Below are 54,068 nucleotides of genomic sequence, written 5' to 3' on the forward strand. Positions count from 1 at the left end.
GCGTGTGAGGCCCGCGATGCCAGACCGGCGAGGTGCACGGGCGCCGAGGCCAGCCGTCGGTGTCCGCGCTCGGGGCAGAGCCGGGGCAACGCCAGCGGAATGCCGGCGGCGCCCCAAGCGGCTTCGGCGTCGCCCAGGTCCTGCAGTCGGGTGACCAGGGAATCGGCGCCCGGAGGGACAGGCAGCTCGTGGGCAACCCGGGCGTCCCACTGGAAGCGGGGCGCAACCAGCCGCTGACGGCGAACCCGGCCGAGGCGTAGCCCCGCCGACAGCGGATCGCCGGTTCGGTCCCAACCGACCGTGGGAAGGACCGTGAGCACCACTCGCTCGCCGGCGTCCAAGGCCCACTGCGGAGTGAGCGCGGCCAGCGTCAGCCGGCCGTCGCCGTAATCGGCGAGCGGGATCATCGCGCCGGCTCGCAGACGCCCGGCGCCGTGGGCGTACCGCGGCAGGTGCCAGCGCAGCAGATCAGGCACCAGATGACGCAGGTCGGTACGGATCGTGCCGGCGGTGGCAGCGCCATACCGGCGGTGGATGGAATCAAAATCGATGCGGACGCCGTAGCCTGCGGCGGCGCAGGCACCACGCCAGTCGCCGACGGCCTGGCGGACTCGGGCGGCGTCGATCAATGATCGGGGCACGCCGAATCGTCGGCCGGAACTCAGGGCCAGGGCGTGCGGGAGAGGGAGGATCGCGGACTGTTCCGCGCCAGGGTGGCTCATCGGCCCACCGGCGGAACAGCCTCCGTTCCAGAACTCGAGAAATGCGACACAGTCAGCTTCATTTCACATGAGGTCAGGTCGAGGACGAGACGTCATGATGATGATGGTGACGAGGGCGGTTGTAAAGGGGGTTCGGTGATCATCCGCCGCCGAGCGGCCGTCCACCTCGGAACGGCCGCCGGCGGGACGGCGCGTTTACGGGAAGGGGTAGTTCCAGGTGAACTGCCCGTTGAGCGTTCCGTTGCAGGCATATTGGACCAGCGTGGTCTTATTGGCCGTCCCGGCGCCCTTCACCGCGATGCAGAGGTTGCTTTTCGCGTTGCGGATCTTGTACCAGCCGAGGCCGCCTCCGGCGTCCCGCACGTAGTCGGTGCGCCACCACGAGTTGGAGGTTCCGTTACAGGTGTACTGAATGATCGCCGCGCCGGAGGCGGTGGAAGCGCCCTTCACCACCATGCACTTGTTGGTCTCCCGGTTGCGTATTTCCCAGACTCCGGTCGACACCTCGTCGAAGTACCATTGCTGGTTTTCTTTCAGCCGGTCGCAGGTGTAGATGATGATGCTCTCGCCGTTATCCGTCGATCCATTGGGAACGTCCAGGCATTTGACCGGATCGGGAGACGCCGGGAAGATCTGGTAAGGGCCGAGCGAGGCCGCTGCCGCAGGTGATTGCGCCACACCCACCAGGGCGGCTACGAGCGTTACGAGGGCCACGGACGTTCGCGTCAGCCAGCGTCGAGAGAGCTTCAAATTCGTCCCCATGTTTCCGGAGCTGCGGCCCAGCGCCCGACGGCGAAGGGCCTACTCGGTTGAGCGGGGGTGATCGTAAACGGTGTTGTCTACTGTGCTCGGTGCCCGTGAGCGGTGTCGTACGGGAACGCGGGAGGTAGCTGCTACCGTCCGCTGCTGTGTCCGAGTGGGTTGAACAGATCGTGGCCGGTCGGCCGGCTTGGCGGCATACGCCTTCCAACCTGACCTTCCGGGAGGTGCCGGGTGGCACCTACCGCATGGGCCTGTCCGAGGCCGAAGTGGCAGCGGTGCGCGCGATCGAGCGCAGCGGAGGGGCCGAGGACACTCTGGAGCCGTTCTTCGCCGGGGCGGTGGACGCCCAACCGGTCCGCGAGGTGCGCGTCGAACCGTTCTTGATCGCCCGGCATCCGCTGACGGTCGCACAGGTCCAGCACTGGTTACCCGAGTACGAGGACGAGTACGCCGACCGCAGTTCCCAGACGGCGCGGCTCGAGGACGACCTGGACGATCTGCTCGACGCCCTGCCTTTCCGGCTCCCCAGCGAGGCCGAGTGGGAGTACGCCGCCCGGGCGGGCACGACTACCTTGACGTTCCGCGGAGACGACAAACCCGGTGCGGATCAACTACTCGACGACTTCGGTGACGAGCAGCGCACCGCGGCCGTCGAGAACGCGTTCGGGCTGGCTGCCCTGGGTTCGGCGGGCGAAGTCTGCGCCGACGTGTGGATCCCCGGGTTCGCGGGCGCCCCGGCGGATGCCCGCCCTCGAACCGGCGACGGCACACGGACGGTTCGCGGCGGCGCGGCCGACGTCTACCCGTGGCAGGGCTGCGACGAATGGTTGCTGCTGCTCGCGGCCACCCGCTACGAACACACGCAGTTCGCGGCAGTCCGCCCGGTCGCGTCGGTTCCGGAACGCGCCTGAACCGGAGACCCGGGGTCTGGCGAGTTCGCCCGACACAAGCGTCGGTCAGGTCAGCGGGAAACGCACGCCGGTGAGTTGCTCCGAGGTCGACCAGAGCCGCTCGGCCAGCTTTTCGTCCCGGGCGACCGCGGATCGATTGATCAGTTCGGGCGCTCCGCGCATGTGCGCCAGCCGGCTCGGCCCGGTGAAGCTGTCGCCGGGGAGGTCGGCGACGGCGGCGTAGAGGACCGGCAGTGCGCCCTGCTCCGGGCTCTGCCCGAACGCACGGACGATCAGCCTGGTCAACGCGCTGGACTGGGCGTAGATCTCGCTCCGCACGAGACCCGGGTGGGCGGCGAGGGCGCGCACTGACGATCCGACGGCGTCCAGGCGGCGCTGCAGTTCGGCGGTGAACAGCAGGTTGGCCAGCTTCGACCGCCCGTACGCCTGCGACTCCCGGTAGGGGCGGCGGTCGTAGCCGAGGTCGTCGAGGTCGAGGCGGCCCATCCGCTCGGCCTGCGACGACACGGTCACGATCCGGCCGGTGACGTGCCCGAGCAGCAGGTTGGTCAGCGCGAACGGCCCCAGGTGGTTGGTGCCGAACTGCAGCTCGAAACCGTCGACGGTGTGGCGCAGTTCCGGCACCGAGATGCCGGCGTTGTTGACGAGCAGGTCGATCGGGCCCGACCACGCGTCGGCGAACGCGCGCACGGACGAGAGATCGGCGAGGTCGAGCTCGCGGACCTCGGTGTCGCCGGTAATCGTCTGGGCGGCGGCCTTTCCCCGGTCGAGATTTCGCACGGCGAGCACCACGTGCGCTCCGGCGCGAGCCAACGCGCGCGCGGTGGCCAGCCCGACGCCGGAGTTGGCGCCGGTGACGAGCGCGGTCCGGCCGTCCGAGGCGGGGAGGTCGGCGGCGGTGAAGTCGGCCATGGGTAGGGCTCCGATCAGAGACTCAGGTTGATTGCACTCAGTGGCATCACCGTACGACGCGATGCCACTGAGTGCAATCAGTAGGCTGTCGCCATGGCGAGGTGGGAACCCGGGGCGTCGGATCGCCTGCGCGACGCGGCGATGACGCTCTTCGACGAGCAGGGTTTCGAGAACACGACCGTCGCTCAGATCGCCGAGCGGGCCGGCCTGAACCGGCGTACGTTCTTCCATCACTTCGCCGACAAGCGTGAGGTCGTCTTCGCCGGCCAGGACGCTTCCGAGGAACTCCTCGTCTCCGCGATCCGCGCCCAACCGGAGACCGTGGACCCGATGCGGGCCGCCGCCGCCGGGCTCGCCGCGGCCGCCGACACGTTCTACGAGCAGTACCGCGAGGGCGCGGAACTGTTCGGCCGCGTGCTGGCCGCGAGCCCCGAACTCCGGGAACGGGAACTGGTCAAACGCGCGACTCTGGCGGAGAAGATCGCGGCCGCGCTCCGCGACCGCGGTACGGGCGAATCGGCCGCGGTCGTCGCCGCCTGGGCCGCGGTCGCGGTGTTCTTCGTCGCGCGCAACCAGTGGAACCAGCCCGCCAACCGCCGGACCCTGGCCGAACTGATCAACTCCGAGCTCGAGGAATTCCTCGGTGTCGTGACGTGACCACTACTTTCGACAGTGGCGGAGGGCCCGGCGCCGATCAGTACCGTCACGCCCGTGGACAGCGCGCGTAGTCGACGGGCGGAGCTGCTGCTGGCCGGCGCCGCGATCGTGTTCGGGATGCTGACCATCACGCATCCCGGGTGGGGAGTGCCGACCGCGGTCGTGGCGTTCCTGGCCGGGCGACGGCCGGGGCCGACCGGCCCGCCCGTGCTCGCGCTGGTCGCGGTGCTGGCCGCGGGGGTGGTCACGCTCTCGCTCGAACCGGCCTGGCTCGGGCTGGGGAGCCGGTTGGTGGCGGCGGTCGTCGTCGCGATGATGGTGCCCTGGTTCGCCGGCCGGTTCTGGCGCCAGTCCCAGGACCTGGCCGCGGCGGGCTGGGCGCGTGCCGAGCAGTTGCAGAGCGAGCAGCGTCTGGTCGCGGCCCAGGCCCGGCTGCGTGAGCGCGCCCGCATCGCGCAGGACATGCACGACGTGCTGGGCCACGACCTGAGCATGATCGCGCTGTCGGCTGGTGCGTTGAAACTCGCACCCGGTCTCGACGACGCTCACCGTCGGACCGCGGCGGAGATCCGGGCCAGGGCGGCGACCGCGGTGGAACGGCTCGGCGCGGTGGTCGGCGTGCTGCACGACGAGACCGATGATCCGCATCCGTCCGGCTCCGGCCTCGCGGACCTGACCGCGGCGGCGTCGGCGTCGGGTTTGCCGGTCACGTTGCACGTCGAGGAGGGTTCCGCCGAGGTGGGTGACGCGATCGCACGAGCGGCCTACCGGGTCGTGCAGGAAGCGCTGACGAACGTCGCGCGGCACGCACCGGGCGCGGAGACGACGGTCTCGGTCACCTCGACCGCGACGGAGACCGCGGTCGAGGTCCGCAACGGCCCGCCCGCGTCGTCGCACTGGGCCGGTCGGTCGTCCGTGGCCGGTGGGCGTGGCTTGATCGGTCTGGAGGAACGGGTCCGGCTGGCCGGCGGCACGTTCGGGTACGGCCGGACCGACGACGGTGGCTTCCGCGTCTCGGCGCGGCTGCCGCACGTCTCCGGGTTACCGCTACCGCCGCCGGCCGACGACGCCCGGGAAGCCGGAGGTGTGCGGGAGCGGCCGCGTGAGCGCCACCGGTCCCTGGCGTTCGCCGTTCTCGTGCCGCTGGTGACCGGAGCGGTACTGAGCGGAGCGCTGATGGCCTGGCAGACGTTGTCGGCGTACCGGTCGGTGCTGGATCCGGGGGACTACGCCCGTCTCCGCGTCGGGCAGTCGCACGCCGAGGTGGAGCGTTATCTGCCCGCCCGCCAGACCCGCTACCGGCCGTCGGCCGTCGAACCGGGACAACCGGGAACGACGTGCGAGTACTACGCGATGACCGCCGACCGGTTCGACGATCGGTCCGGCGACGCCTACCAGCTCTGCTTCCGCGGCGGCAGGCTGACGTCCCGGGAGGCGCTCACCCCATGACCCCGATGATCCGGACGATCGTCGCCGACGACGAGCCGATGATCCGCGCGGGCATCCGTGCCGTATTGGCCACCGCGCTGGACATCGACGTCGTCGCCGAGGCCTCCGACGGTCACGACGCGGTGGAACTGGTGCGCCGTCACCGGCCCGAGGTGGCGGTGCTCGACATCCGGATGCCGCGGCTGGACGGGATCAAGGCGGCCGCGGAGATACGTCGGATCGCACCGTCCACCGGCGTCCTCATCCTCACCACGTTCGGCGAGGACGACAACATCCTGCAGGCACTGGGCGGCGGTGCGGCCGGCTTCCTGGTGAAGTCCGGCGAGCCCGAGGAGTTGATCGCCGGTGTCCGCGCGGTGGCCGACGGCGCCGCCTACCTGTCACCGCGGATCACGGCCCGGGTCGTCGCGCATCTCGCCGCGACCGGCGCCGGGGCGTCGGCCCGTCGGCGCGCCGCGGCCAGGGAACGGGTGGGTGCCCTCACCGCGCGCGAACGCGACGTGCTCGCCTGCCTCGGCGGCGGGCTGTCCAACGGGCAGATCGCCCGGCGCCTGCACGTGGTCGAGGGCACCGTCAAAGCGCACGTGAGTTCCATTCTGACCCGGTTGGGTGTGGACAACCGGGCGGCTGCGGCCGTCGTGGCGCACGAATCCGGCCTCCTCGCCGACCAGTCGGTCCACCCGTGACGCGAGCCACCGGACGACCGGCGCGCAGACGACCCGCGCGGCCGGAAGACCGATCAGGAGCGTGGCGGCCACGACGGCAGCACCGAGGACGGCACCGGCCAGCACGTCGTGCGGGTAATGCACCCCGGCCACGACACGCAGCACCGCAGCCACGACGCTCAGCGGCAACGTCACCGCCGCGAGCCGGGGCCGCGACATCGCCAGACCGACCGCGAGACCGGCGGCCAGCGTCGCGTGGTTGCTCGGGAACGACCAGTCGCCGACCGCCGGGCACTCGGCGAGCGGATCGCCACCCAGCGCGCGGCAGGGGCGCTCCTCGTCCACGATCAGCTTGATCGCCTCGCTGATCAGGTAGGCGGCGACGGTACCGACGCCGATCAGCGCGACGCCGCCGGCCAGCCGGGAGTCACGGTGCCGCACCGCGGTCCAGCACGTCCAGGCCCACAGCGCTCCGAGCACCAGCAGCGTGCCCTCGGTGGCGGCGACGACACCGGACGCCAGCCCGGACGGTGCGTCGGCGACCACATGCACCACCGAGCGGTACGCGGACGCGGAGACGCCGCTGGTGACCTCGACCGCGTCGACCTGGCCCACGCCGCCGGGGGAGAGCGCTCCGATCACCGCCGCGGCGATTCCCAGTAGCCCGGCCGCGGCCACCGATCGAGCCATCGTTCGTCGTATTTCCATGCGTTGAAAAGTAGGAAAACGAAAGGCGCTGAACCCGAGTCGAACGGCAGCAACCGCATTGGACGATCGTCAGGGTTGACTCCGCGGCGTCAGAATGCGGGCGAGGTGGTAATCGACGGTGCGCCGCACGTCCGCTGCGGTCCGGCGGCCGTGCAGCAGGTCGAGCCCGAGCCCGGAGACGCCGCTGACCAGGAGATCCGCCTCGCGAGCCGGGTCGATCGACTGACGTGGGCCGGCCCCTGTGATGAGCGTGGTGATCAGTTCTTCCAACGGTGTCTCGGCGTGGAGGAATACCGCGGCCAGCACGGGGTCGGTGAGGCTCCAGGCGTAATAGGCCGTCATCACTCGGAGGCTTCGGCGGCGCTGCTCGTCGAGCGGAAGGAGTTCCTCGAGAGTGGCCCGGAGCAGAACGCGCGGGTCGGACGCGTTTCGCGATGCCGCTATTCGCGCCCTGGCTCGGCGCTCGTTGTCGTGGTGCAGTGCGTACAAGGCGCTGACGAGCAGATGGCGTTTGCTGGTGAACTGGTACTGCACCACCCGGGGAGTCACCCCAGCCGTCGCCGCGACCGCGCGAATCGTGACCGCTCGCAGACCTCGCTCGGCGGCGATCCGCCAGACCGCCTCGAAGAACTTGTGGTGGTGAACGGACCGGTCGGGGAGCGCGGGCGGCGGTACCGGTGGGTTCTTGCGCGATCGGTAGGCCTGCGCCTGGCACGCACGCGAGCAGTACGTCGGACGACGGCCCCGTCCCGACGGCCGCAGCGTTCTCCGGCACACCCGGCACTGTGTTTCGTCACGCACCCGGCCACCGTAGTCGAGCAGATCGTGTGACGTATTGCTGGTTTCGGCATTGCTGGCCCGGTCTGCCGACTGCTGTCATCGGTACACCTGAATCAATGACGGGAGATGGCACCGTGCAGCGATTGGTCGGTCTGGTGGTCGGCATGGTTCTGGTGGCCGTCGGCGCGCAAGGCGCCATCCGGCTGGTCGTCGATCACGACGACGCGGGACTGCTGGGGTGGGTGCCGGGCGGCTTCTGGGTCCGGCTGGCCTGCTACCTCGTGGCGGTCGTCGTCGGACTCGGCGCGGCGGCCTGGGGAGCGCCGAAGACCCAGCGGACCAACCGCGACCGATGACTCGGCGAATCGCTCTCGTTCTGACGTTGATCCTGTCCACGCTGAGCGGCTGCACCGACGAGGCCCCGGCCCGCCGGCCCGGCGGAGACCCGGTGGTCGTGACGACGTCGGGAAGCGTGCGGGGCACCGAGGTGGACAGCGTGCACCGGTTCCGGGGCGTGCCCTACGCCGCTCCGCCGCTCGGCTTCTTCGCCCATTCTCGGTTCGACGGCCTTCAGGATCAGCTCGCGGCGCTGCGTTGGGTCCGGGCCAACATCGCGCGGTTCGGCGGCGATCCGCAGCGCGTCACGGTGGCCGGTGCGTCCGGCGACGCCGTCGCCGCCCGACCGGCCGAGGTCTTCGCCGCCGGCCGCCAGGCAGCGATCCCGACGTTGCCGGGCAACACCCACGACGAGCACGTCGAATTTTTCCTGAACGCGTACCCGGCCGGAATCACCGCCGCGCGGTACTCGGTGCTGCTGAGAACCGCGGTCGGAGCTGGGGCCGGACGAGTCGCGGTACGCTACCCGGTCTCCGCGTTCCGGTCGCCCGACGCGGCCGCCAGCCGGGTTTTCAGCGACCGCGACTGGATCTGCCCCATGTGGAGGTCGGGCCGATATCAAGCGCGGAAGGCACGTACCTACGCGTACGTCGTCGACGACCCCTCGGCGCCGACGCCGAGCCTGCAGCCCGTGCCCGACCGTGCGCGTCCCGCCACCGCACACGGGGCGGAGGTCTTCAAGCGCTCGTTCCAGATGTGGTGCGGACGCTCGCCTCGGCGCCACGCCTCCAGGAGAAGGTCATGGTGCCGCTGGGCGTGTTCGTGGGCCGGGCAGCCGCGGAGAAATCCGCGCCCCCATTCGTCACACGGTTCGACGTCGACATCGACCGTCGAGCGGCACGGCACCGGGACCACGAGCGCGAAACCGATGAGCGCGACGAAGGCCGCGACTCCCGTGACGAGCCACCAGGTCGGTGGGAGAGCGACGGCGCCGACGGCGACCCCGACCCACGGCCAGTAGCGCTGCCAGCCGTTGCGGTGCTTCCGCTGTTCTTCGGCGAGGCGCAGATCCTCGGCGCGCTGATCGATTCGAGCGTGTTCCCGTCGGATCGCCGCCTGCTCCTCCGGCGTGGCACACGCCCAGCGTCCGCGGAACCCAGCTGTCGAGCCGCCACTTGCTTCCTTCGTGTCACCACCCGCCTGATCGTCGCGAGTTGTCTCGAGGGCGGGAACAAGAGTCGGATGATCGACCATCTCGTTGCTCTCGCCCGACGTTTCGGCCTGGGGAGCCAGCGAACCCGAGTGGTGCATCCGGCCTCACTGAGCACGTTGGACGATCGACCGGGCGGTCAGGGTTCGGGGAGGGTGGGCTGCCAGAACCAGGCGGCGATGCCGACCCGGTTGGCGGCGCCGACCTTTCGCTGGATCGTCGCGACATGGTTCTTCACCGTGCCGGGGGCCAGCGCCAAAACGTCGGCTATCTGGCTGTTCGTCATTCCCTCGGCGACCAGGCGGGCCACGTCGATCTCCCGCCTCGTCAACGGCTCCGCCGGGGTGACCGGAGCGGCGGGGGCGAACTGCTTGAGCAGCCGCGTCGTCAGCTGAGGGCTCAACAGCACGTCGCCGGACACGGCCGCGCGGACCGCCTCGGTGAGCAGCGTCGGGCTGGAGCGTTTGAGGATGAAGCCGCAGGCCCCGCTGCGCAGGGCCGCGTGGACGTACTCGTCGAGGTCGAACGTGGTGACGATGACCACGCGGGTCTCCGTCCCCAGACGCCTGGTCACCTCGAGCCCGTCCAGGCCGGGCATCCGGATGTCGGCGAGCAGGACGTCCGGCCGCAGATGTCGGGCCTGGTCGACGGCGGAGACGCCGTCCGCGGCCTCCCCGACCACGGTCATGTCGGGCTGCGCGTCGAGGATGATGCGGAACGCGGCGCGGATCGCTTCCTGGTCGTCGGCGACCACGATACGGATGGTCATCGGCCCGCCCGGCGCGGAAGGACAGCGGTGACCGCCCAACCGCGCGGCTCGCCGGGGCCGGCGACCAGGGTGCCGCCCAGCGCGTCGGCGTGGGCGCCGAGACCGGCCAGCCCGGACCCGCCCCGCGTCGACGGCGTGGGGACGCGGCCGTCGGCGTCGTCGACGACGCTGACCGTGATCTGGTCGCCGTCGTCGCGAACGCGTACGTCGACGCGGGTCGCGGTGCCGGCGTGGCGGCGGACGTTGGTGAGCGACTCGCTGACGATTCGGTAGATCGTCGGGCCCAGGTCACGAGGTACGCCCGGGTCGACGTCGAGGTGCGTGGCGAGGTGCCCGGCGGCCCGGAAGCGCTCGACGAGGTCGGGCAGGTCGGGCAGCCCCGGTACCGGCGCGGTGGCCGGCCGATTACGCAGCATGTGCACGGTCCGGTCCATCGATTCCAGGCTCGCGACGCCGGCCCGTTCGATCCGCGCGAGAACGTCCCGGAGCTGCGGTTGCCCGTCGCCGGTGAGGACCTGTCCGGCCTGGGCGAGCGCCACCATCTCGCTGATGTCGTGGGCCACGTAGTCGTGCAGGTCCCCGGCGAGTTCGAGGCGCTGAGCACGTCGGGCGTCGTCCACCGCACGGGTCCGCCGGGCGTCGAGGGACCGCAGGTAGACACCGACCCCGACGGCGGCGACGGCGACCGGCGCGAACACGATCCACGGATCGTCGAGCCGGCCGAAGCGCAGCAGCCACACCGTGGTCGCCACGCTCCCCGCCCCGCAGGCCGCGATCGCCCACTCGGGCGGTCCGACGCGGGCGGAGAGCGCGGTGAGCAGCAGCAGCACCGAGATCTCGGCGAGGTTCCACCAGCCGTCGCGTTCGCTCAGCCGGCCGCCGGTCAGGCGGATCGTCGTCGTCGCGGCGATCGAGACCACGCTCGCCGCCACGGTGACCGGGGCGACGGAGGTTCGGACCGACACGCGCACGAGCGGGAGTCTAGGTTCCGCGGGCCACCCCTGCCGATCGGCACGGTCGCGGGCACGGCCGGCGCCGACGGGGTGCCCAACGGCACCTGTTCCGGTCGCGTCGCTGGTCAGAGGCTGGCGGTATGGCTTCTTCCACAGTGTTGACCACCCGGCGATCGAGCTGGCCGCGCTGGGTGGGCCCGGCTGCCGCCGGCTGGTCGTCGATCTACGGCGTCCTGGGGTTGGCGTGGTCCGCCGGCGCGCCCGGCTTCCCCTTCGGCCACGAGCACGACCGGTACGGCGAGACGATCTCCGTCCTCGACCCGGTGACCCGGAGCGGGGCCGCGCCGGTCGTCGCCGTGCTGGGTCTGTTCGGTGCCCTGGTGGCCGGGGCGCTGACCCGGGTCGCCACCCGGGCGGCGATCGCGGTGGCCTGGGTGTACGCGGTCGGTCTCACGTTCGTGCTCCCGGACTACCGGCCGCTGATCCGCGTCGCCTACACGCCGATGCTGTTGATCGGCGAAGTCGGCTTCGCCGAGATGTATCCCTGGCCGGTGCTCAACCAGATGCTCTGCATCGGTGGCGGCCTGCTGTGGGCGGGTACCGCGGTGGTGGCCACCCGGCGACGACGATCGAGCTGCACGTCGTGCGGCCGGGCGGACGCCGCCGAGGGCACGGACGGACGGCTCGCGGCCGCCCGCTGGGGTCGGGTCGCGACCTACGTCGCCGTGGGTGTGCCGTTGATCTACTGCCTGACCCGGTGGGCCTGGGCGCTGGGCATCCCGCTCGGGGTGTCACGCGAGTTCCTGCGGGCCGGCGAGGCCGACACCCCCGGCATCTGGCTGATCGGTGCGATGCTCGGGACGCTGGGCGCCGGCGGCGCGGTGCTCACCCTCGGTCTGATCCAGCGGTGGGGCGAGATCTATCCGCGGTGGATACCGGGGTTGCGCGGCAAGACGGTGCGGCCGCGGACCGCGATCGTCCCCGCCACGCTGGTGGCGATCATGGTGACCACCGCCGGGCTGATGTACGTCCGCATCACCGTGCTCGGGCAGTTGCCCGGCGAGTTCCGGGAGAACGTCGCGACCGTCGGTCCGGAGCTGTTCTGGCCGCTGTGGGGCATCGCGCTCGGCGCGGCCACCTACGCCTACCACCTGCGTCGACGTCCGGCCTGCCGGGTCTGCGGGCGGTCGTGACACGCGCGCATCACGACCAGCATCTCGGTCGGACGGGACCCGGGGCCGGCGTCGGGCGACGTGGTCACCTGACCGGGATCGGCGGCGGCTCCAGCCGGCTGCGGTCTCCGTCGGCGCCGCTGGCCAGGGCGGCGGCGACGTCCTCGTGCGGGGTTCCCAGCCGGATCGCGCCGGCCTCGTCGAGCTGCCGGTGGTGCTCGTCGTCGAGGTCGAGGTGGAGGGAGCCCAAGTAGTCCTCGAGCTGCGCCGGCGTGCGTGGGCCGACGATCGGGACGAGGGCCGTGGCGGCCTGCGCGGCCCGGCGTCGCAGCCAGGCCAGGGCGACCCGGGCCGCGCTGGTGCCGACCTCGTCGGCGACCGCCAGCACGGCGTCCACCACGGAGTTCCGGTCGTCGACCGGTTCACCGCGGGCTGTGAGGCGGCCCTGTTCGCCGCGGCGGTACTTGCCGGTGAGCAACCCGCCGGCCAGCGGGGAGTACGTCAGCACCCCGAGGCCGTGCGCCTGCGCCATCGGCAGCACCTCCCGCTCGGCGGACCGCTCGGCCAGGCTGTACTCCGTCTGCACGCCGACCAGCGGGGCCAGCCCACGCAGCTCCGCGCGGACGGCGGCGCCGGCCACCCGCCAGGCCGGGAAGTTCGACAGCCCGCCGTGCCGGATCTTGCCGGAACGGACCAGGTCGTCGAATCCGGCGAGGATCTCCTCGATCGGCGTGACGCCGTCCGGGAAGTGCGGCATGAATACGTCGACGTAGTCGGTGTCCAGGCGGCGCAGGCTGGCCTCGAGTGACCGGACCATGATCTTGCGCGCGTTGCCGGTCGTGCCGGGGCGGGGGTGCGCCTGCCTCGTTCCGCTGTACTTGGCGACGACCACGAAGTCGTCCCGGTGGCCCCGGAGGAACTCGCCGAGCAGGGTCTCGGCCTCACCGTCACGGTAGATGTTCGACGTGTCGAAGGTCGTGCCACCGGCGGCCACGAACGCGTCGACGATCGATCGCGCGGCGTCGGCGTCGGCGGTGGTGAAGTTCGCCGTGCCGAGCGTGTACTCCGACACGCGCAGTCCGGTCAGGCGGCCGAAGGTCTGGTAACGCAAGGCAACTCCCGAGGGGTCGGTTACGCTCCTGACAGTAACAGCAAAAAGAGGAGTCACTCTTTTTATGCCGAAGGTCAGCCAGGCCCATCTCGACGCGCGCCGCCAGCAGATCGTGGACGCCGCCCGCGTCCGGTTCGCCGGCCACGGCTTCGCCCACACGTCGATGGCCGACATCATCGCCGAGTCGGGGCTCTCCAACGGGGCCATCTACCGGTACTTCACCAGCAAGGAGCAGCTGGTCGTCGCGGTCTGCGAGCAGGGCACGGAAGCGCTGCCCAGGGCGCTCACCGCCGAGGCCGTGGCCGGGTTCCTCGAGCACGTGCGCGCCCGCGCCCGCGACACCGGCCACGCCCAGCTGGTGGCCCAGATCTACGCCGAGGCCGCGGTGTCGCCCGCGCTCGCGGCCGTGGTGCAACGACAGCTGGCCGCGATGCGCGCGGCGATCGCCGAACTGGTCCCGGACGACCGGCGCGCGCAGGCCGAGCAGATCGCCGAAGCGTTCGTGGCCCTGGCCGTGAGCTACAACCTGCAGCTGGCCATCCGCGGCGACCTGGACCCGGCCCCGTTCACCGCCGCGCTGCTGGCGATCGTCGGTTCATAGCGGAGCAGTCTCTCTTTTTGTGACCGCGGGATAGTTCTCTTCGAGGTACTCGCGATAGCTGGTGGGCCGGTAGCCGATCAGCCGCTCCAGATCGTCGGTGTTCCGGCTGAACGACCCCAGGCCGACGCCGGCGACCCAGGCCGTCAGGAATTCGGCGACGTGCCGCGGAAGGCCGTTCCGGACGTGGCTCTCGAGGTACTCCTCCACCTCGACGGGCAGATACGGAACGGGCCGGCCGTGGATCTCGCTCAACGTGGCGGCGATCTCCCGGAACGACGCCGCCTCGCTCCCGTTCAGCGTGTAGGTCGTGTTCTCGTGGCCGTCCCCGGTCAGCACGGCCACGTTCGCCGCGGCGAGGTCGCGGAGCAGCGCGGGCGCCATCGTGCCCTCGCCGGGCGGAACGCGCACCCCGTTCTCGTACGCGTCGGCTCCGACGTAGCCGTCGAACTGGTCGAGGTACATCGGGTTACGCAGAACGGTGTAGTCCAGCCCGGACGCACGCAGGGTCTGCTCCGCGAAAACGTCGGACTCGGTGACGCCCACCTGAGTGATGCCGAGGGCGTCGTCGCGCTGGATCGCCGTGTAGATCACGTGCCGGACACCAGCGTGCTTCGCGGCCGCGATGGCGTTGAAGTGCTGGGCGTTCCGATCCGTGAAGGCCTGCGCGGAGACGAGCAGGAGTTTGTCCACGCCGTCGAAGGCGCGCACGAGCGAGGCGTAGTCGAAGTAGTCGCCCGGCCGGATGTCGACCCCCCGTTCGGCCAGGTCGGCGGCCCGCTCGGGGGCGCGCGAAAGGCCGGCCAGCCGCTCGGCGGGCAGGCGTTCGAGCAGGAGTTGGAGCGTCCGGCGGCCCAGGTTTCCGGTGGCGCCGGTGACGAGCAGCTTTCCCATGCGTCAGTCCTCGTTCGATAGTGCGATAACGGTTTTTCCGATGGCGCGTCCGCTTTCGACGATCCGGTGGGCTTCTCGCATCGTGTCCACCGTGAGGCCGTGCAGTCGTGTCGTCACGATGGGGCGCGCCCGGCTCACCAGCTCGGCGAGGATCCGGCCCTGGCGATCGAGGTCGTGGCCGGCGACGATCCGGCTGAAGACCATCTCGGTGTGCAGGGACACGGATTTCTGGATCAGGGGTTCGAGGTCGACGGCGCCGGTGAGATCGACGGCGGCCAGGTGGCCGAGCGGGCGCAGGACGTCGGCGATCCAGCCGATGTTGGCGGCGGTTCCCCGGGTCGAGAAGACCAGATCGATCCGGTCGACGCCCGCCGCGCGCAACTGGCCGGCGACGTCCGCCGTGTGGTCGACCACCAGATCGGCGCCCATGGCCGTGCACCAGTCGCGCGATTCCGGCCGGGACGCCGTGCTGACCACCAGAGCGGACGTCGTCCTTTTGAGCAGTTGGGTCGCCAGCGAGCCCACCCCTCCGGCGCCGCCGACCACCAGGACGTTCTCGACCCCGGCCTGGTCGCGGAACACGGCTTCCCAGGCGGTGAGGCCGCCGATCGGCAACGACGCGGCATCGGTGAACGCGAGTTGATCCGGAATCTTCGTGACGACCCGGTGGTCGACCGCCACGCGTTCGGCCCAGCAGCCGTCCCGCGTGATGTCCCCGGTGCCCATGACCCGGTCACCGACCGCGAAGCCCGCGGTCGCCGGCCCCGTCCCGGCCACCACCCCGGCGAACTCCCAGCCGAGGATCACGCGCCCGCCCGGAGGTGCGCTGCGTGTCTGCCGGATGGTCGCCTCGCCCGGGTTGACCCCCACCGCGCGTACGTCGACCAGCAGGTCGGTCGCGCGGGGGTGCGGCTCGTCCACGTCGACGAGTTCCACGGCGAACGCCTCGAGCGGATGGGCCTTCTCGTAGACCAGTGCCTTCATCACCCCTCAACGATGATGACCATCATCGTTGATTGTCAAGAGAATGATGACGGGTATCATCAGAGGCGTATCCGCTCGGGAAGGAGACTTCGTGCCCCGTCTCACTCCGGAGCAGAAGAAGCTCAACCACGACAAGATCCTCGACGCCGCCGGCCGCGGATTCCGCACCCACGGTGTGAACGGGATCGGCATCGCCGACCTGATGAAGGCCGCCGAGATGACCCACGGCGGCTTCTACAACCACTTCGAGTCCAAGGACGACCTCACCCGGGAAGTCATCCGGCAGGGCTTCGTCAGTTCACTCGCCGCCCTGGCCGACATCCGCGACGAACATCCCGGCTCCGCCCTGGAGCACATGGTCGACCAGTACCTGGCCGCTCCCCACCGCGACCAGCCCGAACTCGGTTGCGCGTCGGCCGCCCTGGTCACCGACGCCGCCCGCCACGGCGTCGCGGCTCAAGCCGAGTACCAGCGCGGCCTCGACGGCTTCTTCGCCGCCATCACCGAGATGGTGCTCGAAAGGGCGGACCGGTCCGGGGTCGAGACGAGTGCCGACGAGGCGCGCGAGCAGGCGATCGCGGTGTTCAGCCAGATGGTCGGGGCGCTCGTGATCTCCCGGGCGGTCGCGAAGTCGTCTCCCGAGCTGGCGGACGAGATCCTCCGGGCGAACAGCACCCACCTCAAGCGGGCGACGGTTACCGATCGAAGTCTTCCGGTAAACAACCCGTAACGTTTACGATCCCCGGCATGAATCCTTTATGGAACGGGGCCAGAAGGAGCAAGCGGACCGCCGTCGCCGCATTCGGTGCGGCGCTGGTCGCGATCATCGGGAACATGTTCACCGCGTCGCCGGCGGCGGCGGCCTACGCCGATTGTTACAACTACCTGGGCACGATCTGCCTGGCCGACAACACCGCCGTCACCGGGCAGATCTGGCGGCAGTACCCGAACCAGATCGGTAGCTGCCGGAACTTCAGCGCGGAAGGGTTCAACGACAAGGCGTCCTTCGCCTGGTTCAACATTCAGCGCCCCTCGTCGGCGCCCCGCCCGCACGTCGTCCTGTGGCGGCACGCCGGCTGTTCCGGCACGTCCGGCAACCTGGGCATGACGCTGGACCCGGGCCAGCAGTGGCACGGGGAACGCCAGACGAACGGGGAGTTCAACAACCAGATCAGCTCGATCAGCATTTCGTATTACTGATCGGCGGAGACGCGGCCGAGAACCCGTACGCTGTCCGCATGCCGGGCTACCTTGCCGTTGATCTCGGCGCGGAGAGCGGGCGGGTGCTCGCCGGCTCCTTCGACGGTGAGCACCTCGACGTGCGGGAGATCCACCGTTTCGCCAACCGGCCGGTTCGGGACGGCATCGACCTGACCTGGAACCTCGAGGAACTGCACGGCGAGACGGTGCGGGGCATCAACCGGGCCGCGGACCGGATCGAGGACGTCCGCAGCGTCGGGGTCGACGGCTGGGGGAGCGACTTCGGCCTGGTGGACGCCGACGACCGGTTGGTGGCCCCGCCCTGGCACCACCGCACGCCCCGCACCGCGGCGACGGTGACCGAGTTACAGAAGGCGGTAGAACCACAGCTCCTGTACGACGTCACGGGCACCCAGTTCCTGCCGATCACGACCGCCTGCCAGCTCCTGGCGATGCGCGGAACCGGCGTCCTGGAGCGCGCGGACCGTCTGCTGATGCTGCCCGACCTCATCGCCGGGCGCCTGAGCGGAGTCCGTCGCACCGAGCAGACGATCGCCAGCACCACCCAACTCTGGGACATCCGCCGGGGGCAGTGGGCCACCGAGGTGATCGACCGGCTGGAGCTGCCCCGACACCTGTTCCGGGCCGAGGTCGTGCCCACCGGCACCCTGCTGGCCGACCTGCGTACGCACCCGGGGCGGCTCTCGGTGGTGGCGGTGGCCGGGCACGACACCGCGTGTGCCGTCGCGGCGATGCCGAGCACCAGCGACGACGTCGGTTTCGTCTCGTGCGGCACGTGGTCGCTCGTCGGGGTCGAGACCACGGCACCGATCACGACGCCGGAGGCCAGGGCGGCCGGTTTCACGAACGAACTCGGCGTCGGCGGCCGGTTCCGGTTCCTGAGCAACGTCAACGGGCTCTGGCTGCTCCAGGAGTCGCGGCGGGTGTGGGCGAGCGCCGGGCACGCCCTCGGCTACAGCGAGCTCACCGCGCTGGCCGCCGGGTCGGCCCCGTACCGCAGCCTCATCGACCCGGACCATCCGAGCCTGCTCTCACCCGGCGACCTGCCCGGCCGGATCGCCGCACTGTGCCGGCTCACCGGGCAGCCCGTCCCGGTCGGACCGGCCGAGGTCACCCGGTGCATTCTGGACAGCCTCGCCTGCAAGTACCACTGGGTGCTGACGCGGGCGGCCGCCGTCTCGGGGCAGCGGATACGCACGGTCCACCTGTTCGGCGGTGGCGCCGCCAACACCGTGCTGTGCCGGCTCACCGCCGAGCTGACCGGCCTGCCGGTCGTCGCGGGACCGAACGAGGCCACCGCCATCGGCAACCTGCTGGTGCAGGTCATGGCGGACGGGAAACTGAGCGATCTGAGCGAGGCGCGTGCCGTCGTCCGGTCCTCGGTGCCGCTCCGCCGGTACGAACCGACCGACGGGTCCACCGGCGCGGACGCCGCCTATGCTCGGTTCCGGGACGTGGTGACACGTTTGGCCACTGAGACACTGCGGGATGAAACAAATTGAAATGTTCTGCATTATCCTGGCCCGCGTGACGAGCGCACCGAACCGGGACCGCCGATGCTGATCGCCGAGCGGCGCAGCCGGATCCTGGCGCACGTGCGGGCCCGCGGCTGGGCGTCGTTCCGGGAGATCGCCGAGGAGGTGGGCATCTCCGAGTCCACCGTCCGCCGCGACCTGCAGGCGATGGTGGCCGAAGGGCTGGTCGACGCGGTCCGCGGCGGCGTCGGACGGGCGGGGAGCACCGAGATCGCTCCGCCGGAGAGCCGCCCCGCCGGGAACCCCGCCGGCGACGGGCTGGCCGGCGAACGCGCCGCCATCGCCCGGTACGCGGCCCGGCTGGTCACCGACGGCAGCGCGATCCTGCTCGGACCGGGACGTTCGACGCTCGAGCTCGCGCGCAGGCTGACCGGCGCCGGATCGCTGACCGTCGTCACCAACTCGGTACCGGTCACCACGGTCCTGCTGGAGCACGAGCACGTCGAGCTGGTCATGGTCGGTGGCACGCTGCGCCGCTCGATCCAGGCCTTCGTCGGTCCGCTGACCGAGCAGGGCCTGCAGGGTCTGCGTGGCGCCCAGGTCTTCCTCTCCGGCGACGGCGTCACCGCCGAACGTGGTCTGACCACGCCGAACGTGTTCGCGGCCGCGGCCGACATCGCGTTCGCCGCGGCCGGCAAGCAGGTCGTCGTGCTGGCCGATCACACCAAGATCGGCCAGGAGACGATGTGCCAGACGGTTCCGAGTGACCGGATCGACACGCTGATCACCACCCCGGGCGCCGACCCGGTGGCGCTGGAGGATCTGCGTGCCTCCGGAGTGGACGTGGTCATCGCGCCTCCGCTGGAATCTATTGACAAGTAATGGCAAGCGGCGACACGATCTGACTAGTTCCGCGAGGGAGCTAGTCAGAAAGGACTCGCCTCATGGCTCAGTTCAGACGGCTCGGCACCACGACGGCAGTCGCGGTCTTACTCGTCTCGCTCGGCGCGTGCACGAAGACCACGCCGGGCACCGCGTCGGCGGGCGAGGACGCTGACCAGCAGGTGCGATCCACCGCGGGCAGCGGTGACGGCTGCACCGCCGACAAGTACAACGGTGGCGTCCCGAAACGGGACCTCAAGACGATCACCGTCGGGTTCGCGCAGAGCGAGAAGGAAGCGAACCCCTTCCGGATCACCGAGACGGAGTCGATAAAGGCCGAGGCGGCCAAGCGCGGCATCAAGCTCATCACGACGAACGCGCAGTCCGATCTGAATAAGGAGATCGCCGACATCCAGAGCATGGTCGCTCAGGGTGCGCAGGCGCTGATCATCTCGCCGCTGAACTCCGAAGGCCTGGACCCCGCGCTCGAGGCGGCCCAGGACGCGAAGGTCCCGATCATGACGATCGACCGGCTCCTCACCACCAAGCAGCCCTGCGTGGATTACATCGGCTGGATCGGGTCGGACTTCGTCGAGCAGGGCAAGCGGGCCGCCGACGCGTTGATCGCCGCCACCGGTGACCAGGGGGAGACCGCGATCCTGCTCGGCGCCTCCGGGGTGAACGTCACCGTCGACCGGACCAAGGGGTTCAAGGACCAGCTCGCCGCGCGGAACTCGAAGCTGACCGTGGTCGCGGAGCAGACCGCCGACTTCACCCGCGAGAAGGGACGCTCGGTCACCGAGCAGCTGATCTCGGCCAACCCGGAGCTCACCGCGATCTACGCCGAGAACGACGAGATGGCGCTCGGCGCGATCGCCGCGCTCAAAGCCGCCGGGAAGAAGCCGGGCGACGTCAAGATCGTCACGATCGACGGCACCAAGGGCGCCGTGCAGGGCATCGTCGACGGCTGGATCTCCGGGGTGATCGAGTCCAACCCCCGGTTCGGGCCGCTGGCGTTCCAGGCGCTGGAGGACTTCTACGGCGGCAAGGGCGTCCCGCCCAAGACGATCATCGCCGACAAGGAATATACGAAGGACAACGCGTCCGCGGAACTCGCCAACGCGTACTGACCGATGACGCTGCACGTGGAAGCCGTCAGCAAGCAGTTCCTCGGCGTCCTGGCGCTCGACCGGGTCGACCTCGTTCTCCGCCCCGGCCGGGTGCACGCCCTGGTCGGCGAGAACGGGGCCGGCAAGTCCACGCTCATCAAGGTGATGACCGGCGTCCACCGGCCGGATCGGGGCCGGATCACCTACCGGGGCGAGGTGGTCGGGTTCGGAGCGCCCCGGGACGCCCAGGCCGTCGGCATCAGCACGATCTACCAGGAGCTCAACCTGGTCGCCGCGATGAGCGTCGCCCGCAACCTGTTCCTGGGCCGGGAGCCGCTGAACCGGCTGCGGCTGATCGACTTCGCCGCGATGCACCGCGAGGCGCAGGCCGTGTTGAGCCGCTACGGCGTGGCGGTCGACGTCCGCCGGCCGCTGGGGGAGTTCAGCACGGGGGTGCAGCAGATGGTGGCGATCGCCAGGGCGGTGTCCACCCGGGCGCGGGTCGTGATCATGGACGAGCCCACCTCGTCGCTGGAACCGCGGGAGGTCGACCGTCTCGCCCAGGTGATCGACCTGCTCCGGGCCGACGAGGTCGCCGTCCTGTTCGTCACGCACAAGCTGGACGAGGTCTTCCGGCTCGGCCAGGACGTCACGGTCCTGCGCGACGGCAGGCGGGTGTTCTCCGGCGAGGTCGCCGACACCGACCGGCTCCGGCTCGTGGCGACGATGCTGGGTCGCCCGGTCGACGACGTCAGTGCGCACGGCCTGACCAGTTTCGGCGACGGTGGCGGGGCCGGGCCGGGCGACGACGGTGTCGCCGTGCTGCGTGCCGACGACCTGAGCCGGCGGGGCGCCCTGTCGCACGTCAGCGTCGACGTGCGACCGGGTGAGGTGGTCGGCCTGGCCGGCCTGCTCGGCTCGGGCCGCAGCGAGACGGTCCGGGCCCTGTTCGGCGCCGAACCCGTCGACAGCGGCACGATCCTCGTCGGCGGTGAACCGACCGGCCGACGCTGGTCACCGGCCCGGGCCATCGCCGGCGGCGTCGGGCTGGTCAGCGAGGACCGCAAGGTCGAGGGCATCGTCGGTGACCTGTCCGTGCGCGACAACCTGGTGCTCGCCGCGCTGCCCCGGCTGGCCCGCGGCGGCTTCGTCTCCCGCCGCCGGTGCGACGCGCTCGTCGACACGTTCGTCCGGCGGCTGCGCATCAAGATGACCGGCCCGGACCAGCCCGTCCGTGAGCTGTCCGGCGGCAACCAGCAGAAAGTGCTGCTCGCCCGGATGCTCTGCCTGAACCCGAAAGTGCTTCTCCTCGACGAACCCACGCGCGGCATCGACGTCGGCGCGAAAGCCGAGATCCAGGCGCTCATCGACGAGCTGGCCGGTGCCGGTCTCGGCGTCGTGCTGATCTCGTCCGAACTGGAGGAGCTGGTGGAGGGGGCCACCCGGGTGTTCGTCCTGCGCGACGGCGCGGTCGTCGGCTCGCTCGGCGGGGACGCGATCAGCGAGCACCGCATCATGACGACGATCGCCGCCGCGGCCCGCGAGGAGGCGGCGAGTGACTGAGACGGCGTCCCGCGAAGGACTTCCCACCCCGACGCGCCCGGCGGCGCCACCCGGCTCCGGTCTGTTCCGGCGGGTGCGCAACCACGGGGTCTCCCTCGCGATCGGCGTGCTGCTGCTGTTCAACCTCCTGTTCACGCCCAACTTCGCGACCGTCGGCAACCTGCGGCTCCAGCTGGTCCAGGTCGTTCCGATCGCGATCGTCGCGCTCGGGATGGCGCTGGTGGTGGCCACCGAGGGCATCGACCTGTCGGTGGGCTCGGTGATGGCCGTCGCGGCCGCGATCATCCCGCTCTACCTGGGCTACGGTCCGTGGCTCGCGGTCGCGGTCGGCCTCGTCGCCGGCGCCGTGGTCGGCGCGCTCAACGGGTCCCTCGTCGCGTTCTGCGGTGTGCAACCGATCATCGCGACGCTCGGTGTGCTGGTCGCGGGGCGGGCGGCCGCGCTGGTGCTCGCGGACGGCCGGCTGGTCGAGATCTTCGACCCCACGCTGCAGACGCTGGGCAACGGCAGCGTGCTCGGCGTCCCCGTGACGCTGGTGATCCTCGCCGTGCTCGCGACGCTCGTCGTGGTCACGGTCCGCTGGTCGGTCGTCGGCCGCCGGCTGGTCGCGATCGGTGGCAACCGCGCCGCCGCCCGGCTGGCCGGTCTCCCGGTGCGACGGACGCTGCTCACCGTCTACGTGCTCAGCGGTGTGCTCGCCGCGCTGGCCGGCGTGCTGAACACCGCCCGGCTCGGGGCCAGCGACCCGTCGTTCGTCGGTCTGCTCATCGAGCTCAGCGCGATCACCGCGGTGGTGGTCGGCGGCACGCCGCTCTCCGGCGGGCGGATCCGGGTGATCGGCACGCTCCTGGGGGCGCTGCTGATGCAGCTGATCGCCGCCACCGTGATCCAGCACGACCTGCCGGACTCGCTGGCCCGGATGATCCAGGCCGGCATCATCGTCGTCGCCGTCTACGTCCAACGTGATCGGGGCGGCGCATGACGACCGTCCGCACCGGCCGCCCGCCCGTCACCGGCGCCGGGCTCGCCTCGCTCGCGCGCCGGGCCGGCGCGCCGCTCGTGCTCGCGCTGGTGCTGGTGATCGGCGCCGTCGCGTTCGGCGAGGGGTTCGCCGGCCCGCAGAACATCCGGAACGTCGCCCTGGACAGCTCGTACCTGGTGCTGATCGCGGTCGGGATGACGTTCGTCGTCATCAGCGGCGGGATCGACCTCTCGGTGGGGTCGGTGTTCGCGCTCGCCGGGGTGCTGGCGGCCGTCGGTGCGCAGTGGGGATCGCTCCCCGCGGTGGCCCTGCCGCTCCTGGTCTGCGGGCTCATCGGCCTGCTCAACGGGGTGCTGATCGGCCGGGCCCGGATCGCGCCGTTCATCGTCACGCTGGCCACGCTGCTGTTCGCCCGCGGACTGGCGTTCGCGGCGTCGCAGGAGGGCAACAAGGTCTACCTGATCCCGGGCGACCTGACCCTCACCCGCATCGGCCAGGCCCGGACGCTGGGCGTCAGCACGCCGGTGCTCGTCGCGGTGGGGGTGTTCGCCGTGGCGCTGGTCGTGCTCAACCGCACCCGCTTCGGCCAGGCCGTGTACGCGATCGGCGGGTCACCCGAGTCGGCCGAGCTGATGGGACTGCCGGTCGCCCGCGTCCGGGTCTCGGTGTACGTGCTCAGCGCCCTGCTGGCCGCGGTCGCCGGGATCCTGGTCGCCGCGCAGACGTCGTCCGGGCTGCCGACCATCGGCGAGGGGCGGGAGCTGGAGGCCATCGCCGCGGTGGTGATCGGCGGCACGCTGCTCAGCGGCGGAATCGGCACGCTCACCGGCACGCTGGCCGGAGCGTTGCTGCTGAAGGTGATCCAGAACCTGATCAACCAGGTCGGCACCCTCAGCTCCTACTACCAGCAGGTCGTCAGCGGCGTCTTCCTGCTGCTCGTCGTCCTGATCCAGACCGGACTCAGCCGCCGCGGCCGGGTGGACGAGGAGGTGCCATGAGCGGGCAGCAGGTGCGTGTCGCGGTCGTCGGGACGGGCCCGTGGTGGGGACGCCAGCACGCGATCGCGTTCTCCACCCGCACCGACGCGCGGCTGTGCGCGGTGGTGGGCCGCACCCGGGCACGAACCGAGGAGCGGGCCGCGGAGTTCGGCGTGCCCGGCTACGTCGACGTGGACGACATGCTGGCCCGGGAGAAACCGGACCTGGTCGCGGTGTGCCTGCCCAACGAGGGCCACTTCGAGCCGACGCTGCGGATCATCCGGGCCGGCTTCCCGCTGCTGGTGGAGAAACCGCTGGTGTTCGACCTCGACCAGGCCGATCAGCTGCTCACCGAAGCGGCCGGCCGCGAGCTGTTCTTCGCGATCAACTTCAACCACCGGTACGCCAAGCCGGTGCAGCTGGCCCGGGAGGCGGTGGACGCCGGTGTGCTCGGCCGGCTGACGTTCGCCACCTGGCGGTTCGGCGGGGAGCCCGGCACCAGCGCCCACCGGTACGCCAACCTGATCGAGACCCAGTGCCACGGGCTCGACATGCTCGAACATCTCTGCGGACCGGTCAGCTCGGTGATGGCCCAGATGACCGACGCCTGCTCGACCCTGAGCGTCGCGCTGCGCTTCGAGAACGGCGCCGTGGGGTCGCTGCTGGGCACGTACGACTCGTCCTACAGCTATCCCGACACCCATCGCCTCGAGCTGAACGGCCTCGACGGGCGGGTGGTCGTCGAGGACACCGTGCGCCGCTACACCTACACCCCGGCCGGCCACGAGATCAGCAGCGTGTGGCAGGCCGGGTACTTCAACGACCGGGAACGGGACTTCCACGCGACGTTCGACCGGTACCTCGACGCGCTGCTGCCCGCGTTCGTCGCGGGGGAGCCGCCTCCGGTGCCGGCGACGGCCGGGCGCCGGGCGTTGCAGCTGGGCCACCGCATCATCGAGTCCTTCGAGACCGGCACCCGGGTCGACGCACCGCGCTGACCCCGTCAGGCGAGGAGCGCGATCACCACGCTGGTGAGCAGGCTGCAGGCCAGGAAGTACGGGGCGTTGAGCAGCGCGTAGCGGAACGGGTGGGGGAAGTTCGGGTTGATCGCGATGTTGAGCACCATCGCGGCCAGGTAACCGACGCCGACGACGAGGCCGAAGAGCAGCGCGGTGCCGACCTCACGGACGTCGAGCGTGCGCAGCAGGACGGCGCTGGTGAGCACGACGAGCAACATCGCGACCGCCTGACCGGCGAACGCGGACGCCGGGGGCTTCCACGCCGGCTGGTCGGCCCGGCCCATCACGGCCGCGTACCGGCGCGGCACCGCGAGCGTGAAGTAGAGGCCGCCGAGGACCGTGCAGGCCACGGTCGCGACGAGGACGGCCAGCCAGTTGACGTCAAAAGCGAGGGTCACGGATCACTCCATCTGTTGTCGATCTGCTGACCACTATTCGCCCAGTAGCGGCCAGCTCTTGACCGCTACTATTTTTGGCGTCGCCAAAAGTTTGGGTTACTCTAAATTCATGGGACTGCGTGAATGGAAGAAAGCGCAGACGCGCGAGCGCATCGCGGACGTCGCCGCCGGTCTGTTCGCGGCCCGCGGCTACGACGAGGTCTCGGTCGTCGAGGTCGCCCGCGCCGCGGAGGTGTCCGACCAGACCATCTACAACTACTTCCCGGCCAAGCAGGACCTCGTCCTCGACCGGGCCGAGGAGTTCCGGGAGCGCTACGGCCGTGTCGTGCGCGAGCGGGCTCCCGGCACGAGCCCGGCCGACGCACTGCGCCCTCTCGTCCGGGAGGACATCGACCGGCTCCGGCACGAGCCCCCGGAACTCGCGCGCGGGGAGTTCCCGGCGCAGTGCCTGCTCAGCCCGGTGCTCCGTCGGTTCGCGCTCGAGGAACGGGAACGACAGGTCGACGCCATCACCACGTCGCTGGCCGTCACCGACCCCGCGGTGCCCGCGATCGTGGCCCGCGCCCACGCCGCCGCGCTCGTGTCCGTGATCCAGACGATCACCGACGCGATCGGCGCGGCCGTGCTCGCCGGCGACCGGTCCGACGCACTCCTCGCGTCCCTCGTCCACGACGCCACCGGCGCGCTCGACGACCTCGACCGCACCTTCCACGCCGTCACCACCGCACGGACAGGAAACCCCTCGTGACCAATCCCCGCGTCCTCATCTCCGGCGCCAGCATCGCCGGACCCGCGCTGGCGTACTGGCTGCACCGCTACGGCTTCGACGTCACCGTCGTCGAGAAGGCACCCGCGGTCCGCGCCGGTGGCCAGGCCGTCGACTTCAAAGGCCCCGTCCACCTGGGCGTGCTGCGCAAGATGGGCATCCTCGACGCGGTCCGGCAGGCCACCGTCCCCAGCGAGGACGGCATCCTGGTGAACGCGCGCGGCCGCACGATCGGCACCGTCCCGGGTGCGTTCGCGGGCGGCGAGATCAACGTGCCCCGCGGCGACCTGGCGACCATCCTGTCCGGCCTCACCGCGCCGACCTGCGAGTACGTCTTCGGCGACTCGATCACCGCGCTCACCGACACCGGCGACGGTGTCGACGTCTCGTTCACCCACGGCGCCCCGCGCACGTTCGACCTGGTCGTCGGCGCCGACGGCATCCACTCGAACGTCCGGGCGCTCGCGTTCGGCCCCGAGGCGGACTACGTGCGCCACCTCGGTTACTACTACGCGCTCGCCGACCTCGGCGTCGACGGCGGCGAGGTGATGTACAACGAGCCCGGTGTCATGGCCGCGCTCGGCGGCCCGAAAGCGTCGGCGTTCTTCGTGTTCGCCGCGCCGCTGTCGCCGGCCGCCCGCGGTGACGTCGACACGCAGAAGCAGTTCCTCGTCGACGCGCTCCGCGGTGCCCGGTGGCGCATCCCGGAACTGATGGCCGCGGTGCCGGGCGCCGCCGAGTTCTATCTGGACTCGATCAGCCGCGTCACCGTCGACCGCTACTCCACCGGCCGGGTCGCCCTGGTCGGGGACTCGGCCTACGGCAACGCGCTCGGCGGCTTCGGCACCGGGCTGGCGGTCGTCGGCGCGTACGTCCTCGCCGGTGAACTCGCCCGTGCCGACGGCGACCACCGTGCGGCGTTCGCCCGGTACGAGAGCACGTACCGCGGCTACGCGTCGGTCTCGCAGAAGATCAACGCCGGGCGCCTGCTCGCGCCGGGCTCGAAGGCGGGGATCGTGGGGCGCAACCTGGGCTTCTCGGCCCTCTCGCTGTTCGGCCCGCTGATGCGTATCGTCGACCGGCCGGCCACCAACCTGACCCTCGAGGACTACGACGCGCACACCTCGGGCAAGCCCTGGCCGGCGCTGTAGCGCTGTCGTTCGTCGTCGGTCAGCGGGCCGCCGGCGGCCGCGCAGACCGCCGCGTAGAGGTCCGCCGGCTCGGCCACGTCCCACGCCATCGTTCCGTCCTCGCCGGACGTGGTCAGCCCGCGCCCGTCGGGCGTGAACACCACGGACCAGACCGTGGTCCGGTGACCGATCAGCGGAAGCCCGAGCTGACGCTGGGTCCCGGTGTCCCAGAGCCGGACCGTCCGGTCGGCGCTGCCGGTGGCGACGGTTCGACCGTCCGGGCTGATCGCGACGGCCGCGACCATGTCGGTGTGGCCGGCGAGCGGTGCCCCGAGCTGCCGGCCCGTGTGCGTGTCCCAGAGGCGCGCGGTGCCGTCCTGGCTGGCGGTGACGATCCGGCGGCTGTCCGCGCTGACGACGAACTGGTCGATGCTGTCGGTGTGGCCGGTGAGCGTCCCGGACGTCCGACCGTCGGCCGTCGTCCACAGCCGCACGACCTTGTCGTCCTTCCCCGCGACGAACCGGCCGTCCGGACTGAACGCGAGTTGGGTGACGTCGGTGAACGCGGGCGGGGCGACGAACACCCGGGTGCGGGGCGACACCGTCCACACCTCCACCCGCTCGCCGTGTTTCTCCGCGACGAACCGGCCGTCGACCGACCTCACCTCCGTCTCGTCCGGCGCGGCGTCCTCGTCGGCGATCGTTCTCCGGTGGTGCAGCGGCGTCCGCCAGAGCTTCGCGCTGTCTTCGGCGGCGGTCACGATCGTCCGCCCGTCCGGGTGGAACGCCACGGCGTTGACGTAGTCGCTGTGGCCGACGAGCGTCCCGACCGGCGTGCCGGTGAGCAGGTCCCAGAGCCGCACCGTCCGGTCGCCGCCGGCGCTCGCGAGGGGTCTGCCCGTCCGGGCTGAACGCGACGCCGTTGACCCCCGCCATGTGCCCGACCAGGACCCGTTCGACCTGCCCGGTCGCGGTGTCCCCGACGTAGACCCGGTCGGTGCTGTCGCCGTACGCGAACTGCCGGCCGTCCGGGCTGGACGCCACCGCGAGGACGCGCCCGACCGGCCCCTCGACCGCGCCGAGCCGCCGTGCCCCGTCCAGGTCCCACAGCGCGGTCACGCGGCCGTCGTCGCCGCTGATCAGCACCTGTCCGTCGGGGCGGAACGCCAGGTCGTTGACGCTGCCCCCGCTCGAACGCACCACCGCGATCGGCCGGCGGGTGGCGACGTCCCACAACCGGATCGCGCCGGAGAAGTCACCGGTGGCCAGCGTGCGTCCGTCGGGGCTGAACTCGAGGGCGGTGGCGTCCTCCACCGGGATCGACCCGAGCTCCTCACCGGTGGTCGTCACCAGCCGGACCGGCCCCTTCATCACCCCGACCGCGATCGTCGTCCCGTCCGGGTCCACCGCGTGTCCCCACGCCTCCGGCAGCGCGATCCGGGCGAGCAGCCGCCGGGTGCCGGTCTCCCACACGCCCGCCGATCGAGCCTCCTCGGTGACGAACCGGGTGCCGTCGGCCGTGAACGTCACGCCGGTGACCGGCGCTCTCGCACCGTCCACGGTCGAGCCGGACGCCCGCGTCAGCGCGTCGCGCAACGCGAAGCGGGTCTCCGGGAGCTCGTCCGCGCGCCACGCCGTCGCCGCCAGGCGTTGCGCGGTGATCGGGTCGCTGTCGAGCGCGGTGCCGCTCTGGGCCGCGAGCTGTCGCGCCAGGGCGATGCGTGCCTGCTCGACGGCCGTGCCCCGCTGCTGGAACGCCACGATCGCGCCGACGGTCGCGGCGATCGTCAACGCGGTCAGCGCGGCGCCGACGACCTGCACGGTGCGCCGGAGCCGCCGGCGGTAACGAACTTCCTGACCGATCAGCGCGCGCGGCGAGACCCCGCGGAGGACTCCGGCGATCTCGGCCAGCCGATCACCGAAGTCCAGCGTGTCGGTGTGGGCGCGGAGATCCACCCACAGCGGCTCCTCGTCGTAGGCGGTGTCGAGCACGGGCCCGACGGCGGTGCGGTCCGTGCGGCTCCAGCCACCGTCCACCCACGACAACTCGCCGCCGACCAGGACGATGACGAGCCGCTCGACGCCACGGTGTTCGAGCCACCAGCCGATCTCCTTGGCGATCCAGACCGACCGCGCCGACGTCGGCGACGCGAGCACGACGAGGTAGGCGGAGTTCTCGAGCGCGCCGAGCACCGCGGGCCAGAGGCCGGGTGCGGCGCTGAGATCGGTGACGTCGCGGAACAGGCGCAGCGATCGCCGGCTGTACCACGGCACCGCGAACCGCGTGAGCTGGGTTTGTAACGCGGTCGCGATCGCGGTGTCGGCACCGTGGCTGTACGAGATGAACGCGTCGAACCGTTCGGCCATTGGTCCCCCCTCGCCCCGGGCGCCAGTGTTCCAGCCGGACGGTGTCCTTCGTGACCGTCTAACGGGTGCGCCGGGCGTAGGAGCGGGTGGCGATGGCCAGGCCGGTGATCCAGACGGAGAACTGGACGACCCCGTACACCCCGGTCCAGGGGCTGAAGATCACGGCGGGGTCGTTCCACTGGAACGGCATCACGACGGCGGCGAACACGGTGTAGGCCAGCAGCGCGGCGGAGAGACCGGCACCGGGCACGACCAGCAGCATTCGTGGCACGCCGCGCCTGCGGACGATCGGCACCCAGCGGGGGAAGCACAGGCCCCAGGGCCGGACCAGGGCCAGGGCCAGCACGGCCGGCAGGAGGGCCAGCAGGTTGAGCGCCAGCAGGTAGGTGCCGCCGCCGTCCTCGTACCACGGGCGGAACAGGTCGGGGTCGGCGAACAGCGGGATGCCCAGCGCCCAGACCGCGTGCAGCGGGATGAAGCCGATGGTGGCCGCGGCCGCGGCGACGTAGGCGGCCACCACCGCGCGCGGCGAGGGCGGCGGGACCGTAGCGGCCTCGGCGCAGACGGGCCGGTGAGCGGTTTCCAGCGACATGATGCCTCCTCGAGCGGCGATGTCTCCACGATCCCGGCCCCGCGGCCGCCGGAACATCTGCCGATCGGCAGATGGCCGAGGCCTCGAAAAAATTGATCGCCGTCGGGTGCATCCGTTACCGATGGGCCGGTCGTAGACGTGGATGTGGCAACCAGCCACCGTGTCTACGGGAGGAAGTCAGCGATGAAGCTCGTCCGACTCGGCACTCGCGCGGTCGCCGTCACGGCCGCCGCTCTGCTCGCCACCGCCGTTGCCGCCGCACCGGCCTCGGCGACCGGGAAGCCGACGCCGAAGGGCAACAAGTCGTTAGCCGCGGTCCTGACCGCCGACAAGAGCGGTTTCGACCGCAACAGCAAAGACTTCGACATCCTCACCGCCGCGGTCCAGGCGGTTCTGAAGGCCAAGCCCAACAGCCCGGTGAAGGTGCTGGCCGACGGCAAGACGCCGCTCACCGCGTTCGTCCCGACCGACGCGGCGTTCCAGCGGCTGGTCGCCGACCTCAAGGGCACCCACCACTGGACGAGCGAGAAGCAGGCGTTCACCGCGGTCGCCGGGCTCGGCATCGACACGGTGGAGGCCGTGCTGCTCTACCACGTGATCCCGGGCGCGACGATCGACAAGGCCGCCGCGCTGAAGTCGAACGGCGCGAAGCTCAAGACCGCCGCCGGCGCGACAATCCAGGTCTGCGTCGACGGTCACTGGAAGAACAAGACGATCCGCCTCGTCGACGCCGACTGGAACGACCGCGACCCGCGGGTCGTCGTGGCCGACATCAACAAGGGCAACAAGCAGATCGCGCACGCCATCGACCGGGTCCTGCGCCCGAGCGACCTCCCCTGACCTCGCGGCGGGGCGGACGACCACGCGTCTCCGCCCCGCCGTCGAGTTGCGGCCCCGGCCGCCGTAGTGCCTGATCAGTGCGTGAACCCACACGATGACCGAGGATGAGAGCCGTCGAGGAGGCCGGTTGATGACCCCGTCCGAGACCTCCGGACCCGATGCCTCCGGATCGCCGAGCGGTCCCCCGGCGCCCCGGTTGGCCCTCACGCACTCCGACCGCACCGGATCCGACGACGAGGCGGCGCTCGCGGCCCAGTTCCTGGCCGGCGACGAACGCGCGCTGCGCGCGATGTACGAACGCTGGGGCGGTCTCGTCTACCGGTTGGGCCGCCAGGCCCTGCCCAGCCCCAGCGACGCCGAAGACCTCACCCAGGCGACGTTCGTCGCGGCCTGGCGTGGTCGCGACACGTTCGACCCGGACCGGGGACGACTGGCCGGCTGGCTGATCGGCATCGCCAAACGTCAGCTCATCGACCGGCTCCGCGCCCTCCAGCGCGACGCGCGCCTGGCGCAGGTGGTGGAAGCCACCGAACCGGCTGCTCCGACCCACCCGGGTCCGGAGCGCATACTTGACCGGCTGGTCGTGGCCGATCAGTTGGCCCGGCTCGTCCCGGAGCAGCGACGCGTCGTCCAGCTGGCCTTCTTCGACGACCTGACCCACACCCAGATCGCCGGATTGACAGGGCTACCGCTCGGCACCGTTAAATCCCACCTACGACGAGGTATCGAGCGGTTACGACAGTCGTGGGAGGAGGTGGACCATGCCGCACGTCGATCCTGACCGGTTGCCGTTGCTCGCGCTGGACGAGGACTTCGCGGCGGCGGACGACGAACGCGTGCATCTGGCCGAGTGCCCGACGTGCCTCGCCGACTACCGCGCGTTCAAGGACGTCATCGAACTGGGCAAGGAAGCGGGCCCGGACGATCTGCAGCCACCACCGCCCCCGCTGCGGGTCTGGCAGGCGATCGAGGCCGAGACCCGGGTCGAGCGCCGCACCGCCGAACGGCGGACCGCGGCACCCCGCCGGTTGCGTTATCTCCTGCTCGCCGCGGCGGCGTGCGTGCTCGGTGTGGTCCTCGGCGCCGGTGCGACGCTCGGCTGGCAGGCCGCCCGGCCCGCGAAGACCCCCGCGGACACCGTGGCGGCGTCCAGCGCGCTGGAGCCGGTCGGCAACGGCGGCGGAACCGGCGATGCCCGGCTGATCCGCGACGGCGAGCGCTACGTGCTCGAGGTCGACGTGCGTGACCTTCCGCTGACCAACGGGTTCTACGAGGCCTGGATGTTCGTACCGGGCACCACCCGGATGCAGGCCATGGGCGCGGTGCGTCCCGGCGAGGTCGCGCGTTTCCCGCTTCCGTCCGGGCTGGACCCGGCCGGGTGGCGCGGGATCGACATCTCGGCCGAGGCGTTCGACGGCGACCCGGGCCACTCGGCCACCAGCGTCCTGCGGGGCGAGCTACGCCGCTGAACCGGGCCGGCTCACTCCTGAGCGCGGCCCGTTAGCCGAGAGGCCGGCCCGAGTCCCAGCGCGGCGACGACGAACGCGATCGGCACGTTCACCCAGAACGCCGTGAAACCCGCTCATCCGGCCTCGCGCGCGCTGGCCGTCCGGCGCTGATCAGGCGGGTCAGGGCGTCGGGAACGGCTCGCGGAAGGTGAACGCCTCGGGGGAAGCCCCCTCGGCGACCAGGGCCAGCCGCTCGCACGCCTCCGCGACCGTGGGTACGTGGCCGACCGGCACCCACCACAGCACGAGCGAGGCCGGGAAGTCGGACGGCCGGAACCAGTCGCGGCGGCGTCGCAGGTAGTCGAGGTGGGCGCTGCGGTACGAGAAGGTCCGCAGCGCGTCGACCGACTCCCAGACCGAGAGCGTCACGATCACGTCCGGGCCGAGCGGCCGGACCGTGGTCGCGTCGCCGTCCGGCCCCTCGGCCAGCCTCCAGACGAACCCGGGCGACGCGTCGGCGAGCGCGTTGATCAGGTCGAGGCCGGCGACGAACTCGGACATCGACGGGTCGGTCAGCGGGGCGCGGAGGCGGGCGACGTTGAAGTGGGCCAGACGGTGTGCGCTCGTCATGGCCACACTCTAACGTCAATCGGAATTGTTTTTAGAGACGACGACGCAGCAGCGGCCGGGGGCGGCGTCCATCCGCGCCTGCCAGTCGGTCCCGTCCAGCAGGCCGGAGATCAGCGCCAGGTTCATGCCGCACACCAGCGGCGGGAACTGCTCGGCGAGGCGGTGGAACGGGCAGTTGTTCAGCTGGAGCCCGGCGGGGGTCTCCTCCGGCACGTAGCCGTGGGCGCTCAGCAGCTCACGCACGTCGCCACCGGACGACACCCGGCGGCCGTGTTCACGGGCCACGTCGAAGAGCGCGGTGTCCGCCCCGCTGCGCTCCACCGACTCGGCCAGCAGTTCGGCGGCCGTCCGGTAATCCCGGGGAGGTGCGCTCACCGCGTGCTCGGCGGCCGACGCCCGGTACAGCTTCGCCGGTCGGCCCGCGCCGGGGCCCGTCCGGCCGTTGCGCCGGCCGTAGGTCACCTCGAGCAGCCCGGCGTCGACCAGTTTGTCGAGGTGGAAGGCCGCGAGCGTGCGGCCGACCCCGAGCGCCGAGGCGATCTCGTCGCGCCCGACCGGGCGGGCGCCGGTGGCCAGCACCGCCTCGTAGGCGGCCCGCCGGGTGGCGTCGGTCAGCGCGGTCAGCGCGTTCAGACCGCCGTCGGGTCCGTCCAGCGCTGTCACGCCGCCATCGTAGGCACGCTAGAGGTGCGTCGCGTACACCTCGTCCGGCACCGCGACGTACGCGGTCCGCGGCCGCACCTCGGTGACGATTCCACTGTTCAAGCTGTAGAGCGCCGGCACGGCGGCGATCGTGCCGCGCCACACGGCCACGTCCACCAGCGGGGAGCGCTGGCGCAGCTGCTCGATCGTGTAGGCCGCGTGCAGCGCGCTGACGTCGGCCGCGTTCACCGCTCCGGCGTGCCGCGCCCGCAGCACGTTGGGGGTGATGCGTTCGGCGATGTCGCGGATGTAGCCGGGCGGTACCTGTCCTTCGTCGACGATCCGGCTCGCCGCGGTGACCGCGCCGCACTCCTCGTGGCCGAGCACGACGATCAGCGACACCCGCAGCACGTCGACCGCGAACTCCACCGAGCCGATGACGGCCGAGTCCAGCGCGTGCCCGGCGGTGCGCACCACGAACAGGTCGCCGAGGCCCTGGTCGAACAGGATCTCGGCCGGCACCCGCGAGTCGGAGCAGCCCAGCACCAGTGCGAACGGGTTCTGCGCGTGGCTGATCGCGGCCCGGCGGGCCGCGCCGCGGTCGGCGTCGGCAGTGCTCCGGCCTTCGACCCACCGGGCGTTGCCCTGCAGGAGACGGGACCATGGGGACGAGGCCGCCGGTCCGATTTTGTACACGTCACCCTCCGGATCAGTCGAGGATCGCGCGGGTCACCGCGACCTGCTCGGTCAGTACGCCTCGGATGAGGCCCTGCGTCTGGTTGATCTCCTCGACCGCGGTGTGGATCTCCGCCAACGACGCGGTGACCTCGTCCACCCGCGCCTGGATCGTGTCGACCTTGCTGCTGACGTCGTTGGTCGCCCGCTCGGTCTCGCTCGAGAGCTCCTTGACCTCACCGGCGACGACGGCGAAGCCCTTCCCGGACTCGCCGGCCCGCGCGGCCTCGATCGTCGCGTTCAGCGCGAGCAGCTTGGTCTGCGCGGCGATCGACTGGATCGCGCGCACCACGTCGTTGATCTCCGCACTGGCCTGGCCGAGCACCGCCACCTGTTGGTTCGCCTCGTCGGCGAGGTGTTCGCTGCGCTCGGCGACGGTCGCGGCCGCGGTGACGTTGCGTTCGACCTCGGCGATCGACTCCAGCAGCTCCCGACCGGCGCTCTGCAACTGGTCGGCCGACGCGAAGCGCTCGAGCGCCGACCCGACCAGGTACGCGGTGTTGCGCAGGGCGGCTTCCCGGCCCGGGTACATGATCAGCGTCCTGGTCGCGAAGAAGTCCATCGTGCCGATGATCTCGCCGCCCACGCGCACGGGTAGGCAGACGCCGGACTTCACGCCGGCGGCCTGCGCGGCGGGCCGGCGGACGCAGTCGGTCATCTCGCCGAGGTCCTCGACGAAGTACAGGTCGCCGCGGGCCCAGGTGCGGCCGGACAGCCCGACGCCCTTCGCGAACGACGCCTGCCGGGTCACCTCACGGAACTCCGCGCCCGCGTCGCCGGACTCGATGGCGAACCGCAGCACCTGCTCGTCCTGGTCGAGCTGCCAGAACGAGCCGTACTGCCAGTCGAAGTACCGGCGGATCGTCTCCAGCGCGGTCCGGAGCGCCTGCTCCCGGCTGGTCGCCTGGGTCAGCTCCCGGATCACGTGCGAGACGGCCTCGACGTCCTGCGCGGCCTTCTCCTGCCGGATCGCCTCCTGCAGGTGGGCCAGCGCGCGCGAGACGAGGTTCCCGACCGCGCGCAGCACGGCCAGCCGCCCCACCGACGGCTGCACTTCCTCGGTGGTGAAGAAGTCCATCGTGCCGACGACCTGGTCGCCCTCGATCAGCGGGAAGCAGACCCCGCTGCGCACGCCGGCACGGGCCGCGGCCGGGGCACGCACGCAGTCGCTCACGTCGGCGATGTTCGGCACGAACACGAGGTCGCGTGCCTTCCACGCGCGCCCCGACAGGCCGACGCCCTCGGTGAACGCCGCCTCCAGCGTGACCTGCCGGAACTCGTCGTTGACGGTGCCGCTCTCCTGCGCGAAGCGCAGCTCCCGGCCGGAGGGGTCGAGCTGCCAGTACGACCCGTACGCCCAGCCGAACAGCTCGCGGATCAGCGTGAGGGCGCTCCCGATCACCTCGTTCGGGGTCCTGGCCTGCTCGACCGCCCGCATGATCGCGGTCAGCGCCTGCACGTCGGCCTGCGCTTCGGCCAGTTCGGCCTGCGGCTGCGCCGACCGGTCCGACGACGTCCTCCAGCTGAATCCCATGGGTGCCCTTCGCGAGAACGCCGTTTAACAGCCGGTGTCCTCTTCGGCGGCGAACCTCTACACCTGAGGGTTGAACCGGGAGAACTGCGCGTCGCTCCAGCGCAGCCCGGACGCGCTCGGGACCCGCACCACCCGCTCGACGGTGAAGTCGACGAGACGCTGCGCGCCCGGCACGGCGGCGGCGTGCGACCGGTCCCAGTCGACGACCGCCGAGCCGGTGAGGTGCAGCAGCGTGCCGGTGGCCCAGTCGGGCAGCAGCAGGCCGGCCCGCGGGTTGACCTCCAGGTTGCCGAACGTGTTGAACATCGAGTTGCCGACGTAGTCGGGCCAGCGCAGCCGGGTCGGGCCCGACGCGTGGAGGAAGCCCGGGTTGCCGCCGCGGTGCGAGGCGTCGGTGTGACCCTCGAGGTCTGCGGTCGTGATGAAGAACGTGTCGGCCGTGTTCACGAAGTCCAGGGCCGCGGCGGTGAGCGCGTCGCCGCGCCACGCGACGCCCGGTGCGGCCGGTGTCGGCGTCGGCACCCGGGCCTGGATGTACTTCGGGCAGTTGCCGTAGACCTGGGCGAGCTCGACCCGCAGGCCGGCCGGGGTGGGGTGGGCGGTGCCGTTCATCCGGACGCGGCGGCGGGTCTCGGGTTCGATCACGATCATGCCGACCTGAACCGGGCCGGCCAGTGCCTCGCGCAGCGGGTCGCCGGGCCCGGGGGTCGCGGCGATCGTCAGCGTGGACGGTCCGTCGACGTCGAGGAAACCGGGCGGGCCGGTGAGCAGGGTGGCCCACGGGTCGCCGTCGCGGTCGGTGGCGCCCAGCACCAGCATCGGCTGCTCGGCGAGGAACAGGCGGGCTCCGCGCGGGATCTCGGGGCGGCCGAGCATGGGGGCGAGGCGGGCGGCCTCGTGCAGCACACCGGCCCGCTTCTGCGCGGTCAGCTCACCGCGGTGGAAAGGGGACATCACCAGCTCCTCGCTCTAACCAGTGATATCAACTTTAGGAGTTAGTCAGCGGATCGGCAACCGCTGAAAACCGGTTAACCGGTTAGGATCGACGTCATGGACCCCCGGCCGCTGATCGGCGAACCCCTCCCGCTGGATCTGGTGAACACGCGCTGGACCGACGACGAGGGCACGCACGACCTGCTGGAGATGCCCGGCGGGCCGGCGATCTGGCTGGCCTCGGCCGGCCTGGCCGACACCGTGCCCGATTCGCCGGAGACCCTCGCCGCGCTGCTGACCACTCGCGACGCACTGGTACGTGGCGACGTCGACGAACTCAACGAGACGCTGCGCCACGGGCGGATCCGGCGCCGGCTCGGCGCGAACGGGCCGGAGAGCGTGGTCGAGACCGACACGCCGGGCTGGCGCGCCGCCTGGCTGGCGGCCGAGCACTACCTGCGGCTGCTGGAGCAGAACCCGTCCCGGCTCCGCGAGTGCGCGAACCCGGAGTGCACGCTGCGTTTCTACGACGTGTCCAAGGCCGGTGCGCGCCGCTGGTGCTCGATGGCGGCCTGCGGAAACCGCGCCAAAGCGCGCACCCACTACGCCCGGCAGCACCACCGGGCCCGGTGACCTCACCAAGCGACCGTGGTGCCGTGCACTTGGATTTCTACGGTAGCGTAGGTTACGGAAGCGTAACCAAAAGCAGCAGGGAGTTGCCGGAATGACCGACCGCCTGACGACAGCCGGCCTGCTCCTCGAACTCGAGCCGGTCGTGGAGACCAACCTGAACCGCCACCTGGCCACGGCCAAGGAGTGGTTCCCGCACGAGTACGTCCCGTGGAGCCAGGGCACCGACTTCGACGGCGTCCTCGGCGGCACCGCCTGGTCAGAGGAGCAGTCCGCGCTCAGCGACGTCGCACGCACGTCGCTCATCGTGAACCTGCTCACCGAGGACAACCTGCCCAGCTACCACCACGAGATCGCGCAGATGTTCGGTCGCGACGGCGCGTGGGGCACCTGGGTGCACCGCTGGACCGCCGAGGAGGGCCGGCACGGCATCGCGATCCGCGATTACCTGCTCACCACCCGCGCGGTCGACCCGATCGCGCTGGAGCGCGCGCGGATGGTGCACATGGGCACCGGCTTCGAGAACGCCTATCTGGACGACACGGTGCTGCACGGCATCGCGTACGTGTCGTTCCAGGAGCTGGCCACCCGGGTCTCGCACCGCAACACCGGCAAGATCAGCGGTGACCCGATCTGCGACCAGCTGCTGGCCAAGGTCGCCGCGGACGAGAACCTGCACATGATCTTCTACCGCAACCTGCTCGGCGCCGCGTTCGAGCTCGCGCCCAACGAGGCGATGCGTGCGGTGACCGACGTGGTCAAGACGTTCCAGATGCCCGGGCACGGCATCGAGAACTTCGGCCGCAAGTCGGTGCAGATCGCGATGGCGGGCATCTACGACCTGCGTATCCACCACGACGAGGTGGTCATCCCGGTGCTGCGCAACCTCAAGGCGCTCGATACCACCGGCCTGTCCGACGACGGCGAGAAGGCCCGCGACGAGCTGGTGGAGTTCCTCGCCGAGCTCGACCGCCAGGCCACCCGGTTCTCCGAGCGCCGCGACAAGATCGCCGCGAAGAAGGCCGCTAGGTCCTGATCGGCCGGCCGGGGAACGCGTCCCGGAGCAACTGACCGTCGGCCACGACCGGCTCCCCGTTCACGAGCACGTGGACGAAGCCGGTCGACGGCCGCACGGAGTGCTGGTACGTCGCGCCGTCGGTGACCCGGTCGGAGTCGAAGACCACCACGTCGGCGTCGCAGCCGACCTGGATCCGGCCCTTGCGGCGCATCGCGGGCGCGGCGTCCTCCAGCACGCGGGCCGGCCCCAGCGTGCACTTGGCGATCACGTCGGCGAGCGGGAGCGTGTCCCGCGCGATCCGCAGCGTGCGCCCGTACGTCCCGGCGCTGCGCGGGTGCGTGCGCGCGAACGACGGCGGCGGCCACTGCAGCGGGTCGTACGGCCGGCCGTCCTCGATCACGAACGGAACGGCGTCGGACGCGACGACCGCGTGCGGGAGCGCGGTGAACTCCACCAGCCGGTCCGCCGACGTCACCTCGTCGAACATCCGGATGAACGCCAGCCCCGACGGGTCGGCCGCGCGCAGTTCGAGCAGCCGCTCCGCCGAGGCCACGGTCTCCCCGGTGCGCGCGTAGACGACGTCCTGGGGCGTGCCGGTCGCGCCGAGGACGTGCAGCCGATCGGGGTGGAAGTAGTCGGCCCCGATCGAACTCATCCCGGTGCCGTACGGATACACCTCGCTCGTGACGTGCGCACCCTCGGAGCGCACCTTCTCGACCAGCGCCTGCACCCGGTCCAGGTGTCGCGTCGACGTGGAGTTGATGTGGCAGTAGTGCATGTGGGCGCCGGTCTCGCCGGCGACCCGGGTGATCTCGTCCGCGCCGTCGACGGCGACATCCGGATCCTGTTCGACGAGCGGCCGCGCGTGCGTGAACGTCGGCACCCCGGCCGCGGCGGCGAGCCGGGCGATCGCGACGAACTCCGCCGGGTCGGTCGCGGCCGCGTACCCCAGCAGGATGCCGATGCCGAGCGCGCCGTCGGCGAGTTCCTTCTCCAGCAGGCCGAGGATCGCCGGCAGCGCGGCCGGGCCGCGCCACGCGGACGATCCGAGGTCGGCCAGCGGCCCCGGCGAACCCTCGCCCAGCGGTAAGCCACCGGCCACGTGCATGCGGATCCGCGCCCACGAGGCCGAGAACCCGTAGTTGATCGGGCGGCCCTCCGCCGCGGCCCGCGCGTACGCCACCGACACGGGCGCCGCGCCCGCCTCGAGTTCGAGCGCGGTGGTGACGCCGTCGAGCGCCTGCAGGCGGCACTCGGCGATCGCCTGGCCGTGGCTGTGCAGGTCGATGAACCCGGGGGCGACGACGAGCCCGTCCGCGTCGATCCGCCGCGTACCGTCGAGCTCGGCCTCGGAGACCGCGGCGATCCGGTCGCCGCAGATGCCGACGTTCCGGATCCCGTCGAGCCCGGTCTCGGGGTCGACGACACGACCACCGCGGATGACGACGTCGTAGTCCATGGTCCGACCCTAGGGCGCCGGTGTCGACCGGCCCCATCCCGCTCCCCGGGTGACGTCGCTGAGCAGGGGGAGGATGCGGTGGGGGATCGGCGTCGAGACAGTGAACGTCGACGTCGTCTTGCGGACGCCGTCCAGGAGAACGATCGCCGCGGTGAGCCGTTGCAGCTCCTCCAGTGAGGCGATCGCGACGTGGACCAGCAGGTCTTCGCGCCCGGCCTGGATCCGGACCTCGAGCACCTCGGGCAGGTCGCGTAGCCCGTCGATGATCGTCGGCATCTCGCGCTGATCGATCTCGAGGCTCACCAGAGCCTGGACCGGCAACCCGATGGCCGACAGGTTGATGATCGGCTGGAAGCCGACCAGGATCCCGTCTTCCTCGAGCCGGCGCAGGCGGTGCTGAACCGTGGTGCGGCTGACGCCGAGATCGGACGCGAGCTCCGCCACCCCGGCGCGGGCGTTGTCGATCAGACGGGACAGGAGCTCGACGTCGAGCCGGTCGATCGTTGCCATTCTGCCGAGCTCCTCGCCGGGACGCGCAGGGATAGCGCTGCGATCTGCATAGTTGTTCGGACTTTAGTTGACTATATCGGCGCGCTTATCAAGACTTTGCCTGTCGCGTCGCCGGCATTCCCGTCGTTCCGGACAAGCGGAGACCCCGCCCCTGAACCGGACGGCGGGCCTTACTCAGGGAGCGCCATGAGCATCTTCCAGGACCTCCGTACCCGGGACTTCGAGCAGCTGGTCGTGTGCCGCGACCCGGCCAGCGGCCTCGAGTCCGTGATCGCCGTCCACGACACGACGCTCGGGCCCGCGCTCGGTGGCGTCCGGATGCGTAGTTACGCCACCCCGGAGGACGCGGTCCGGGACGCGATGAACCTCGCCCAGGCCATGACGTACAAGTCGGCGGTGGCCGGGCTGGACCTCGGCGGCGGGAAGAGCGTCATCAACGCGCCCGCCGATTCCCCCCGGCGCGACGAGCTGCTCGCCGCCCACGCGCGCTTCATCGCCTCGCTCGGCGGCCGGTACATCCCGGGAGCCGACATGGGCACCGGCGCGGCGGACATGGACCTGATCGCGCGGTACGTGCCGCGGGTCTCCAGCCGCCGCGACCCGTCCCGGTTCACCGCCCGGGGTGTGCTCCGTGCGCTGGACGCGGCGTCGGCGTGGGCGGGTGTCCCGGTGCGCCGGGTGGCCGTGCAGGGCCTGGGCAAGGTCGGGTCGCACCTGGTGGAGCTGTTGCGCGCCCGGGGCGTGGACGTGCTCGTCGCCGACGTCGATCCGACCCGGGTACGCGGGCTGAACGCCGTCGCGGCGGACGAGATCCTCGCGGCCGACGTCGACGTCCTCTGTCCGTGCGCGGCCGGCGGCGTGCTGACCGAGGCGGTGATCGACCGGCTCAAAGCCCGGGTGGTGGTACCGGGCGCGAACAACGCGCTGGCCGCGGACGCGAACGCCGACATGCTCGCGGCCCGGGGCATCGTGTTCGTCCCGGACTTCGTCGCCAACGCGGGCGGGGTCATCGCCTGCGAGGCCGAGGTGAAGGGCAGCGACGACGAGGTCGACGCGAAGATCGACGCGATCGGCGCCACCACCGGGTCCGTCCTGGAACGGGCGTCCCGGCACGGCACCGACCCCGTCACCGAAGCCCGGTCCCTGGCCGCCCGGCGCCTCTCCACCCACCGCCCGTACTTCGAGCCCGCACATCACGGTGGCACGTTGGCATGAGTGCGGTAGCTTGTGGGCATGACTTTGGATCCGTTGGCCGATCGGGCCGTCTACAAGCAGTTGAGTGACATCGTGGGTGCCGCCATCGAGAGCGGCGAGTACCAGCCGGGGACGCTGATCCCCTCGGAGAGCATGCTGATGGCACGCCACGGCGTCGCGCGGAACACGGTGCGCCTGGCGATGGGGGTGCTACGGGATCAGGGGCTGGTCGTGACCCGCCACGGGCGCGGCACGTTCGTCCGGGGCGGGGAACACGACGAGGACCACGATCAGCCCAGCACCTCGCGCAGCCGCACCGCGAACTCCTCGGGCTTGCCCGCGTAACCGTGCTCGCCGCCGAGGAACCCACCGTGGTGGCTCGGGAACACGACCGCCTCCTGGCCGAGCAGGGCGGCGGTCGCCCGGGCCGTCCGTGCGGTGTACGTGTCGCCGGACTCCTCACCGACCGCGATCACCACCCGGGTCGGCGCCGCGGCGAGCAGCTCCGCGTCCGGGCGGTAGTCGCTGACCGCCCACGAGTGCTTCGAGAGCAACGGGTCGTCGCGCGTGCCGTCGTCGACGTCGGGCATGCCGAACGCAGCCGGGTCCGGGTCCGGCTGCGTGAAGTACTCGTCGGTGAACTCACCCGACCAGGACGTCATCACGATGAACGCGGCCATGCCCGCGCCCATCCCGCGGGCCTCGTATGCGTCGTTGAACGCCGCCCGGGCCCGCTCCACGGCCGCGGCGTCGGGAAGCACCGCGTTGATCGGGGGCTCGTGCGCCACCAGCGTCACCACGTCGCCCGGGTACCGGGACACCAGCTCGAGCCCGACCACCGCTCCGCCGCTGCTGCCGAACACCTCCACCGGCCCGGCGCCGAGCGCCTCGACCAGCGCGTGCAGGTCGGCCGCCTGCTGCTGCGGGGTGTTGTCCAGCCGCCCGTCCGAGCGGACGCTGCGCCCCAGGCCGCGCGGGTCGTAGGTGACGACGGTGCGGTCGGGGAACTGCGGTGCGAGCGAACCGAAGCCCTCGGCCGTCATCGGCTGACCGATCATCAGCAGCACCGGTCGCCCGTCGGCCGGTGGCAGCGGCCCCCACACGTCGTAGACCAGGTCGACGCCGGGCCGGGCAAGCGTGCGTGTCTCGAACGTGGCCATGCGCCCACCCTAGGTCTCCGGAGCCTCAGGAAGGGGCAGCGTCGGCCGATCGGGTCGGTGTGCGTCCGCTGGCCGTCGGGATCGGGCTGTTCGCGCTGGTCGGCGCGGTTCGCAGCGGATGGTTCGCCGAGGGGGACACCTTCTGGCAGATCCAGACCGGTACCGAGATCCGGCACCGGCACACGGTCTTCCTCACCGACACGTTCTCCTGGTCGGTGGCCGGGCGCGCCTGGCACCCCAACTCGTGGCTGTTCGACGTCCTGCTGTCGCTGGCCTGGACCGGCGCCGGGCCGGTCGGCCTGGCCCTGTTCACGCTCGGTTGCATCACGCTGGTGGGGGCGAGCGTGGCGGTCACGGCCCGGTCGCTGGGGGCGCGGGTGCACGTCACCACCGCGCTGCTCGTCGTCCCGCTGCTGCTGTGGCTGAGCGCCCGCCCGCAGACGCTCACCTACGCGCTGCTCCCGCTCGTCACGCTGCTGGCCGGGCGCCTGCTGAACCGGACGGGGCGGCGACGGCTCGCCGGCCTCGCCGGGCTGTACCTGCTCGTGACGCTCTGGGTGAACCTGCACCTGGCCGCACTGGCCGCGGTACCCGCCGTCGCCGCCGGTCTGGTCCTCGCGCTGTTCACCCACCACCGCCGCTCGGGAGCCGCCGCGGCGACCGCCGCCGCGACGATGGCCGTGATCGTCGCGGGCTGCCTCAGCTCACCCTTCGGCCTCGACGTACTCGGCTCCGCCCTGGCCACCCGGGACGCGTCCACCGAACTGATCCCCGAGTGGGCCCCGCTCTGGCGCACCGCCTGGATGGCGGTGTTCACCTGGGCGGGCGCGGCGGTCGCGGTCGGTCTCGCGATCGCGGCCTGGCGCCGCCGCCCGCACGAGCCGCTCCTCGCGGTCGTCGCCGGAGCGTCCGCGCTGCTACTGGTCGCGGGCGTGGAGGCGGCCCGCTTCTCCCCGATGGCGCTGGTGGTCGCGATGCCGGCGGCCGCGGTCTGGGCGACCGACGTCGACTGGAGCGCCGGCCCGGGCCGCCGACGGGTCGCGTTCCTGGCCCGCGGCACCTCGATCGGGCTGGTCGTCGCGCTGCTCGCGCTCACCGCCGTGCGGCTGCCGCAGTACGGACGCCCCGCCCCCGACAGCTACCCGGCCGACACCACCGTGGACGCCGTCCCGGCCGGTTGCCGGCTGCTCAACGAGTACGACGACGGCGGCTACGTGATCCTGCGCCGGACGGCCGACGGGGTGCGCGTCGCGATGGACGGGCGCAACGACGTGTACGGGGCCGCACGCATCGCCGACCTGCTCGAACTCGTCCAGGGACGCCCCGGCGCGCTCGCCGAACTGGGCCGTGACGACGTGCGCTGCCTGCTCCTCGACCCGCGCCGCCCGCTGGTGGAGGAGGCGCGCCGGGCCGGCTGGCGGGAGGCGGCCGCCGATCGGAACCGGGTGCTGCTGCTGAGTCCGACGTCACAGTCAGACTAAGGGGAGCCTTACCTAAGATGGGAGCCGGCAACGCTCGGAAAGGGAATCTTCATGGACCGTCCTCTACGGATCGCCGTCGTCGGAGCCGGCCCGGCCGGAATCTACGCCGCGGACCACCTGATCAAGGCGTCGGAGACGGCCACGATCGACATCTTCGACCGGTTACCCACCCCGTACGGTCTCATCCGGTACGGCGTCGCCCCGGACCACCCGCGGATCAAGGAGATCGTCACCGCGCTGTACCGCGTGCTCGACAACCCACGCATCCGCTTCCTCGGCAACGTCGAGTACGGCCTCGACGTCAAGGCCGACGAGATGCGCCGCTTCTACGACGCCACGATCGTCGCCACCGGTGCGGAGAAGGACCGGGCGCTCGACGTCCCGGGCATCGACCGGCGCGGCAGCTTCGGCGCCGCCGCGTTCGCGTCCTGGTACAACGGCCACCCCGACGTCCCGCGCGACTGGCCGTTGACCGCCGGGAAGGTCGCGGTGATCGGGGCCGGGAACGTCGCGGTCGACGTGGCGCGCATCCTGGCCAAGACCGCCGACGAGCTGCTCGACACCGAGATCCCCGACAACGTCTACCGGCACCTGAAGACCAGCCCGGTCACCGACGTGCACCTGTTCTCCCGGCGTGGCCCGGCCCAGGTCAAGTTCACGCCGCAGGAGCTGCGCGAGCTCGACTCCTCGCCGAACGTCGACCTGATCGTGCACCCCGAGGGCATCGAGTTCGACGAGGGCAGCTACGCCGCGATGCGCGCGACGCGTCACGTCAAGATGTGCGTGGACATCCTGCAGAACTGGGCCGTCCGCGAGCCGCGGGACCGGCCGCGCCGACTGCACCTGCACTTCCTGGAGGCGCCGGTCGCCGTCCTGGGGGAGGAGCGGGTCGAGGGGCTGCGTACCGAGACGCAGGAGCTCACCGGCGACGGCTGGATCCGCGGCACCGGCCGGTTCACCGACTGGGACGTCCAGGCGGTCTACCGGGCCGTCGGTTACCTCAGCGAGGCACTGCCCGACGTCCCGTTCGACGCCACGAGCGGCACCGTTCCGCACCGGGCCGGGCGGGTGCTCGGCCTGGACGGCGAGCCGGTTCCCGGCCTGTACGTCACCGGCTGGATCAAGCGCGGCCCGGTCGGCCTGATCGGCCACACCAAGGGCGACGCCGGGGAGACGGTCCAGAGCCTGCTGGCCGACGCGCTGCCGCCCGCCGCCGAGCGCGACCGGGACGCCGTCCTGGCCCACCTCGACGCCCGCGCCGTCGAGTACACCACCTGGGCCGGGTGGCAGCGGCTCGACCGGCACGAGATCGCGCTCGGCGCACCGCACCAGCGCAAGCGGATCAAGGTCGTGCCGCGCGAGGAGATGATCGCGCTCAGCCGAGGCCAAGCGCCCGCGCGCGGCTGACCGCCTCCCGCCGCGTCCGCACGCCGAGCGCCGCGGCGACGTGCGTGTCCACGCTACCGCGAGACCTTCGGTACGGTGCCGTCCCGGACGCTCCGCCAGTAGTGGCCGACGGCTCTCTCCACCTGCCCCACCGGCATCGAGTACGCGCCCAGGTCCAGCACGCGCAGAGCCTCGGAGCCGCGGACCGGGCGCAACGCGCTCGGCGGGGCCACGCCGGGCCCCGGTGAGACGAACAGCGTTCGGCTGCGCCGCCACCCGGCCGGGCGGATCTCGGCCGCGGTCAGGTCGGCCCACGCCAGCTCGGTGTCCGCGGTGCTCGAGCCGGTGGCGTCGATCCGGATCGGACGGTGGCGCGACAACGCGACGGCGGAGGCCAGCGCACCGGCCAGACCGGCGCCGCACCCGATGAGCACGGCCCACGCGGTCGCGTTCCGGGTGCCGTACCAGACCACCTCGGCCCCCGCCGCGGCGAACGCGGCGCCGATCAGCAGCCGGCCACCCAGCCGCACCAGCAGGTGACCGGCTCGCGGTGCCGCGCGGACGACCAGCCGCTCGGGTTCGAACCCGAGCCGGACCCGATCGAACGCCCGCGCCGTCACGTCGGTGCCCAGCCCGAACACACCCGCGCCGGCGACCAGCACCGCGAAGTAGAGCACGAGCGAGCCGGCGTCGGGCAGGAACTGGTGGCGGTCGCCGAGCACGAACAGCGTCACGGCCAGGCCGAACAGCGCGAACAACACCGTCGACCCGCCGGCCAGCTGCACCGCGAGGCCGCGGAGCGCGATCAGCCACGGCCGGGACACGATCGTCCGGCCGGCCGGTGGCACCTCGGCGGCGACCGGCGGTTCGACGGGCACCGCGTGGAGCGCGCCCTCGGCCACCACGATCTCCGGGTGGTCCAGCACGGTCGGCGCGATGCCCAGCCGCTGGTGCAGCAGCGTGGCCACCAGCGGCACCCGGGTGGAGCCACCGACCAGGAAGAGGCCGGCGACCGGGCCCGGGGCCGCGTCGATCGCGGCCGCCGTGACGTCGACGGACCGCTCCAGCAGCGGCCGGGCCGCCGCCTCGAACTGGTCCCTGGTGACCTGGACGTCCCGGTCGGCCGACGGAATCAGCACCTCGGCCGACGAGCGGCGCGACAGCGACTCCTTGGCCGCGCGGGCGTCGTCCCAGAGCTGCCGGAACGCCCGTGAGCCGGGATCGAACGTCTCGCCGATCGCCTCGACGACGAGCGCGTCCAGGTCCACGCCGCCGAGATCGTCGAGCCCCGCGTATGTGAGCGTCTTGAACCCGGACGAGACGACGCTGACGTCGAACGTGCCCGCGCCCAGGTCGTACACCACTATCGACTGCCCGTCGGCGATCCGGCCGCCGTGCGCCTCGACGTAGTAGGCCGCCGCGGCGACCGGCTCTCCCACGAGCGTCGGCGCGGGCAGCCCGGCACGCGCGGCGGCGTCGACGAGCACCGCGCGCCGGACGGCGCCCCAGGCCGCCGGGAACGTCAGCACGACCGACGCCGGGGGAGCGCCCGCCGTCCGCACCGCCTCGTCCCGGACGACGCCGAGCGTGGCGGCGATCGCGTCGGCGATCGAGATCTCCCGCTCACCCAGCAGCAGCGTTCCCTCGTCGATCCGGCGCTTGGGGTGGGGTTCGAAGCACGCCGGCCGCACCCGGGACGCGCGGACGGCCTCCCGCCCGGCCCGCACCGTGCCGCCGGGCTCCAGGTAGACCGCCGACGGCAGCAGCGGCGAGCCGTCGAACAACAGCGGACGGATCCGCTGGTCCGGCCATCGCAGCAGCGCGACCGTATTCGAGGTGCCGTAGTCGACGGCGAGCGTCGTACCCGACACGGCGGGCAGCCTATCGCTGTGCGTCCACCGGCCGGAACGGCACACTGAGGCCCATGCGTCTCGACCCGGTCGCGCTGTTCCACGACGCCGCCACGACCGTTCCGGCCTACCGGCACTTCCTGGCCGAGCGGGGCGTCGACGCCGCGGGCGTCCGCACCCGGTCGGACTTCGCCGCGCTCCCGGTGGTCACCAAGGAGAACTACGTCCAGGCCTACCCGCTGCCCGAGCGGTGCCGCGGTGGCTCGCTCGACGGCTGCGACACGGTGGCGCTGTCGTCGGGCTCCTCCGGTCAGCCCACGGTCTGGCCGCGCCGCCTCGTCGACGAACTCGCCGCGACCGAGCGGTTCGCCGAGGTCTTCCGCACGTTCGGCGCCCACGAGCGCCGCACGCTCGCGGTGATCTGCTTCCCGCTCGGCAACTGGGTCGGCGGCATGTTCACCGCGGCGGCCTGCCGTCACCTGGCCGCGCAGGGTTTCCGCCTCACGGTGGCCACGCCCGGCAACGTCGTCGACGAGATCCTGCGGGTGATCGACGCGCTCGGCGACGATTTCGACCAGACGGTGCTCCTCGGTTACCCGCCGTTCGTGAAGAACGTCGTCGACCGCGGTTCCGGCTGGGCGGAGCGGCGCCTCAAGCTGGTGTTCGCCGGTGAGGTGTTCAGCGAACGGTGGCGCGACCTGGTCGCGGCGCGGGCCGGCATCGACGACCCGGTCACCCACACCGCGGCCCTCTACGGCACCGCCGACGCCGGGGTGCTGGGCATCGAGACGCCGTCGAGCGTCCGTCGCCGCCGGGAGCTGAGCGGCACCACGTTCAGCGGCGGCCGGCTCCCGACGCTGGTGGAGTACGACCCCGGCCACCGGTACTTCGAGACCGACGGCGACGCCCTGCTGTTCACCGCGGACGGCGCGGTGCCGCTCATCCGGTACGACATCGGCGACGAGGGCGGGCTCCTGCCCGGCAATCTGGTCTACGTCTACGGGCGGCGTCTGTTCGCGGTATCGCTGTACGGCGCGAACGTCTACCCGGAGAACGTCGCCGAGGCGCTCGAGGCCGACGACCTCGTCGGCTGGACGACCGGCCGGTTCGTGCTGCGCACCCCGGAGAGCGACGACGGCGACCGGTACCTGGACGTCACCGTCGAGCTCGCTCCCGGTTCCGACGGGGACGGGCGCGAGGCCCTGGTCGCCGAGGCCGTCCGGGCCTACCTGCCCCGGGTCAACAGCGAGTTCGCGCACTACGTGCCGGTGGCCAGGCAGCTCCCGGTCGTTCACTTCCGCCCGGTCGGCGACCCCGACAACTTTCCGCTCGGAGTGAAGCACCGCTACTCGCGGTGATCGAGAACCCGAATCGGCGGTCGCGTCGTCTCCTTGGGCGTGAACGGTGTGACAGAAGCTGAGCTCGTACGCCGGGTCGCCCACGGCGACCGCGCGGCGTTCGACGAGCTGTACCGGCGGACCGCGCCCTGGCTGGCGGTGCGGCTGCGCCGTCGCTGCGCGGACGACGAGGTCGTCGCCGACGTGCTCCAGGAGACCTACCTGGCGGTCTGGCGCGCCGCCGGGAGCTACGCGGGCTCGGTGACCGAGGGCAGCGCGGTCGGCTGGCTGTGGACGATCGCCGCCAACCGCCTCGTCGACGCGTTCCGGCGGCGCGCCCGCCAGGAGCGGGTGCCGTCGTTCCCGCTGGTGCCCACCACCGCGCCGGCCGCCGAGGACGAGGTGATGGCCACCCGCGTCGACCAGGACCTGGAACAGGCGCTGCTGCGCCTGCCCCCGGAACTGCGTCAGGTGCTGCAGGCGATGGTGCTCGACGGCCTCTCGGTGCGCCAGACGTCGGTACTGCTCGGCATGCCCGAAGGAACCGTGAAGACCCGCGCGCGGCGGGCCCGGATCGCGCTGCGGGAGGCGCTCTCATGACTCATCCGACCCCGGCGATCCTCACCCGCTACGCGCAGGGCGGCGGCGGGCTGGACGACGCGTCGCTCTGGTCGATCGAGGTCCACCTCGACACGTGCGCCGACTGCCGCGCGCACCTGGCCACCCCGGCCACCGCGGACCTGCTGGAGCGGGTCGCCGTCTCGCTCGACCAGGCGATCCGGACCGGCCCGGCGCCGACCCCGGCGCGCCGGCCGGCCCTGTCCGTGCACCGGCGCTGGCTGGCCTGGACGCTGCTGCCCTGGCTGGCGATGACGGTCGCGGTGGTGACCTGCGGCGTGGTGCTCGACTTCGCCCAGCCGAGCCTGCCCTCGCTCGTTCTCCTGCTCGCTCCGGTGGCGCCGCTGCCCGGCGTCGCGGTGTCCTGGAGCCGGCGCGTCGACCCGAACTGGGAGCTGCTCGCCACCACTCCGTCGGCTGGGTTGGCGATGGTGCTGCGGCGCACGCTCGCGGTGCTCGTCGTCGTCCTCCCGGTCCTACTCGTGGCCGGCCTGAGCACCGGGATCTCGGTGGCGCTCACGTTGCTGCCGTGCCTGGCGTTCACCGCGTGCACCCTCGCGCTCGGGGCGTTCGTCGGCGTGCGGACGGCCGCGATCGGGCTCGGCCTGGCCTGGTCCGGTGCCGTGCTGCTGCCGAGCCTGGCCACCGAATCGCTCTCCCCGCTCCTCCGACCGGGCAGCACCGCGCTGTGGGCGTTCGCCGCGGTGGCGTTCGCCGCGGTCGTTCCGCTCGTCGCGACTCATTTCCGCCGCCTGCGCAGCGGCGCGTGAACCCCCAGGAAAGGACCGACCCCATGCGTCCGGTGAGTGCGGCCGAAACGGCCCCCACGCTCGTCCCGTGGCTGGTGCACGCGCAGAGTCTCCGCGTCCGCGCCGGCAAACACCTGGCCGTCGACGGCCTCGACCTCGCCCTCGGCGCCGGCGTCCACGGGCTGCTCGGCCCGAACGGGGCCGGCAAGACCACGCTGATGCGTGCACTCTCCACCGGAATCAAACCGGCCGGCGGCACGCTGACGCTGCTCGGCGCGTCGGTGGACGGCCGGGCCGATCTCCGCGAGGTCCGGCGCGGCCTGGGCTACCTGCCGCAACAGTTCGGGTTCTACCCGCGGTTCACCGTCCGTGAGTTCGTCGAGTACATGGCCTGGCTCAAGGAAATGCCCAAAGCGGCCATCCCCGACGCCGTGCAGCGCTCGATCGACCGGGTCGGCCTCACCGCGAAAGCCGACGCCAAGATGAAGACGCTGTCCGGGGGCATGCTGCGCCGGGCCGGCATCGCGCAGGCGATCGTGAACGAACCGCTCCTGCTGCTGCTCGACGAACCCACTGTCGGCCTCGACCCCGAACAGCGCCTCGACTTCCGCGACCTGCTGCGTGATCTCGGCAGCGACAGCTGTGTCCTGGTCTCGACGCACCTCGTCGAGGACGTGGTCGCGGCCTGCACCGACGTACTCCTGCTGAACGAGGGCCGGCTCCTGTTCCAGGGCACCCCCGACGACCTGATCGCCCGCGGCGGACCGAACGACGCGGGTGACAGCCCCGCGGAACGTGGCTACTCCGCCCTCCTCCGTCAGCACCGGAGCAACGCATGAGCCGCATCGTGGGTATCGAGATCCGCCGGTCGGCCGCGTTCGGCGCCGCGCTGCTGATCGCCGTCGCCGGTGCGATCGTGCTCCAGGCGACGTCCGGGCGCTGGTCGTCGGGGTGGATGGCGCTGGTCATGGTCCAGCGTGAATACCTCATCGTGCTGGTGCCGCTCACGATGGCGGCCGGAGCCTGGCAGTCCTATCGCGAGCACCGGGCGAACGTCGCCGAGCTCTTCGCCACCGTTCCCCGTCCACGCGCACTGCAGATCGTTCCGGCGCTGATCGCGACCGGGCTGGCCGCCCTCGTCGCGTACCTGGTCTCGCTGGCCGCGGCGGTGCCGCGGATCATCGACACCGCGAGCTACCTGCCGGCGGCCGCGTTCGCGGCGGTGGCGGTCGGCGTGCTCACGCTGGTCGTGGCGTTCTGGCTCGGGTTGGGCCTCGGACGGCTGCGCCCGGCGCTCGCGACCGCACCCGCGGTGGCGGTGATCGGCTTCGCGGTGCTGGCCTTCGCCCCGCAGATCTTCTCCTCGGGGGCGCCCGCGGCGGCGTTCTTCCCCGGGTCCGGCATGAGCGTGTTCAACGTCTACGACACGGTCGGCGGGCGGATCAGCGCCACCCAGGCGCTGTGGCTGGTCGCGCTCGCCGCGGCCGCGTTCGTGCTCTTCGCGGTCCGTGACCACCGGTTCGCGCCCGCCGCGCTCGCGCCGCTGGTGGTCGGTGCGACGCTCACTGCGCTGGTGATGCCGACCGGTGACGCGTTCGAGCGGGCGAAACTCGACCCGGTGGCCCAGCAGCTGGTGTGCACGAAGGACGACGGCCCGCGGGTCTGCGTCAGCCGGGCGAACGAGTCGATGCTGCGCGAGGTGACGCCCAAGGCGCGGCACGCGCTCGAACTCCTGTCGACGACGACGCCGATCGTCGAGGCGCACGAGGACACCTCGACGTTCTCCCCGAAGACCGCGCCGGCCCCGCGCGCCGACACCGTGCTGATGAACGTCCAGCCGGACAAGTCCGGTCACCTCGCGTTCCCGGGGCGGCTCGAGCTGCAGATGCTCACCGGGGCGTTCGGCGGCCCGGTGCGGTGCGGGGACAGCCGGAACTACACCGTCGGCACCGTCGCGGCGTTCTTCCTGCTCGGCCGCGAACCGGCCACCGGCCTCGACGGCACGGAGTTCGAGGACCCCGAGGCCGTCCAGCTCTACCGCGACCTGACCGCACTGCCCAAGGGCGAGGCCGACGCCCGGATGACCGCGGTCTACCGGGCGAGCCAGCAGTGCCGGGACGCGATGGCGATCCTGACCGGCGGCGCCCGGTGAGGTGGCTCGCCCTCTACGCCCGTTCGCGCCGGGTGCCGGCGGCACTCGGCGCGGCGGTCGTGGGCACGGCCGTGAGCTGGCTGCTCGCGACCACGTCCAGCGACCAGGACCCGGTGAGCAGCACGGTGCTCGTGCTGACCGTGCTCCTGCTGGTGGCGGTCGCGACCGCCACGCTCGGCGGCCCCGACGACAGCCTCGACCGGACGGCCGCGCGGCCCTGGGCCCGGCTGCGTGCCGCTCACCTGGTCGTGGCGCTGGGCTGCGTGGTCCTGCTGCTGCTGGCCACCGAGACGACCGCGACCCGGTTCGGGCCGATCGGGTTCGTGGTCCGGGACGCGGCCGGCCTGCTCGGGCTGACCGCGCTGGCGGCGGTGGTGGTCGGTGCCGCCCGCTCGTGGATCCTGCCGCTCGGCTGGACGCTGCTGGTGGCGACGTTCCCGGGCGACGGCACCCTCGGTGAGGCCCTGACCTGGCCGGTGCAGGCCCCCGGGAGCCGACCGGCCACCGTGGTCGCCGCGGTGCTCGGGGTCACCGGGCTGGTGGCCTACGCGTTCCTCGGTTCCCGCCCGCGCACGTCGCTCGAGACGCCCTGACCGCCCGACGAGCCGGTCAGTTGCCCACTTCGAGCTGGGCCATCATCGGGGTGGGGTACCGGTCGCCGCGTGCGGAGCCCGCCGGCACCGCCCGCTCGATCGCGGCCAGGTCGTCGGGGGAGAGCACGAGCTCGATCGCGGGCAGCGCCTCGGCCAGGCGCTCGCGGGTGCGCGCACCGATCAGCGGCACGATGTCGGGGCCCTGCGCGGCCACCCACGCGATCGCCAGCTGTGCCACCGTGCACCCCTTCCGCTCGGCGACGCGTCGCAGCGCGTCGACGAGCGCGAGGTTGTGCCCGAGGTTCTCGCCGGAGAACCGGGGCATCAGGTTGCGGTGGTCACCGGCGTTGCCGGGGCGCCAGTGCCCGGACAGCAGGCCCCGGCTGAGCACGCCGTACGCGGTCAGCCCGATCCCCAGCTCGCGCAGCACCGGCAGCACCTCGGCCTCCACGCCGCGGGAGAGCAGCGAGTACTCGATCTGCAGATCGGCGATCGGCGTCACGGCGTGTGCCCGGCGGACCGTCGCGGCGCCGACCTCCGACAACCCCGCCGACCGCACGTACCCGGCGTCGACCATGTCCTTGATCGCCCCGACCGTGTCCTCGATCGGCACCGCCGGGTCCAGCCGGGCCGGCCGGTAGACGTCGACGTACTCGACGCCCAGCCGGCTGAGCGAATGGTTCAGGAAGTTCTTCACCGACGCCGGCCGGCCGTCGATCCCGAGCATCGCCCCGTCCGGGCCGCGCAGCGCCCCGAACTTGACGCTCAGCACGTAACTCTCACGCGGTCGTCCCCGCAGCGCGGAGGCGAGCAGCAGTTCGTTGTGCCCGTTGCCGTAGAAGTCGCCGGTGTCGATGAGCGTGAGCCCCGAGTCCAGCGCCGCGTGCACGGTGGCGATGCTCTCCGCGCGGTCGGTCGTTCCGTAGGCGTCCGACATGCCCATCGCGCCCAGTCCGAGTGTGTTCATGCCGCCGACACTGCCCCCGGTCCGGTGACACCGAAATCGGAGCGTGCATCGTGGGAGCGCCGCTCCCTGGCTCGACCCGACCGGCCCGGGGCAGCATGGGTACATGCAGCGTGAACAGCTCGCCGACT

The 54,068-nt window shown here is 71.8% G+C and carries 57 protein-coding genes and 2 pseudogenes (2 of these 59 cut by a window edge); 35 read left to right on the top strand and 24 right to left on the bottom strand.

Annotation, left to right across the window (positions count from 1 at the left end; all coding sequences use genetic code 11):
* Positions 1-641, bottom strand: the start of a protein-coding gene (locus ABD437_RS30475; RefSeq protein ID WP_344652385.1) for a hypothetical protein. It extends 730 nt beyond the left edge of the window; only the first 641 of its 1,371 coding nucleotides appear in the window; it begins with the start codon at positions 639-641; its stop codon lies beyond the left edge, outside the window.
* A gap of 276 nt (positions 642-917) precedes the next feature.
* On the bottom strand, positions 918-1,436 hold the full coding sequence (locus ABD437_RS30480; RefSeq protein ID WP_344652386.1) for an RICIN domain-containing protein: 519 nt from the start codon (positions 1,434-1,436) through the stop codon (positions 918-920).
* Between the two features lie 293 nt (positions 1,437-1,729).
* Between ABD437_RS30480 and ABD437_RS30485 the strand changes: the two genes are divergently transcribed.
* A complete protein-coding gene (locus ABD437_RS30485; RefSeq protein ID WP_344652450.1) occupies positions 1,730-2,395 on the top strand; it encodes a formylglycine-generating enzyme family protein in 666 nt (221 codons plus the stop codon).
* 45 nt (positions 2,396-2,440) lie between these two features.
* On the opposite strand, the gene ABD437_RS30490 is transcribed toward ABD437_RS30485, so the two are convergent.
* Positions 2,441-3,307 carry an oxidoreductase gene (locus ABD437_RS30490; RefSeq protein ID WP_344652387.1) on the bottom strand — a complete coding sequence of 289 codons (867 nt, stop codon included), beginning with the start codon at positions 3,305-3,307 and terminating at the stop codon, positions 2,441-2,443.
* A gap of 93 nt (positions 3,308-3,400) precedes the next feature.
* On the opposite strand from ABD437_RS30490, the gene ABD437_RS30495 reads away from it, so the two are divergent.
* The 3 genes from ABD437_RS30495 to ABD437_RS30505 are packed head-to-tail and all read left to right on the top strand — an operon-like array spanning position 3,401 to position 6,099.
* Positions 3,401-3,964, top strand: coding sequence for a TetR/AcrR family transcriptional regulator (locus tag ABD437_RS30495; RefSeq protein WP_344652388.1), 564 nt, complete (start codon positions 3,401-3,403; stop codon positions 3,962-3,964).
* Between the two features lie 54 nt (positions 3,965-4,018).
* Complete coding sequence (locus tag ABD437_RS30500; protein WP_344652389.1) at positions 4,019-5,413, top strand: sensor histidine kinase; 1,395 nt, start codon at positions 4,019-4,021, stop codon at positions 5,411-5,413.
* Between the two features lie 5 nt (positions 5,414-5,418).
* A complete protein-coding gene (locus ABD437_RS30505) occupies positions 5,419-6,099 on the top strand; it encodes a response regulator (RefSeq protein ID WP_344652451.1) in 681 nt (226 codons plus the stop codon).
* Positions 6,100-6,108: 9 nt separating this feature from the next.
* Here ABD437_RS30505 and ABD437_RS30510 read toward each other — a convergent pair.
* Together ABD437_RS30510 and ABD437_RS30520 are read right to left on the bottom strand one after the other, a co-directional pair.
* Positions 6,109-6,786 (bottom strand): annotated as a pseudogene (locus tag ABD437_RS30510) (phosphatase PAP2 family protein); the annotation flags it as partial.
* Between the two features lie 69 nt (positions 6,787-6,855).
* Positions 6,856-7,587 carry a TetR/AcrR family transcriptional regulator gene (locus tag ABD437_RS30520; RefSeq protein ID WP_344652390.1) on the bottom strand — a complete coding sequence of 244 codons (732 nt, stop codon included), beginning with the start codon at positions 7,585-7,587 and terminating at the stop codon, positions 6,856-6,858.
* A gap of 95 nt (positions 7,588-7,682) precedes the next feature.
* On the opposite strand from ABD437_RS30520, the gene ABD437_RS30525 reads away from it, so the two are divergent.
* Both ABD437_RS30525 and ABD437_RS43130 read left to right on the top strand, forming a co-directional pair.
* Complete coding sequence (locus ABD437_RS30525; protein WP_344652391.1) at positions 7,683-7,922, top strand: hypothetical protein; 240 nt, start codon at positions 7,683-7,685, stop codon at positions 7,920-7,922.
* Positions 7,919-8,923 carry a carboxylesterase family protein gene (locus tag ABD437_RS43130; RefSeq protein ID WP_425558282.1) on the top strand — a complete coding sequence of 335 codons (1,005 nt, stop codon included), beginning with the start codon at positions 7,919-7,921 and terminating at the stop codon, positions 8,921-8,923. The genes ABD437_RS30525 and ABD437_RS43130 overlap by 4 nt, the downstream gene beginning before the upstream one ends.
* Before the next feature lie 328 nt (positions 8,924-9,251).
* On the opposite strand, the gene ABD437_RS30535 is transcribed toward ABD437_RS43130, so the two are convergent.
* Complete coding sequence (locus tag ABD437_RS30535) at positions 9,252-9,881, bottom strand: response regulator (protein ID WP_344652392.1); 630 nt, start codon at positions 9,879-9,881, stop codon at positions 9,252-9,254.
* Positions 9,878-10,852, bottom strand: coding sequence for a sensor histidine kinase (locus ABD437_RS30540; RefSeq protein ID WP_344652393.1), 975 nt, complete (start codon positions 10,850-10,852; stop codon positions 9,878-9,880). Before ABD437_RS30540 ends, ABD437_RS30535 begins: the two co-directional genes overlap by 4 nt.
* Positions 10,853-10,974: 122 nt before the next feature.
* Here ABD437_RS30540 and ABD437_RS30545 point away from each other — a divergent pair, with 122 nt between their 5' ends.
* The gene (locus ABD437_RS30545) at positions 10,975-12,027 is read left to right on the top strand and encodes a hypothetical protein (RefSeq protein ID WP_344652394.1); all 1,053 of its coding nucleotides are present in this window, start codon (positions 10,975-10,977) and stop codon (positions 12,025-12,027) included.
* Between the two features lie 64 nt (positions 12,028-12,091).
* Here ABD437_RS30545 and ABD437_RS30550 read toward each other — a convergent pair whose 3' ends face one another.
* Positions 12,092-13,117, bottom strand: coding sequence for an aldo/keto reductase (locus tag ABD437_RS30550; protein WP_344652395.1), 1,026 nt, complete (start codon positions 13,115-13,117; stop codon positions 12,092-12,094).
* A gap of 64 nt (positions 13,118-13,181) precedes the next feature.
* Between ABD437_RS30550 and ABD437_RS30555 the strand changes: the two genes are divergently transcribed.
* Positions 13,182-13,718, top strand: a complete 537-nt coding sequence (locus tag ABD437_RS30555; protein ID WP_344652396.1) for a TetR/AcrR family transcriptional regulator — start codon at positions 13,182-13,184, stop codon at positions 13,716-13,718.
* Here the strand turns inward: ABD437_RS30555 and ABD437_RS30560 are convergent.
* Both ABD437_RS30560 and ABD437_RS30565 read right to left on the bottom strand, forming a co-directional pair.
* The gene (locus ABD437_RS30560; RefSeq protein WP_344652397.1) at positions 13,713-14,609 is read right to left on the bottom strand and encodes an SDR family oxidoreductase; all 897 of its coding nucleotides are present in this window, start codon (positions 14,607-14,609) and stop codon (positions 13,713-13,715) included. The genes ABD437_RS30555 and ABD437_RS30560 overlap by 6 nt on opposite strands.
* Positions 14,610-14,612: 3 nt before the next feature.
* Positions 14,613-15,593: an alcohol dehydrogenase catalytic domain-containing protein gene (locus ABD437_RS30565; RefSeq protein ID WP_344652452.1), complete on the bottom strand. Its 981-nt coding sequence runs from the start codon at positions 15,591-15,593 to the stop codon at positions 14,613-14,615.
* 91 nt (positions 15,594-15,684) lie between these two features.
* On the opposite strand from ABD437_RS30565, the gene ABD437_RS30570 reads away from it, so the two are divergent.
* The 9 genes from ABD437_RS30570 (at position 15,685) to ABD437_RS30610 (ending at position 24,800) form a co-directional block, all read left to right on the top strand.
* Complete coding sequence (locus tag ABD437_RS30570; RefSeq protein WP_344652398.1) at positions 15,685-16,323, top strand: TetR/AcrR family transcriptional regulator; 639 nt, start codon at positions 15,685-15,687, stop codon at positions 16,321-16,323.
* A 17-nt stretch (positions 16,324-16,340) separates the two neighbouring features.
* Positions 16,341-16,793 (top strand): hypothetical protein, encoded by a 453-nt coding sequence (locus ABD437_RS30575; protein ID WP_344652399.1) that lies wholly within the window; start codon positions 16,341-16,343, stop codon positions 16,791-16,793.
* A gap of 38 nt (positions 16,794-16,831) precedes the next feature.
* Entirely contained in the window at positions 16,832-18,316 is a 1,485-nt protein-coding gene (locus ABD437_RS30580) for a rhamnulokinase (RefSeq protein ID WP_344652400.1), read from the top strand.
* Positions 18,317-18,370: 54 nt separating this feature from the next.
* Positions 18,371-19,171 carry a DeoR/GlpR family DNA-binding transcription regulator gene (locus tag ABD437_RS30585; RefSeq protein WP_344652401.1) on the top strand — a complete coding sequence of 267 codons (801 nt, stop codon included), beginning with the start codon at positions 18,371-18,373 and terminating at the stop codon, positions 19,169-19,171.
* 62 nt (positions 19,172-19,233) lie between these two features.
* Positions 19,234-20,301: an ABC transporter substrate-binding protein gene (locus ABD437_RS30590; protein WP_344652402.1), complete on the top strand. Its 1,068-nt coding sequence runs from the start codon at positions 19,234-19,236 to the stop codon at positions 20,299-20,301.
* Positions 20,302-20,304: 3 nt separating this feature from the next.
* Complete coding sequence (locus ABD437_RS30595) at positions 20,305-21,843, top strand: sugar ABC transporter ATP-binding protein (protein ID WP_344652403.1); 1,539 nt, start codon at positions 20,305-20,307, stop codon at positions 21,841-21,843.
* Positions 21,844-21,904: 61 nt separating this feature from the next.
* Positions 21,905-22,825, top strand: a complete 921-nt coding sequence (locus tag ABD437_RS30600) for an ABC transporter permease (RefSeq protein ID WP_344652453.1) — start codon at positions 21,905-21,907, stop codon at positions 22,823-22,825.
* The gene (locus tag ABD437_RS30605) at positions 22,822-23,823 is read left to right on the top strand and encodes an ABC transporter permease (RefSeq protein WP_344652404.1); all 1,002 of its coding nucleotides are present in this window, start codon (positions 22,822-22,824) and stop codon (positions 23,821-23,823) included. Before ABD437_RS30600 ends, ABD437_RS30605 begins: the two co-directional genes overlap by 4 nt.
* Entirely contained in the window at positions 23,820-24,800 is a 981-nt protein-coding gene (locus ABD437_RS30610) for a Gfo/Idh/MocA family protein (protein WP_344652405.1), read from the top strand. Before ABD437_RS30605 ends, ABD437_RS30610 begins: the two co-directional genes overlap by 4 nt.
* A 5-nt stretch (positions 24,801-24,805) precedes the next feature.
* Here ABD437_RS30610 and ABD437_RS30615 read toward each other — a convergent pair whose 3' ends face one another.
* A complete protein-coding gene (locus tag ABD437_RS30615; RefSeq protein WP_344652406.1) occupies positions 24,806-25,219 on the bottom strand; it encodes a DUF1761 domain-containing protein in 414 nt (137 codons plus the stop codon).
* 109 nt (positions 25,220-25,328) lie between these two features.
* Between ABD437_RS30615 and ABD437_RS30620 the strand changes: the two genes are divergently transcribed.
* Both ABD437_RS30620 and ABD437_RS30625 read left to right on the top strand, forming a co-directional pair.
* A complete protein-coding gene (locus ABD437_RS30620; RefSeq protein WP_344652407.1) occupies positions 25,329-25,967 on the top strand; it encodes a TetR/AcrR family transcriptional regulator in 639 nt (212 codons plus the stop codon).
* Positions 25,964-27,136: an FAD-dependent monooxygenase gene (locus ABD437_RS30625; RefSeq protein WP_344652408.1), complete on the top strand. Its 1,173-nt coding sequence runs from the start codon at positions 25,964-25,966 to the stop codon at positions 27,134-27,136. Before ABD437_RS30620 ends, ABD437_RS30625 begins: the two co-directional genes overlap by 4 nt.
* Here ABD437_RS30625 and ABD437_RS30630 read toward each other — a convergent pair.
* The 3 genes and pseudogenes from ABD437_RS30630 to ABD437_RS30640 form a co-directional block, all read right to left on the bottom strand.
* Entirely contained in the window at positions 27,094-27,978 is an 885-nt protein-coding gene (locus ABD437_RS30630) for a WD40 repeat domain-containing protein (protein ID WP_344652409.1), read from the bottom strand. The two genes, ABD437_RS30625 and ABD437_RS30630, sit on opposite strands and share 43 nt — an antisense overlap.
* Before the next feature lie 295 nt (positions 27,979-28,273).
* Positions 28,274-29,482: pseudogene (locus ABD437_RS43135) on the bottom strand (TIR domain-containing protein); the annotation flags it as partial.
* Positions 29,483-29,540: 58 nt separating this feature from the next.
* Positions 29,541-30,074, bottom strand: a complete 534-nt coding sequence (locus ABD437_RS30640) for a hypothetical protein (RefSeq protein WP_344652411.1) — start codon at positions 30,072-30,074, stop codon at positions 29,541-29,543.
* Positions 30,075-30,257: 183 nt separating this feature from the next.
* Here ABD437_RS30640 and ABD437_RS30645 point away from each other — a divergent pair, with 183 nt between their 5' ends.
* The 3 genes from ABD437_RS30645 (at position 30,258) to ABD437_RS30655 (ending at position 32,383) form a co-directional block, all read left to right on the top strand.
* Positions 30,258-30,914, top strand: a complete 657-nt coding sequence (locus ABD437_RS30645) for a fasciclin domain-containing protein (protein WP_344652412.1) — start codon at positions 30,258-30,260, stop codon at positions 30,912-30,914.
* A gap of 130 nt (positions 30,915-31,044) precedes the next feature.
* Entirely contained in the window at positions 31,045-31,695 is a 651-nt protein-coding gene (locus ABD437_RS30650) for an RNA polymerase sigma factor (RefSeq protein ID WP_344652413.1), read from the top strand.
* Positions 31,676-32,383 (top strand): anti-sigma factor, encoded by a 708-nt coding sequence (locus ABD437_RS30655; RefSeq protein WP_344652414.1) that lies wholly within the window; start codon positions 31,676-31,678, stop codon positions 32,381-32,383. The genes ABD437_RS30650 and ABD437_RS30655 overlap by 20 nt, the downstream gene beginning before the upstream one ends.
* 159 nt (positions 32,384-32,542) lie before the next feature.
* Here ABD437_RS30655 and ABD437_RS30660 read toward each other — a convergent pair whose 3' ends face one another.
* Genes ABD437_RS30660 through ABD437_RS30680 form a run of 5 tightly spaced genes read right to left on the bottom strand, consistent with a single transcriptional unit; the run spans position 32,543 to position 36,857 of the window.
* Entirely contained in the window at positions 32,543-32,992 is a 450-nt protein-coding gene (locus ABD437_RS30660) for a DUF3291 domain-containing protein (protein WP_344652415.1), read from the bottom strand.
* A gap of 15 nt (positions 32,993-33,007) precedes the next feature.
* The gene (locus ABD437_RS30665) at positions 33,008-33,646 is read right to left on the bottom strand and encodes a helix-turn-helix transcriptional regulator (RefSeq protein ID WP_344652454.1); all 639 of its coding nucleotides are present in this window, start codon (positions 33,644-33,646) and stop codon (positions 33,008-33,010) included.
* 27 nt (positions 33,647-33,673) lie between these two features.
* Positions 33,674-34,321, bottom strand: coding sequence for a carbonic anhydrase (locus ABD437_RS30670; protein WP_344652455.1), 648 nt, complete (start codon positions 34,319-34,321; stop codon positions 33,674-33,676).
* A 22-nt stretch (positions 34,322-34,343) separates the two neighbouring features.
* Positions 34,344-35,903 carry a GAF domain-containing protein gene (locus ABD437_RS30675; protein ID WP_344652416.1) on the bottom strand — a complete coding sequence of 520 codons (1,560 nt, stop codon included), beginning with the start codon at positions 35,901-35,903 and terminating at the stop codon, positions 34,344-34,346.
* A gap of 57 nt (positions 35,904-35,960) precedes the next feature.
* Positions 35,961-36,857, bottom strand: coding sequence for a pyridoxamine 5'-phosphate oxidase family protein (locus tag ABD437_RS30680; protein ID WP_344652417.1), 897 nt, complete (start codon positions 36,855-36,857; stop codon positions 35,961-35,963).
* A 96-nt stretch (positions 36,858-36,953) separates the two neighbouring features.
* Here ABD437_RS30680 and ABD437_RS30685 point away from each other — a divergent pair, with 96 nt between their 5' ends.
* Complete coding sequence (locus ABD437_RS30685) at positions 36,954-37,469, top strand: CGNR zinc finger domain-containing protein (protein WP_344652418.1); 516 nt, start codon at positions 36,954-36,956, stop codon at positions 37,467-37,469.
* A 91-nt stretch (positions 37,470-37,560) separates the two neighbouring features.
* On the top strand, positions 37,561-38,502 hold the full coding sequence (locus ABD437_RS30690) for an acyl-ACP desaturase (protein WP_344652419.1): 942 nt from the start codon (positions 37,561-37,563) through the stop codon (positions 38,500-38,502).
* Here the strand turns inward: ABD437_RS30690 and ABD437_RS30695 are convergent.
* Together ABD437_RS30695 and ABD437_RS30700 are read right to left on the bottom strand one after the other, a co-directional pair.
* Positions 38,492-39,943 carry an amidohydrolase family protein gene (locus tag ABD437_RS30695; RefSeq protein ID WP_344652420.1) on the bottom strand — a complete coding sequence of 484 codons (1,452 nt, stop codon included), beginning with the start codon at positions 39,941-39,943 and terminating at the stop codon, positions 38,492-38,494. The two genes, ABD437_RS30690 and ABD437_RS30695, sit on opposite strands and share 11 nt — an antisense overlap.
* 9 nt (positions 39,944-39,952) lie before the next feature.
* Entirely contained in the window at positions 39,953-40,453 is a 501-nt protein-coding gene (locus ABD437_RS30700) for an Lrp/AsnC family transcriptional regulator (protein WP_344652421.1), read from the bottom strand.
* A 186-nt stretch (positions 40,454-40,639) separates the two neighbouring features.
* Between ABD437_RS30700 and ABD437_RS30705 the strand changes: the two genes are divergently transcribed.
* Together ABD437_RS30705 and ABD437_RS30710 are read left to right on the top strand one after the other, a co-directional pair.
* Entirely contained in the window at positions 40,640-41,668 is a 1,029-nt protein-coding gene (locus ABD437_RS30705; protein ID WP_344652422.1) for a Glu/Leu/Phe/Val dehydrogenase dimerization domain-containing protein, read from the top strand.
* A gap of 18 nt (positions 41,669-41,686) precedes the next feature.
* The gene (locus tag ABD437_RS30710) at positions 41,687-41,992 is read left to right on the top strand and encodes a GntR family transcriptional regulator (protein ID WP_344652423.1); all 306 of its coding nucleotides are present in this window, start codon (positions 41,687-41,689) and stop codon (positions 41,990-41,992) included.
* Here ABD437_RS30710 and ABD437_RS30715 read toward each other — a convergent pair.
* Positions 41,938-42,807, bottom strand: coding sequence for an alpha/beta fold hydrolase (locus tag ABD437_RS30715; RefSeq protein WP_344652424.1), 870 nt, complete (start codon positions 42,805-42,807; stop codon positions 41,938-41,940). The two genes, ABD437_RS30710 and ABD437_RS30715, sit on opposite strands and share 55 nt — an antisense overlap.
* A 59-nt stretch (positions 42,808-42,866) precedes the next feature.
* Here ABD437_RS30715 and ABD437_RS30720 point away from each other — a divergent pair, with 59 nt between their 5' ends.
* On the top strand, positions 42,867-44,288 hold the full coding sequence (locus ABD437_RS30720) for a hypothetical protein (RefSeq protein ID WP_344652425.1): 1,422 nt from the start codon (positions 42,867-42,869) through the stop codon (positions 44,286-44,288).
* Between the two features lie 51 nt (positions 44,289-44,339).
* Positions 44,340-45,695, top strand: a complete 1,356-nt coding sequence (locus tag ABD437_RS30725; RefSeq protein WP_344652426.1) for an FAD-dependent oxidoreductase — start codon at positions 44,340-44,342, stop codon at positions 45,693-45,695.
* Positions 45,696-45,748: 53 nt separating this feature from the next.
* Here ABD437_RS30725 and ABD437_RS30730 read toward each other — a convergent pair whose 3' ends face one another.
* Positions 45,749-47,545, bottom strand: coding sequence for an Hsp70 family protein (locus tag ABD437_RS30730; RefSeq protein WP_344652427.1), 1,797 nt, complete (start codon positions 47,543-47,545; stop codon positions 45,749-45,751).
* A 53-nt stretch (positions 47,546-47,598) separates the two neighbouring features.
* Here ABD437_RS30730 and ABD437_RS30735 point away from each other — a divergent pair, with 53 nt between their 5' ends.
* Genes ABD437_RS30735 through ABD437_RS30760 form a run of 6 tightly spaced genes read left to right on the top strand, consistent with a single transcriptional unit; the run spans position 47,599 to position 52,973 of the window.
* On the top strand, positions 47,599-48,882 hold the full coding sequence (locus ABD437_RS30735; protein ID WP_344652428.1) for a phenylacetate--CoA ligase family protein: 1,284 nt from the start codon (positions 47,599-47,601) through the stop codon (positions 48,880-48,882).
* A gap of 48 nt (positions 48,883-48,930) precedes the next feature.
* A complete protein-coding gene (locus ABD437_RS30740) occupies positions 48,931-49,461 on the top strand; it encodes an RNA polymerase sigma factor (RefSeq protein WP_425558283.1) in 531 nt (176 codons plus the stop codon).
* The gene (locus tag ABD437_RS30745) at positions 49,458-50,249 is read left to right on the top strand and encodes a hypothetical protein (RefSeq protein ID WP_344652430.1); all 792 of its coding nucleotides are present in this window, start codon (positions 49,458-49,460) and stop codon (positions 50,247-50,249) included. Before ABD437_RS30740 ends, ABD437_RS30745 begins: the two co-directional genes overlap by 4 nt.
* A 23-nt stretch (positions 50,250-50,272) precedes the next feature.
* Entirely contained in the window at positions 50,273-51,067 is a 795-nt protein-coding gene (locus ABD437_RS30750) for an ATP-binding cassette domain-containing protein (RefSeq protein ID WP_344652431.1), read from the top strand.
* On the top strand, positions 51,064-52,380 hold the full coding sequence (locus ABD437_RS30755) for a hypothetical protein (RefSeq protein WP_344652432.1): 1,317 nt from the start codon (positions 51,064-51,066) through the stop codon (positions 52,378-52,380). Before ABD437_RS30750 ends, ABD437_RS30755 begins: the two co-directional genes overlap by 4 nt.
* On the top strand, positions 52,377-52,973 hold the full coding sequence (locus ABD437_RS30760; protein ID WP_344652433.1) for a hypothetical protein: 597 nt from the start codon (positions 52,377-52,379) through the stop codon (positions 52,971-52,973). The genes ABD437_RS30755 and ABD437_RS30760 overlap by 4 nt, the downstream gene beginning before the upstream one ends.
* Before the next feature lie 16 nt (positions 52,974-52,989).
* Here ABD437_RS30760 and ABD437_RS30765 read toward each other — a convergent pair whose 3' ends face one another.
* A complete protein-coding gene (locus tag ABD437_RS30765) occupies positions 52,990-53,940 on the bottom strand; it encodes an aldo/keto reductase (RefSeq protein ID WP_344652434.1) in 951 nt (316 codons plus the stop codon).
* 103 nt (positions 53,941-54,043) lie between these two features.
* Here ABD437_RS30765 and ABD437_RS30770 point away from each other — a divergent pair, with 103 nt between their 5' ends.
* A protein-coding gene (locus ABD437_RS30770; protein ID WP_344652435.1) for a helix-turn-helix transcriptional regulator crosses the window boundary here: on the top strand, positions 54,044-54,068 show its start. It continues 809 nt past the right edge of the window; only the first 25 of its 834 coding nucleotides appear in the window; it begins with the start codon at positions 54,044-54,046; its stop codon lies off the right edge, out of view.

The organism is Cryptosporangium japonicum, assembly GCF_039524755.1.
In the GTDB taxonomy this organism is placed as follows: domain Bacteria; phylum Actinomycetota; class Actinomycetes; order Mycobacteriales; family Cryptosporangiaceae; genus Cryptosporangium; species Cryptosporangium japonicum.

What these genes read in the sequence shown, in the direction of transcription:
- ABD437_RS30485 (WP_344652450.1), top strand. Translation starts at nt 1,730, where the DNA reads ATGGGCCTGTCCGAGGCCGAAGTGGCAGCGGTGCGCGCGATCGAGCGC.
- ABD437_RS30490 (WP_344652387.1), bottom strand. Translation starts at nt 3,307, where the DNA reads ATGGCCGACTTCACCGCCGCCGACCTCCCCGCCTCGGACGGCCGGACC.
- ABD437_RS30495 (WP_344652388.1), top strand. Translation starts at nt 3,401, where the DNA reads ATGGCGAGGTGGGAACCCGGGGCGTCGGATCGCCTGCGCGACGCGGCG.
- ABD437_RS30505 (WP_344652451.1), top strand. Translation starts at nt 5,419, where the DNA reads ATGATCCGGACGATCGTCGCCGACGACGAGCCGATGATCCGCGCGGGC.
- ABD437_RS30525 (WP_344652391.1), top strand. Translation starts at nt 7,683, where the DNA reads ATGACGGGAGATGGCACCGTGCAGCGATTGGTCGGTCTGGTGGTCGGC.
- ABD437_RS43130 (WP_425558282.1), top strand. Translation starts at nt 7,919, where the DNA reads ATGACTCGGCGAATCGCTCTCGTTCTGACGTTGATCCTGTCCACGCTG.
- ABD437_RS30535 (WP_344652392.1), bottom strand. Translation starts at nt 9,881, where the DNA reads ATGACCATCCGTATCGTGGTCGCCGACGACCAGGAAGCGATCCGCGCC.
- ABD437_RS30545 (WP_344652394.1), top strand. Translation starts at nt 10,975, where the DNA reads ATGGCTTCTTCCACAGTGTTGACCACCCGGCGATCGAGCTGGCCGCGC.
- ABD437_RS30555 (WP_344652396.1), top strand. Translation starts at nt 13,182, where the DNA reads ATGCCGAAGGTCAGCCAGGCCCATCTCGACGCGCGCCGCCAGCAGATC.
- ABD437_RS30560 (WP_344652397.1), bottom strand. Translation starts at nt 14,609, where the DNA reads ATGGGAAAGCTGCTCGTCACCGGCGCCACCGGAAACCTGGGCCGCCGG.
- ABD437_RS30565 (WP_344652452.1), bottom strand. Translation starts at nt 15,593, where the DNA reads ATGAAGGCACTGGTCTACGAGAAGGCCCATCCGCTCGAGGCGTTCGCC.
- ABD437_RS30575 (WP_344652399.1), top strand. Translation starts at nt 16,341, where the DNA reads ATGAATCCTTTATGGAACGGGGCCAGAAGGAGCAAGCGGACCGCCGTC.
- ABD437_RS30580 (WP_344652400.1), top strand. Translation starts at nt 16,832, where the DNA reads ATGCCGGGCTACCTTGCCGTTGATCTCGGCGCGGAGAGCGGGCGGGTG.
- ABD437_RS30585 (WP_344652401.1), top strand. Translation starts at nt 18,371, where the DNA reads ATGCTGATCGCCGAGCGGCGCAGCCGGATCCTGGCGCACGTGCGGGCC.
- ABD437_RS30590 (WP_344652402.1), top strand. Translation starts at nt 19,234, where the DNA reads ATGGCTCAGTTCAGACGGCTCGGCACCACGACGGCAGTCGCGGTCTTA.
- ABD437_RS30595 (WP_344652403.1), top strand. Translation starts at nt 20,305, where the DNA reads ATGACGCTGCACGTGGAAGCCGTCAGCAAGCAGTTCCTCGGCGTCCTG.
- ABD437_RS30605 (WP_344652404.1), top strand. Translation starts at nt 22,822, where the DNA reads ATGACGACCGTCCGCACCGGCCGCCCGCCCGTCACCGGCGCCGGGCTC.
- ABD437_RS30610 (WP_344652405.1), top strand. Translation starts at nt 23,820, where the DNA reads ATGAGCGGGCAGCAGGTGCGTGTCGCGGTCGTCGGGACGGGCCCGTGG.
- ABD437_RS30620 (WP_344652407.1), top strand. Translation starts at nt 25,329, where the DNA reads ATGGGACTGCGTGAATGGAAGAAAGCGCAGACGCGCGAGCGCATCGCG.
- ABD437_RS30640 (WP_344652411.1), bottom strand. Translation starts at nt 30,074, where the DNA reads ATGTCGCTGGAAACCGCTCACCGGCCCGTCTGCGCCGAGGCCGCTACG.
- ABD437_RS30645 (WP_344652412.1), top strand. Translation starts at nt 30,258, where the DNA reads ATGAAGCTCGTCCGACTCGGCACTCGCGCGGTCGCCGTCACGGCCGCC.
- ABD437_RS30650 (WP_344652413.1), top strand. Translation starts at nt 31,045, where the DNA reads ATGACCCCGTCCGAGACCTCCGGACCCGATGCCTCCGGATCGCCGAGC.
- ABD437_RS30655 (WP_344652414.1), top strand. Translation starts at nt 31,676, where the DNA reads ATGCCGCACGTCGATCCTGACCGGTTGCCGTTGCTCGCGCTGGACGAG.
- ABD437_RS30660 (WP_344652415.1), bottom strand. Translation starts at nt 32,992, where the DNA reads ATGACGAGCGCACACCGTCTGGCCCACTTCAACGTCGCCCGCCTCCGC.
- ABD437_RS30675 (WP_344652416.1), bottom strand. Translation starts at nt 35,903, where the DNA reads ATGGGATTCAGCTGGAGGACGTCGTCGGACCGGTCGGCGCAGCCGCAG.
- ABD437_RS30680 (WP_344652417.1), bottom strand. Translation starts at nt 36,857, where the DNA reads ATGTCCCCTTTCCACCGCGGTGAGCTGACCGCGCAGAAGCGGGCCGGT.
- ABD437_RS30685 (WP_344652418.1), top strand. Translation starts at nt 36,954, where the DNA reads ATGGACCCCCGGCCGCTGATCGGCGAACCCCTCCCGCTGGATCTGGTG.
- ABD437_RS30690 (WP_344652419.1), top strand. Translation starts at nt 37,561, where the DNA reads ATGACCGACCGCCTGACGACAGCCGGCCTGCTCCTCGAACTCGAGCCG.
- ABD437_RS30695 (WP_344652420.1), bottom strand. Translation starts at nt 39,943, where the DNA reads ATGGACTACGACGTCGTCATCCGCGGTGGTCGTGTCGTCGACCCCGAG.
- ABD437_RS30700 (WP_344652421.1), bottom strand. Translation starts at nt 40,453, where the DNA reads ATGGCAACGATCGACCGGCTCGACGTCGAGCTCCTGTCCCGTCTGATC.
- ABD437_RS30705 (WP_344652422.1), top strand. Translation starts at nt 40,640, where the DNA reads ATGAGCATCTTCCAGGACCTCCGTACCCGGGACTTCGAGCAGCTGGTC.
- ABD437_RS30710 (WP_344652423.1), top strand. Translation starts at nt 41,687, where the DNA reads ATGACTTTGGATCCGTTGGCCGATCGGGCCGTCTACAAGCAGTTGAGT.
- ABD437_RS30715 (WP_344652424.1), bottom strand. Translation starts at nt 42,807, where the DNA reads ATGGCCACGTTCGAGACACGCACGCTTGCCCGGCCCGGCGTCGACCTG.
- ABD437_RS30725 (WP_344652426.1), top strand. Translation starts at nt 44,340, where the DNA reads ATGGACCGTCCTCTACGGATCGCCGTCGTCGGAGCCGGCCCGGCCGGA.
- ABD437_RS30735 (WP_344652428.1), top strand. Translation starts at nt 47,599, where the DNA reads ATGCGTCTCGACCCGGTCGCGCTGTTCCACGACGCCGCCACGACCGTT.
- ABD437_RS30745 (WP_344652430.1), top strand. Translation starts at nt 49,458, where the DNA reads ATGACTCATCCGACCCCGGCGATCCTCACCCGCTACGCGCAGGGCGGC.
- ABD437_RS30750 (WP_344652431.1), top strand. Translation starts at nt 50,273, where the DNA reads ATGCGTCCGGTGAGTGCGGCCGAAACGGCCCCCACGCTCGTCCCGTGG.
- ABD437_RS30755 (WP_344652432.1), top strand. Translation starts at nt 51,064, where the DNA reads ATGAGCCGCATCGTGGGTATCGAGATCCGCCGGTCGGCCGCGTTCGGC.
- ABD437_RS30765 (WP_344652434.1), bottom strand. Translation starts at nt 53,940, where the DNA reads ATGAACACACTCGGACTGGGCGCGATGGGCATGTCGGACGCCTACGGA.